Origin of the sequence: Paenibacillus sp. TCA20 (assembly GCF_000732325.1) — a bacterium.
Classification (GTDB): domain Bacteria; phylum Bacillota; class Bacilli; order Paenibacillales; family Paenibacillaceae; genus Paenibacillus; species Paenibacillus urinalis.
Window position 1 is genome coordinate 115,344 of record NZ_BBIW01000013.1, and the last position, 42,302, is coordinate 157,645.

The following is a 42,302-nucleotide window of genomic DNA, read 5'->3' on the forward strand; positions in this document are numbered from 1 at the left end:
AAAGCAGCAGATAACGGAGGATCGAATAATATGGAATTTATGCTCTCTTGGGATCGATATATCAAGGAATACCGTTATAAATACCATGCGCTGTACCACGCGATTCGGGATGCAATTCTGTCAGGAACGCTGCAGAGTGGAACTCAGCTGCCGGCAACTCGGCAGTTAGCTGTTCAATACAGGCTGTCCCGCGGTTCTGTCGCAACCGCTTATGACATGCTGCAGGCCGATGGATATATTCACACGGAGACGGGACGAGGGACTTATGTAGCCTTTGCCGGCATACCGGGTGAACCGCCGGAGGCAGTCTATCCGGACATTCGATTATCTGCATGGGGGAAACGGGCAGCCGAACAGTATCAATCCTTGACAGCGGTCAATTCGCATCTTCTCCTGTCGGATGAGCAGTCCGCACATAAGCAGACAGAGGAAATACGCTTTGACAGATCACACAAGCCTGATGCCGATTTTCCGTATGCGGAATGGAAGAGTATTCTGTCGAGAAGCAATCAGCAGGAGAAATATGAGAGTGTGTATGACCCGGCAGGCGATATACGTTTAAGAGAAGCCATAGCGGCGCATCTGGGAGCAACTCGGGGGATTATGGTCAGCGGCAAGGAAATAGTCTTGTTTAACGGTTCGATGCAGGCAATAGCGCTTCTTACCCAAGTGATATTGGATGAGGGAGAGAAGGCGGTAGTCGAAAGTCCGGGATTCAAGGGGTTTGCCCAGGCAGTCCAGGTGTGCGGAGGCGAAGTGATTCCTTCTACCGTAGATCATCATGGAATTATTCCTGAGGATTGGGATGCGAGGCTTCTATTTGTTACGCCCAGCCGGCAGTTTCCAACAGGTGTTGTACTCAATCTGGAGCGAAGGCTTGCTCTACTGGCTTGGGCAAGAAACAGGCAGGCGATTATTATCGAAGACAGCTATGACAGCGAATTCCGCTTTCAAGGACGTCCAATTGAGCCGCTGAAAGTGCTCGATCAGGAGCAGAGAGTCATTCATATTGGCTCTTTCTCCAAAACGATGCCCGAAGGATTTCGCCTGGGCTATGCTGTTCTGCCTCCAGCGCTTGTCGCACCGGTCGTTGCTGCCAAGGCCTATTACGATCCGATATCTGCGGGTCTATATGAACAGCGGGCACTGGCTGTCTGGATGTCTCGCGGCGGCTATGCGAAGCATATTCGAAAGCTCACCCGCCGGTATGGGGTGAAGCATCAGAAATTTGCCGAATGGATCCAGCAGCATACAGGTCACCTATTCACCGTGTTTGTAGGGGATGCGGGGCTCGGCTTTTACGGATTATGGAAAGGGAGCGATGTAGATTATGCTTCGTTCAAGAAGGCCTGCACGCGACGGGGAGTATACTTCACTGACGGAGTCCGATTTCAGCTCGATCCATCCAGACCTTCCGCCTATTTTAAATATGCGCATCTATCCGAGGAGGAAATAAAGGAGGGCATCTTACGGATGGCGCAGGCATATGAAGACATCAAACATGAAGATGGAATTGGAAAATAAATCAAGGGATTGAAACCAGTTAAGATCATTTCACGTAATCATAGTCATTAATAAGGACTCATTTGACAAATAATTAAACTTACGGGGGAATTCAAATGCCAGCACATGAAATTGATTATTCGATTCTCGGCTCAGAGATGCAGTGCGTAGAAATTCAGCTCGATCCGGGTGAAAGCGTAGTTGCTGAAGCAGGAAGCTTCATGATGATGGACCAGGATATTCGTATGGAAACGATCTTCGGAGATGGCAGTTCAGCGGGAAGAGGCATGATGGGTAAGCTGATGGGGGCAGGCAAACGACTCATCACAGGTGAGGGCTTATTCATGACGGTATTCACGAACGAAGGCAGGTACCGTCAAAGTGTAACCTTTGCTTCACCGTATCCAGGCAAGATCATCCCTCTCGACCTGGTCAATCTGGGAGGTAAAGTGATCTGCCAGAAGGATGCCTTTCTGTGTGCAGCCAAGGGAGTATCGGTAGGCATTGAGTTCCGTCGTAAGCTGGGTGCAGGTTTCTTTGGCGGTGAAGGCTTCATTATGCAAAAAATTGAAGGGGATGGCCTGGCCTTCGTTCATTCCGGCGGTTTAGTGATCGAAAGAACGCTTCAGCCAGGTGAAACGCTCCGTTTAGATACAGGCTGCCTAGTCGCGATGACATCCACTATTGATTATGATATTGAGTTCGTCAAGGGAGTGAAGACCGCCTTATTCGGCGGTGAAGGTCTGTTCTTTGCCACTTTGCGTGGACCGGGTAAGGTCTGGGTGCAGTCTTTGCCATTCTCCAGATTGGCTGATAAAGTGCTGTCTGCAAGCATGGGGAAAAAAGAGGAAGGCAGCGTTCTTGGAGGACTCGGCAATTTACTGGATGGGCGTTAAATGTTTAATCATATCTACATGATGTAGCGTTTTTCTTCCGCCTCGTTTCACGCTATAATAAGGGGTAATGATCCACTTAATAAGGAGGAAGGACGACATGTTACATGCGTCACCGTCGTCTTTTGTGATTTTGCCCGCCGTCGCCAAGATTGTCTGTGAGCCAGGCTGGAAATGGCAGAAACGCGAAAAACCGATGCAAAACTACGATTTATTTTATGTGTGGAGCGGAGAAGGTACGGTCATTGTAAATGATGAGCCTTATCATGCCCAGAAGGGAAGCTGCTTCTTGTTCCGTCCTGGTGACCATACAAGTGCAACTCATAATCCGCAGAAGCCGTTTGTACTAACGTATATACATTTTGATGTCAAGGAGCCGGTTACAGAAGTCCCGGGTACGTATAACCGGCTTCGAGAGACGATTGACTTTGAGCATATGCTTGCGAGATACGTGAGGTTATTTTTGTCCCAAGCCTATGGACGTGAAGAAGAGAATAAGCTTATTCTGAAGCAGATGATGATTCATTTGCTGCGGCTGGAATATGAGGAGCACCCTGCGGAGAAGAAGGTCAGTAACCAGCTTGCTGAAGCGATTCAGGAGATCGCTAACTACGTGCGTCAGCATCCCGGCATTAATCATCGGGTAGAGGATCTTGCGGCGAGAGCAGGACTTTCCCCCCGTTATTTCTCCATAAAATTTAAAGAGCTGATCGGTTCATCCGTCCAGTCCTATATTATCAAGATGCGCATTGAGCGTGCAGAGCATCTGCTGGTGCATGCAGGAATGAATGTAACAGAGGTGGCGGATGCCCTCGGGTATCGCGATATCTTCTTTTTCAGCAGGCAGTTCAAGCAATATACAGGGAGAAGTCCATCAGAGATTCGTTGATTCGAGATTGTAAAATGACGCAAAGCGTTAATCAAAGTTTCAAACCTAATGCTGCGGGGTATATGCTTTAATGTATATCATGCAGGAGTAAGGAGGGTCTACTTTGAACGGAATTCGCAGAATTCGAAATCGCGGCTGTTTTGGCAAAGGCTGTTCTCTGTTCCGTAACCGTTTGCGCCGTAAACCGGTGGACAATGTCTGGTTCTAGAATGGATTGAAATTAGTGGAGTGAATCAAAATATGGATTCATCATATACAGAGGATTTGCATACATCCTAAGACCAATCATACCGAATTGTGCAAAAGCCTCAAATGATAAAAGCAGCAGTCTCTCTGGAAAATGCTTTTCAAAGAGACTGCTGCTTTTTACTATTCAATCCGCACGCTATTATTCGGTGTTCTTCTATGATGGCCTTCTTATTGCTGCTGACTTCGAAACAATGACCCCAAGCGGATCACCCATCCGGACACTGTCTCCTTCCGCCAGGTCTTCCCTTGGTACAAAGGTGCCGTTCTCACACAGCAATACGACAGTAGAGCCGAATTCGAAGTAAGCGAGCTCATCCCCGCGCTGCCAAGCCTTCACGGTGTCATCAGCATATTGAATGCTGCTTACATTCATAGCCCCGACTTTCACAAGCGCAATCTCGCCATGCTCATGCTTGATATATGTAATAAGCCGTTCATTCCGGCTTAATACGGTTCTCATATGACGCAGACCAAAATCATTCACCGGATACACTTTACCGCGGATATGCTCGCTCTCTACCTGTTTACCCGTGACCGGAGCATGAATTCGATGATAATCTTTTGGACTCAGATACAGAATGACAGCCCACCCATTTTTATACTTCTCCATGTGAGGAGATTGGTTCAGCAGATCAGCGAGGGTATAATCGTGACCTTTGATATTAAGAATGGTGCCTTTGGTTATCGGACTCATCGCTGTAATTTTGCCGTCCACCGGACTAAGCAGAGAATCTGGATGTTCATGCAGAGGCCTCGCATGGGGCTTCAGCCTTCGTGTAAAAAAAGCATTCAGGGAAGGGTATTCGCCTGGTTCTAGTTCGGCCTCATTAGGATCTATTTCGTAGGTTCGGATAAACCACGGAATGAGCAGCCTACTCGCACTGCTCTTGGAAAAAGTGCCGGTAAGCCGGGAGATCCATTTGCGTGAAGAAAGCTCTGTCATGAGGCGCAGCAACGGTTTCGACATGTATATCCCCCTTAGGAAACGAGCGTCTAGACCGGACGTTCGTAAAGTCCGGCCACTCTGCATAATATTGACACAGAACGGGTTCGAAATCAATATGACGTTATTGCAATAAGGTTGAGGTCTTTGACAGAAGCGCAGACCGTTTCTGATCAAGGAGATAACGCCCATACGCCATCGGTTCACGATAACTGCGGGCCCATTCTTCCGGCATGCCGGCTTTGCGGAAGCCATAGCGCTGATCTCTTCCATTACATTCAATCAAGTAGAGTTCACCTGCCGTAGTAATACCCAGATCAATGCCAAGATCCGCAATATGGGGCAGCTCGGCAGACAGCTGGTGCGCTGCAGTCAGAGCCAGATGATGAATGCTGCTCTGGAGTTTATCTGCCGCAACATAAGGGAACACGCTTGGGAATATGCGATCCACCGTCATGGCAGATCCGCCGCGAGCCACATTGGTGATAAAGGCATCCTTAGAGGCTGCCAGCTTGGCGAACATCCCCGTAACTCCCCATTCCCCGGTCATTCCTCGCTGTACAGTTACACGCAGATCAAAAGGCCGGTCTTCATAAGTGGCCAAAGGTATTCTTTGCTGAATGAGGTGCTCCTTGCGGGCAATGCGTGCGGGCAGAAAAGAAGGCAGTCGTCCTGGCTTGAATCTGACTTGTCTCCATTTGCCTGCTTTCGGATGGAAGGTGAGCTGCCACAAGGCACTTTGCTGTGTTAGCCGCATCACTCCGCTCCCAATACTCCCATTGCTGGGCTTGATAATTAAATCCGAATGCTTACCCATCATCCGTGCTATGGATTGCTTGGTGGCCGGCTCTGTCTCGGGCAAATGAGGTACAAGCTCCGGATTTCGGGATAACAGTTTATGAATCTGAACTTTTTTATATCGATTTCTAAGGTTATAGATGAGAATTCCCCGCTGGATCAGTCCGGCCATTTTATGGTGACTGGCTGTAGTAAAGTACATAGCCCGATTATGGATAATATAGGGAAGCTTGATGGTATCCAGCTTGTATCTGTTCTCTGAGTGGATATAGGCTCTGCATGTCCCTGCAGACACATTGATATCTTCTAGTCTCATGTAACAGGGGATGAGGTTGTAGGAAGCTGCTGCCAGTTCATATTGTGCAAGAGATTCCTGCCCTGTTCTGCCATGAGGAATTCTCCGATAGATGGAAGAGTCCAGAAGGATGCCGACATGTTCCATAAGCTTGATTCCTCCTTTCGGATACGTTAAAGAAAGGCTCGATTCTATTCTATGATTGCAGGGTTTGTCCCGATAGGGAGAGCAGCCCGCATCGAGCCGTTGAAATACAAGCCTAAAATTAGGGCATGGACCTTCATGAAAGTATGCCCGGGGAGTGTCACATGCCTATAGCCGTGCATAGGATGCAGGAAAAACAACTGTTTTGTTATAAAGGAGCGAGCGGTTTTGAAAAAAAGAGGGAAGATCAAAACGAGTCAGAATGCAGCCAAACATCGTTTTGGGATAGACCCCGATACGAGTGAGCTTGCACTGCTGGACCGGTTAAATGCAGAGAGGGAGAGAGCCAAGGCCAGGCAGCAGAGTAAATTAAAAGCTGAGGCTGAGTCCACCGTCGTAGAAGAACCTGCCTCCAAAGAGATGGCTTCTATTGCCAGTGCGGTAATTGTACCCGAGCCTGTTCAAGAAGAGGAAACAGCCCAGGCAGCCCCTATCGCCCAGGCATCACCCATTACTACGTCAGATCAAACGCTGCAGCAGGAGACAGAGCTTAGCCCGGTAATGAATATAATACAAAATACGCCACACAGTCACAGCCAGCTGATCACTGCGAAGAAAGAGCTGCTGGCAGAGAAACAGATGCCGGGAGGAGAAGCTTTTATCTACACGGAGGATATTAGCGAGCATGCCGTAACAGGTACACAGCTGGCTCCGTATGCCATCAACAGCGGACATATTAAACGGGGGGCTATAGGCAGCGAAGCTCTTCAGGAGTATGCGGTTACTGCCATTCATATTGCGGACCGGGCTATTGTGTCCTCCAAGCTGGCCGAAGCTTCTGTACTTGATGAGCACTTGGTCAATGGAGCGATTTCGGGAGAGAAGGTAAAGGACGCGTCGATAACAGGCGGCAAGATCAAGGACGGCAGCATCACTTCCAGAAAATTAAGTGACCAGAGTATCGATGCAGACAAGATCGCGGATGGATCCATCGGTACACGGCACCTCGCCAATCTGATCATTTCCAGTGAAATGCTTCAGGAGGAATCCATTACACAGGAGAAGATTGCAGGTAGCGCAATAGGAACAAGACAGCTGGGGAATGGAGCCGTTCATAATTCCAAGCTGGCCGATGATGCCGTAACCTCACGCAAGATAAGAGATGGAGCTGTAACCTCTGGAAAAATCGAGGATCGTGCCGTTCTTGCACAGCACGTGGTTCAGGGAGGCATAACCTCTGAGCATCTTGCGGAGGGAGCTGTTGGCAAGCAGCACTTGTCTGCGAAGATTATTGATGCCGATCTGCTAGCTGAAGGGGCAGTCGGAGAAGCACATATTAAAAAGCAAGCGATAACCGGGATGCATATAGCGGAAGAGAGCATTGGTGCGAAGCAGATTCTGAAAGGGGCCATCGGCAAAGAGCAAATTGGACAGTCCGAAATCTTGGGTCATCACCTGGCGGATGGGATTATAAGCACCACGAAGCTAAGTGATCAATCCGTGGGCACGGCCCAGCTAGTTGAGCAGGCCGTGACTTCTTCCAAGATTGCGGACCAGAGCATTCTCGCAGCCAAAATTGCAGACCAGGCCGTGCATACGAGACATATTGCAGGGGGAGCAGTAGGCTCTGCTCATCTGTCCGCAGGTTCTATCTATGCTTGGCATTTGACCAAGGAGGCCATTGAGTCAGCACACATCGGTAACAGTACGATTCAAGCACAGCATTTGGGACCTGAATCTGTCATCAGCACAGCGATCTCACCACGCAGTATTCAGCACCTGCACTTGAGTGATAACGCCGTGAATACGAAGAATCTGCAAATCTCATCCGTTACTACGGATAAGCTTGCCGACAAGAGTGTAACTGAATCTAAGCTGGCAACAGGGTCGGTAGATAGTGGAATTATTGCAGACAATGCGGTTCGCAGTGAGCATCTGGCAGAGAAGTCTATTCAGAATATTCATTTGACGCCCGGCAGTGTCGGCAGAGAGGTCATTCAAGAGCAGGCCATTCATACGGGGCATATTGCTGCCGATTCCATCGACAGCATTCATCTGAAGAAAGGCTCGATCCTCTCCGCTGCAATAGCAGACAACAGCATTAACACCAGGCATCTTGCTCAGGCAAGTATAACCGATCAGCTGATTAAAAATGGGGCCGTGCTTCCGCAGCATCTGTCAGACTATGCGGTTACGTCGCTCAAGCTGTCGCCCGAAAGTGTCTCGACCGATAAGCTGGCCAATCTGGCCGTGACCGGAGCGAAGCTCGCGGACAGCAGTGTAACCGCAACGAAGCTAGCAGCGCACAGTGTGCTGAACGGACACATATATCCAGGATCCATCACTCATGAGTCGATCCAGGCGAATGCGATTACGTCTGACAAAATTGCCCCCCAATCCATTCTTGATACTCATCTTGCGAATGAATCCGTGTTCGGCAAGCATGTGGCAGAGCGGAGCATCCAGGGGTATCATCTCAAGAAAAGCGCCATTACAGCCGAGCATCTGGCCAGTGATCTGCGACAAGGTAATGGATTCTTGATGAGACGATCACAGGACGCAAGCTTGCCCGTGCGAGTATAGGCGAGGTTCATCTGATGAACGCTTCCATTAATGAGGATGCACTTCAGGAGCAGATTATCGACCGCCATCATATAAAGGCAGCTGCCATATCCACGGAGCATTTAGAGCATAGCAGTATTCAAGGCTTGCATATTGTAGAAGCTGCGATCGGTTCAGGGCATGTTCAGGACAGTGCTATTCGCGAGCATCACCTGGCTCCAGGTTCGATCTCTTCCTACCATATTCAGCCTGGAACGATTGAAAGAGAACATATTCAGGCGCTGTCCATCACATCTGGACTTATTGAAGAAGGTGCAATCGGCAGTGCCCATCTTGCCAGTGAAGCGGTTCAGTCCATGCATCTTACGCCGGGTCTGATTCAGCATGAGCACTATGGTATATCCTCCATCTCATGGGAGCATCTGATGCCATTATCCATTAATGGTTCACATCTGCAGGCTGAGATCATTGGCTCCAATCATTTGCAGCAGTCGTCCATTCAATCCAGACATATATTTGAAGGTGCCATTCTTCCTTACCATATTCGGCTTCGCAGCATCAGCGGTGCTCATATCGAGGAGGGGGCAATAGGTGCCGAGCTGATTCGAGATAAGAGCATCACAGGCGATAAGCTGGCTGAAGAGAGCCTTCCGGCTACAGTTCTTGCATCACGATCGATTACAGGCGAGCAGCTGGCGGAACGAGTGATTGAAGGTCAGCATGTTGCAAAAGGAGCACTGTGTCCGGAGCACTTGAGCTTTACTCCGGTACGTTCGGCATCGAAGCAGCCGGTTACACAGCAGTTTGGGCAGTATATTATTGCTTTTGAAGAGGAAGAAGCAGCTGAGCAAGAAGTGGTAGTCTCCTTAGAGGAAGAGTTTGAATCCGCAGGCTATGTATTCGTCGCCATGTGCAATACGACAGACTTCCAAGTCAGTGTGATTGAGCAGCGTAAAGATTCCGTATTGCTCAAAATTAGACGTTTGAGCGGGGACAGCAGTGATTACGGCACTGTATCTTGGATAGCTCTTGGCACCCAGCCGTAATCCCATTTCAGTTAATAAGCAGTGCAATCCCTGAACGCGTGTCAGCGGGAGAGCACTGCTTGTTTTTATATACTCGTGAGGATCCAGTGAAGACAGCAAGGACAGAAGCCGTTGCTCTCCTCATCTGAGTGCATATGCTATACGTGAATACTCCTTGATAGAAGCAATGCCTGACAAGAAGGTAGAAGGAGGACATACGGTGGGAGATAACAATCGAAAAATGAAGCGAAGCTCAAAAGCTCCCAGCCGGTCCGGTAGCCAGAAACGGGTGCTTGACAAGGGAGGCCATATACAGCAAACCGGAAAAATAAAGCCGCTGAAGAAGCGTCGATTAACCAAACGAACGATTAAAAATCGCCGGACAACATCCCGAAATTCGGTCGAATCAGCTCAGCTGATCGCTGAGCAATCAGATCGTAATCACCTGAAACCTGAGGGACAGGAATCTGTCATTCATGAGCCAGTAGTCTCTGTCATAATTCCTGCAATGAATGAAGAAGCATTGATTGCCCGCGTCATTCGGGAAGCAAAGAGAATCCATTCTTCCACGGAAGTGATCGTTGTTGTCAATGGTTCTACGGATCAGACAGAAGCGAGAGCCATAGCAGCAGGAGCTCGTATTATCACTTACTCAGAAGCTCTCGGTCATGATGTCGGAAGGCAAATCGGTGCCGATGCAGCTGCAGGGCAGGTGCTGCTCTTCATTGATGGGGATATGCTGATCCCTGCTCAGGAATTGAAGCCCTTTGTTAATGCTGTATTGTCCGGAATCGATATTGCATTGAACGATTATAATGGCCCCGTTCGTACAGTGCCGGTTCATCCGGTCGTGGAAGCAAAGCACGCACTGAATACCATGCTCGGTCGATCGGATTTGAAGGGAGCCTCCATGACGGCCGTGCCGCATGCGATCAGCAGAACTGCATTTGAAATGCTCAAGGAAGGGGCATTACAGATACCTCCGTTAGCTCAGTCCATGGCGATCAAGCAGGGACTTCTCGTCAAAGCCGTCCATCGCGTGCCTGTTGGGAGATTAAATCCGCTAAGAAGAAAGGATCAACATAACCAAGACCTATTGACCGGCATTGTTCTAAGAGATCATGAAGAAGCTGTTCGCTGGCTAACGCTGCATCAAGGAAGCCGCGGCGGATTTACGGATCTCCACAGGGCAAGGCACTTGGTAAGAGCGAGGTGAGCAGAACCGGATGGGGACGAGAAGGATGGCTGTACGAATGAAGAGTTCGCGCGGGCTGAAGAAGCCGGAGAGCAGGAAGTCAAAATCACCAGGCAAAAAGAGGAAGTTGTCTGCTTCAGCACCATTACATTTAACCTTGCAGAATTCAGCTTCTGCCGTCGTTTCTGCATCGGATGAGGCCGGAACTCTCGGAGGAGTGCTGAAGGAGCTGAGTCGTCTTCCCCTGCAGGAAATCGTGGTTGTGTTAAATGGATGCAGAGACAACAGTTATGAGATCGCTCGAAAGTTTCCGGCTGTTACTATTGTGCATGAACCGGACCGAGTAGGGCACGATGTCGGACGCGCAATCGGAGCAGAGCTTACGACTTCTGATATGGTCCTGTTTACGGACGGAGACATCGTGATTAAGGCGGAGCGATTGGCCCCGTTTCTGTCGGCCGTCGATCGAGGCGTGGATATGGCGTTGAATAACTTAACCTCCTATATTCCTGCATTTCCAGATCAGGATGACGTCACACGAATGAAGACCTACTTAAATTCGGTGCTCGATCGGAGGGATCTTGCGGCAAATTCGCTTGTCGCAGTACCTCATGCCTTATCCAGCCGCTGTATCAGTGAGGTTGGGTATCAGAGTCTGATGGTGCCTCCCGTGGCACAGATGCTGGCTTGTACAAAAGGAATGAAGGTAGAGGCAGTCAGCAAAGTGAATGTGATAAAGGGCAATCGTCTTAGAAAAGACAATACGGGCAAGGGCAACGATGTGGAGCGCATGATTATTGGTGACCATATTGAAGCGTTGTCGCAATGTCTTCAAGCCCGCACAGGGATGGGAGAGCCTTCTCCTCAATATAGAGCGGCCGTCGCCAGTTGGAGAAATGCGCCATGAATATCCAGGAGATAACCAGCATTATTATACCTTCCTACAATGGTCTTGAATTGCTGCGAAGCTGCATTGATTCGATACGAAAATGGACAGAGGAACCCTACGAAATCATTGTCGTAGATAATCGTTCTACGGATGGAACCTACGAGTACTGCGTATCTGAGCGTCTTAGAGTGATCTCTCTTCCGGAGAATCGGGGATTTCCAAAGGCATGCAACAGCGGCTTGCGTATCGCCAGGGGAAGCAGCCTGCTGCTGCTAAATAATGATGTGACCGTGACGCGAAATTGGCTGGTTCAGCTTAAGCAGGGGCTGTTCAGTGATCCTGCTGTCGGTATCACAGGTCCAGTCACAAACTATGCAAGCGGCATACAACAGGTGGAGATCCCATTTGACTCCAAAGCCCAGTTCTTAGATATTGCAGCAGAGCATAATGAACATGATCCTTCACGCTGGGTAGAGGTTCCTCGAATCGTTGGACTGTGCTTCTTGTTCAAGCGGGAATTGCTGGAGAAGATCGGTTATTTGGATGAACGGTTCAGCCCGGGTCATTATGAGGACGATGACTACTGCTACAGGGCTAGGCTTGCCGGATACAGGCTGCTTGTCTGTGGAGATACACTTGTGCACCATGAGGGCAGTGCGAGTTTTCGAAAATCAGGTGAGGACAGCCTGAGCCAGCTAGTGAAGCGGAATCATCAGCTGTTTATGGATAAATGGCAAGTGGATCCACTTCAATTTATATAGAAGGGGGAATGAAATTGAAAGGGATAATTCTTGCAGGAGGCAAGGGTACGCGTCTTCATCCTTTGACTCAGCTGCTGAGCAAGCATCTGCTCCCTGTGGGCAAGTACCCGATGATTGTATATGGAATTGAAACACTGCGCAAAGCAGGGATTACAGACATTATGCTTATTATTAGCAAGCAGTCTGCTGGGCTCTATACCGATTTTCTCGGGAGCGGAGCCGGGTATGGGGTGAGTCTGACCTATCGGATTCAAGAAGAAGCAGGTGGAATTGCAGAGGCGCTGGATTTAGCCAAGGGGTTTATTTTACCGCAGGAGAAGTTTGCTGTTCTGCTTGGAGATAATCTGTTTGCAGATGATCTTGCTCCCTTTGTCACCGCATTTAAGCAACAGAAGCTGGGAACAGCCAGAGTGCTGCTGAAGGAAGTCGATGATCCAAGAAGATATGGGGTACCTGTATTTGATCCCGAGCATAGCGAGCTTATTTCATATATTGAAGAGAAGCCGGAGCATCCAGAGACAAATTACAGCGTAACTGGGTTTTATCTATATGATGCGGATGTATTCCATATTATTTCAGGCATATCTCCCTCTGCCCGGGGAGAGCTCGAAATTACGGATGTGAACAATGCCTATGCCAGAGCGAAAGGCTTGGAGTACGATATTCTCTCCGGTTATTGGAGTGATGCCGGGACATTCGAATCTCTTCAGGATGCAGCCATTCAGATGAAGAAGATCTTACCCTAAGGGAGCAATCCATATGGAGCGAAGCAGGAAGCTGGATCATGTCGGGCTGGCAGTCATTCACGCCGCGAAGAAGAGACGGCAGAGGTCTTCCGTCAAGAATAAGGCTTCTGCCAGAAAAAAGGGATCCAAATTAAAGCCGGCCATGAGGAAAAAAACCAATGCTAAGAGGCACAAACATCCGCGTCAACCGCAGGCTCCGCTCCCGCTTGATCATGAGGGTCCGCTTCAGAAGGCTTATGCCGCAGGGTATAAAGAGGGAATGTACCACGGTGGGGAGGCAATTGTAGAGCGGCTCATTCCAAGCGGAAGAATACTGCCGGGAATTACAGCCGAAGCTCTCATTCAGTCAGGTCTCATGCAGCATCAAGCCGAGATGCTTGAGATTACAGACAGTAAACAGGTAGCGGATGAGATTCGGTCGGCGCTGGATGAACGCCGGTCTTTTTCGCTTGTACGGCTGGGAGACGGCGAGCTGCTGACCCTAGCTTATGGGACGGTAATCTCCAGCACAGAAGCCCATGAGTTAGGGGCATTTCTACCTTATGCAGGGGTGCCTTTACCTGATGCTTCTGTTCAGAGTCTCCTGCTGGACTCCATCATGAAGGCGGATTATGTGGGGGTTCCCATGTCCAGGCGGCCCGAATTCCAGATGCTGCTGTTTGCCGTAAGCCGGCATTACGGCTGGAGCTTAACGCAGAATCGGCTGACCTCCTCACTCATTAATTACCAGCTGCATCATCATGGCCTGCTACTGCCAATCCTTGCTGAGCAGCGTGTCCTTCTTATCGGAAACAGAGCAGCAGAAACAGCGGATTTGATGAGGAAGCAGGGTGTAAATGTTACTGGCAGTGTCAGCCCGGTGCGTGGATTTGAAGATATCGAGCGGGTGTTAGAGGAGTGCCGCAGGTATGAATTTGATATTTGTTTAATCGCTGCTGGAGTTCCTGCGGTTGTTCTTTGTCAGCGCATAGCGAGTGAAGATAAAAAAGTCGCCATTGATATCGGTCATCTAGCGGATCAAATGATACAGGAGAGTCAGCAGTGATGCAGCTGTTCTTGAAGGAGGTAAGACAAGGATGAACCGAAAGACCAAGAAGCAGATGCGGAAGACGCCGCGAGTGATTTCGTTTCAGGAAGGCTTTCAACAAGGGTACGATCAAGGTAAGACTCATGGTATTCATTCATACGGCAAGTGGATGGAAGGAACAAGTATCGTCATTCCTACCTATAATCAGATGGATCTATTGAAAGGATGTATAGCCAGCATTCAGACTCACACCGCTCATCCTTATGAAATTGTAGTTGTGGATAATGCATCGACGGATGGTACGGCAGATTACCTCCGGTCTCTAGACTTGAATGTCCGATACACGGTGCTGGAGCGTAATTTGGGATTTGCAGGCGGTGTTAACCATGGTCTGATGATGGCCAGAGGTCAATATATTGTCATCTTGAACAATGACGTTGTGGTGACGCCGGGATGGCTTACGAACATGCTCAGCTGTTTGGACAGTGATGCAGGTATAGCTGCCGTAGGACCCGTCACCAATTATATTGGTGGAGAGCAGCAAATAGAGGTTCCCTACTCCGATGTGAAGGATATGCTTCCCTTTGCAGAGGGGTTTAATAAGCCTGATCCTGGTAAATGGAAATATACAGATCGTCTTGTAGGCTTCTGTTTATTGTTTCGAAGAGAGCTGCTGTATGACATTGGATATCTGGACGAAGGTTATCGCATTGGCAATTACGAGGATGATGACTGGATGATTCGTATCAGGTTGTCCGGGAGGAAACTTTGCATCGCGGGAGACAGCTTTATTCATCATTTCGGCAGTGTAAGCATGAAGAGCATAGAGAATTCACAGTTTGAAGAAACCAATCATGGGAATGCGAAGTTTTATGAGGCAAAATGGGGGAATCCGCATCAGTTGATTCAGGAAACGCGGCATACGAATGGTGCAGCGTATGAACAATTTGGAGTGCGCGGCATCCCGAGCTATCAATTTTATCCTGATCGCAGATTGGTCAAAACGAGCGGCAGCAAGCTGTACTGGTTACAGGATGGCCATAAGCATCCTCTAGAGCTGCAGGATGTGCATCAAGCAGCGGTATTCAATCGAGCTGTTCGGCTGTCTCGTCATGAGCTGCAGTCCATTCCAACCGGGGATATCATCCAGCTCCATACACCCGAAGAGTTACAGCAGCAGCAAGCCGGGAAGATGACGATCGGGATCCCTGATGGAAGCATCGTGACTGACAGCAGTCCTGAGGCAGCACAGCATCTATTTCAGTTGAAGGATGGAAAGCGAAGGCTGTTCATTACACCCCATGCAGCTGAGTGCTGGGGAATTGATCAGCAAGACATTTATGAGCTTACGACCGAACAATTGCAATCCATTCCACAAGGACTTCCTATTATTGCACCGCCTATGCTGATCAGCCCTATATTATAGATGGAATGAGGGTGTAATAGTTTAGAGTCAGGGGGATATTCGTCAAAATATAAATAAACCGGATCCCTGGGTAGATCTCATGGGTCCGGCTTTTTGGTGCCTGGAAGGGTTAAACTTGATTATAGTTTCCAATTTTAATAATATTTTCAGTAGTGAGTTTGTAGCTGCCCTTGATTGTCTACTCAAAAATAACATTAGGGCCCGAATATAGGAGATTATATGAATTTAATTGACGTCGTTGAACGATTATTTGATCAATACGGCTATTATGTATTGTTAATTGGCCTGCCTCTGGACTTTATCGCTTTGCCGATTCCCCCTGGCAACAGCACGCTTACATATACGGGATATCTTGTTTATTTGGGACTGCTGGAATGGCTTCCGGCTTATCTGCTGGCACTGACTGGAGCCTGTCTCGGAGTGACGATTACCTACGCGATCGGATACAGATTTGGGTCTCCCCTCGTGGATCGGTTTGGGAAGTGGCTGTCCATTCATCCGGATTTTCTTGAGAAAACAAGAAAACGGTATGACAAATATGGGGACAAGCTTCTGCTTTTTGTTTTTTTTGTTCCGGGAGTCAGACAATTCATCGGCTATTTTATAGGCATTATTCGACTTCCGTATCGAACCGTAGCTACCTATGCATATGGTGGAACGGCACTGTGGGTGACCGTGTTCTTCCTCATCGGCTATCTCTTCGGTGAGCAGTGGAAGCAGGTATTCAACATGGTGGAGAAGTCGCTGACACGCACTCTTATTCTGATTGGAATTGTCTTTGTCTTGTACCAGCTGGTAAGATGGATCCTTCGAAGAATCCGAAGAGCTCAGCAGAATCGAGAATAAGATGGTGATTCCACCATGATTCCAAATATAACCAGCAACCAAGCATTGGATGAGAGCATCCAGTGCTTTTTTTTATTTATACTGACTCCTTACCTTCCCTGTATGGCCAATCATTGTTCCTTAAAATATCCACAGCGGCAAGCGTGTCTAACAAGCACTGAGTTCCGGGGCCATGCATATGCTATGGAAGGCAAATGCTGATGAGGCCGGAATTTAATCTTGAGTTGTATTTTGAAGAGGGAGGTTGGGTCCAGTGCAGCAAAAACTCGATGAAGTGCTCGCTCATCTAGCGCATGCCCATCATCAAGTCGCAAGAGTCCTGGAAGCGGAACGGCATGTGAATGTGCGCATGGCAGAGATGATCAGTGTAATGCCGGACATGTTGCCGCATTTTACCGATATGCAGGGACTAATCGATGGAGCAGGACAATTAAATGCCGGAATTGTATCGTATTTGGGTAATCTGGCTGATTTGGAAGAGATGATTGCTGACTCCATTACGCATATCGTTAGGGAAATGGCTGCATCGGATGAAGAATAGAAGCAACAAGGCGGGTGAGAGTGATGAGCAGAGAGGAATCTATGCTTCAAATTATGGACGCTGCCGTTAAGCTGCAGCATAATATATCTCTGATTCTGGAGGCTAAGGCGCTGGAAGCGGAGAAGATAAGAAATTGGTCTGTTAATCATTTAAGCGGGGCAGTATTCGAGAGCCATGAGGAGCAGTTGAATATGTCGCTTAAGCTGCAGGAGCATTTAATTGAGCTTCTTGAGGGAGTTAATCGGATGGAAGCCGGTCTGAACAGCAATCTGAAGGCCTTGTTAAGCCAAGGAGAGCAGGATGGCGGTTCGTTTGATTCTATGATGGATCTTGATGTGGGTAAGTGATGAGCCTGTTAGCGAGAGAGAGGGAGGCGAAGCTTGCCCTGCTGGAGTCGATTGCGAGAAGCCAGACTGCACTTTCTCGTATGCTGGAGACGATAGCAGATGGCTATGAGCTGGCAGCCATTCCTGCAGCACAGTTAATGAAGCATATTGACCTCATCGCCAAATGTCAGCAGGAGATGGCAGAGAGCATCCATGGGATCTCACTTGAGCCGATCAAGAAAGGCAGCCCTGCTCCCCCCTGGTATCCTGATGAGGATACAGCGTTTGTGTTGCTCCGAAATACGTGAGCAGTACGGCTCAATTCGTCATACCGTGAACTGTTTCATCGTTGATTAAGTCCACAGGAGGAGTAAATATGAAGAGAAAAAAAAAGAGGGTAACGGGTTCCGGTACAAAGGCTGGTGCCCGCGCTACATCCGTCAGAAAGAAGAAAAAGGTCACCGGGGTGACCAAGAAAAAGCTGACCAAGATGACTTCAAGCAAGAAGAGAGTAAAGAAACGGTTATCTCCAGCGGGCAAGAAGCGTCAGCTCCGCAAAAAACGTGTCCAGTCTCCACGAGAAACCATCGCCGCACCGGAGTACAAAGACGCATACAGCGAAGGCTTCAACGCCGGGTTCGCTCAAGGATTCGAAGATGGACATAAACTGGCCTATGAGGCGCAATAATTTCTTCATTTTTTGAATGGCATAAACTGTTTTCAAGCCGACATTACTTCGGTCACTTGTAGACAGTTTTTCTTTTTTTACGCAGGGTACAAGCCCTTTTTATTTTTGAAACTTGGGCTTAAGGTAAGAAATCAGGATAGATGTACTCGGGGCAAAAGCCAAATTTGTACAGGTGAGGACAACGGTCCATGATGCATTTGACACCCTGGCATATAGTTAGAAGTGATTACACTATACCACTTGGGCGAGGGTGAGAACGAGAGGTGAACAGGACTAAGCGGAGGCTGCAGGGTTATCAGGATGGATATGAGCAGGGGATACGATATGGCGGATGTGAAGCGGTGCTTGGCAGAACACAGCCATTTACTCCCGTGCTTCGAGATCTGAAGGTCATGTATGTTCCTCAGGGCTTTGATGCGATTGATGAAGGGATCATCGATGCACTGAACTCTTCTGTTCGTGAATGCGTGGTGGCAGATCGATCTGCAATGGCCCGGAGCGCTATAGAGCACACCCCTGATCTGGTGCTCGTGTTAAATGGACTTCATATCTTCCCCGAAGATCATCTTGCACAGATACAAGAGATTCGATCACACGGAATCCGAACGGCCATATGGTTTGTCGATGATCCCTATTTTACAGAGGAAACAGCATCGATCTCCCAGCATTATGATCTGGTGTTTACACATGAGCTGAATACAGTACCGTTCTACAGCAATCTGGGTGCTGAGCACGTGCATTATGTTCCGCTCGGAGTGAATACCTCGTTGTTCAGACCGCGGCAAATCGCACCGGAATATCGATACGATATCGTATTTATTGGCAGTGGATTCTGGAACCGAATCGCTTTGTTCGATGCGCTTGCTCCTTACTTGAAGAACAAACGTGTGATGATTGCAGGAGGGGAATGGGATCGGCTCAGCAATTTGGAGCTGCTTCGTCCATTTATTCACTCAGGCTGGATTCCGCCTGCTGAATCTGTGAATTATTACAATGGAGCCAAAATCGTTATTAATATGCACAGACCTTGCGAAGCGGGATTAGATAATCGAAATACCCATCAAATTCAGGGCGGCTCTATCAATCCCCGCACGTATGAGATCAGTGCCTGCGGCACGCTCCAATTGACGGATGTACGAGATGATCTCACGCTGTATTATCGACCGGGATATGACATTGAGACCTTTCATACGGCACAAGACCTCCAGGAGAAAATGGAATATTATCTTACGCACGAACAAGAGCGTCTGTCTGTTGCCTGGCGAGGTCTCATGACGACGAATCTGCGCCATACCATGAAGCACCGGCTTGAGATGCTGCTAAATCATGTTTAAAAACAAAAGGAGGACGATAGGCGTGGCTGTGAGACAGAAACCAAAGAAAAAGGCTTCTTCAACAAGAAGATTTGGCTACAATTCCGAATCTCTTGTGCACAGACAGCAATTTCAAAGAGGGTTCGATGACGGCTATTTGAGAGGGCGCGCCAATTTTTTGATGAGCCGGGCTCAGGAGCCTCTGCCGGTTCGCCCCATTCAAGTTGTATATATCTCCTCAGGGAAGGGCTTTCCCTACTCACCGATTGATCAAGCGATTATTGAGACCTTGCAGACGCTCTGCTCCGCTGTACACATTGTGAATCCTGATGAATCTGCGCTTGAAACAGTACGTATGTTTATGCCGGATCTTGTGCTTGCACTGGATGGAATGTTCCTGCCTGTGGAAGTGGTAGATCAAATTCGAGGCTTAGGGGTTCGAACCGCCGTATGGTTGACGGATGACTCTTATTATACCGATATGACCCTAAACATTGCTCCACATTATGATTATATTTTTACACTTGAGCTCAACTGTGTTGAAATGTATCGTAATCATGGGTGTGCTGAGGTGCATTATCTGCCGTTCGGCGCCTTTATTCATCACTATTATCCTAACATGACGCCGACTGCTGTCCGCAGAGATGTCAGCTTCATCGGCTCTGGCTACTGGAACCGCGTGCAGTATTTTAATCCCGTACTTCCACAGATCATGTCTCACAATACAGTGTTTAACGGGATATGGTGGGACCGACTTCCCGATTACGAAATGTATCGCAGCCAAATTGAACTCAATCGCTGGATGAGTCCTGAAGAGACAAGGGACGTGTACAATGGAACGAAAATCGTCCTGAACCTGCACCGTTCACATGAGGATGATTCGATGAACAACAACAGCATTAAGATCCCTCCTCTATCCCCCAATCCCCGCACCTTTGAAATATCCGCGTGTGCTACCTTGCAGCTTACAGATGCCCGCTCCGACCTGATTCGGTTCTACACCCCGGGTGTCGAGATCGAAACGTATGAATCTCCGACCGAAATGATAGAGAAGATTGAATTTTATTTGGCAAATGAAGACAAGAGAAGAGAGATTGCGCTTCGGGGATTCGAACGTACCTGGAATGAACACACCTACAGTCATCGCTTAAACAGCCTGCTGCAGATTATATTCGGATGAGCTTGCACAGTGATGTGGAAATTGTACGAATGGTATGGTTCATTTGTCGTGCCGGTCATATTTAAATACAGAATATATTGTGGTTATAGTGTACCTGGAAAAAGGAGGTGAAGGCACCCTTTGATATCCGTAATCCAGTGGAAACTAAAGGGTTGTACACTCTATGACACTTAAACCTAAATTGATGTTGTTCAGTCATATCAGCAGTACACAGAGTATCACGGGGGCTGAGAAGCTGCTCCTCAGCTTCTGCAGGCAAATGGAATCCTATTTTGATTGTGTACTGGTTGTACCCTGTGAAGGAATTATCGCTCGAATGGCAAGAGAGGCTGAGATCCGAGTCATCATTCAGCCTTATGAGCTTCTCCACTATATGTATATTCCTTATGAGCAGCTGAGAGAGGACGCTGCCGAGTTAATGCAGCATCCTTCTTCCCAGGAAGTTGTGCAATTGCTTCATGAAGAAAATCCACACCTCATCGTCTCCAATACCTGTGTAAATGTTATCCCGGTAATGGCTGCCCGCATACTTGGCATTCCTGCCATCTGGAAGCTCACTGAAATCATTCAAACCAATCCTTACACGGCTGAGGCTATACAGTTCATTGATGAGCATAGTGATTGGGTGATTGCCATCTCTCATGCTGTTACTGAGCCGCTTGTGCACAGCTCGATCCCTTCGAAACTAACTGTATTGCCTCCTACCTGGAATGAAGCTCTTGCCGCACCAGATGAATGGGAAGGTCTGCGTCAGACTCAGCGGAAGACGCTGGGGCTGACCCCCGGACATTTTTGTATCGGATATATTTCCTCATTTATATATGAAGCAAAGGGTCTTAAGCCTTTTATTCAATCCGCGCTCTTGTTATGCGAACGATTCCCCCACACCCGGTTCTGGGTGATCGGTACAGCAGTGGATACGGCCTATTATGAGGAGTGCATATCTCTAATTCAGCAGTCAGGATTTGCTCATCAATTTTTATTCACGGATTTCATTGAAGATGTGAGCTGCGCATACAGCGCGATGGATCTAGCAGTCATTCCGAGCCTGGTAAAAGAGGGGTTTGGCATGACGGCCCTTGAGAGCATGTACTTCGCTAAGCCAGTTGTTGCCTTTCAGCAGGGCGGTCTCGCGGAAATGATGGAATCTGTAGACAATGGACACTTACTTGTCAGCCCGGGAGATACAGAGGAGCTTGCCGCCAAGATGATCCCATTCATCACCAACCGGAAGGAATCTGCACGGACGGGTCAACACAATCATTCCAAGGCTGAGCAGATGTATGGACCTGCAGCATATGAGAAGCGAACCGCGAGCATGGTGCAGCAGTGGGTCACGTTGTTCCCCGATTGGTTCTCTGACCTGCATTCAGCAAGGAACATAATCTCTCTGCAGGCTTACCAAGCCGCTAATCAGCCTTCTCCAACCAAAAGAAAACGAAGAAAAAAACAAAGCGGTCGCAAGCTCCCCTCTTGAAATCTAAACCGCGTGCGAAAACCAAAAAACGCAGTACAGCCATCACTAGAAAAAAACGCCTGCGAACCAAGCTCGGGGTACGAAAGCAGAGAAAGCGAGCTCGCAAGGCTCGATAAGGAGGGAAGTAACATGAAGATACTGACAGTGCTCGGAACAAGGCCGGAAATCATTCGCCTAAGTCTAATCATTCCCAAGCTGGATGAGTATGCCAGTCGACATATCCTTGTGCACACCGGACAGAATTTCACGGAAAGTCTAAGCGGTCAATTCTTCAAAGAACTGGGCTTACGAACACCTGATTATGTATTACAGGATAAGGCAGCCTCACTGGGACGCCAGCTCTCAGCAATGTTCGAGCAGCTGGAGTCCATCCTCGTCACAGAGAAGCCGGACAAAATTCTGCTTCTGGGTGATACGAATAGTGCATTATCCGCCATTCTTGCCGAGCGTATGGGAATTCCGGTCGTGCATATGGAAGCAGGTAATCGCTGCTTCGATCTGGATGTACCCGAAGAGAAGAATCGGCGGGTCATTGATGCGATATCGACCATTAATATGCCATATACCGAACAGAGCAAGCATCATCTTATACGCGAGGGTGTTTCGAGTCAGCGAATCGTATTGACAGGTAACCCCATTTACGAAGTGATGAAGCACTATGAAGCACAAACGACGGCCAGCGATATTATGACGAAGCTGGGACTCAAGTCAGGGCAATATTTTCTTGTCACCGCTCATCGGGCAGAAAATGTAGACGTACCCCACAATCTGGAACAAATTATGGAGGGCTTAAACAAGGTTGCAGCAGTGCATGGCCAGCGTATTATATGCAGTATTCATCCCCGAACGAGAGCCAGAATTAAAGAGCATCTCAAGCTGGAGATGCATCCACTTGTTGAATTTTATGAGCCTTTCGGATTCTTTGACTTTCTGATGCTTGAAATGAACGCCAGATGTGCATTGACGGACAGCGGCACTGTACAGGAGGAATGCTGCATTATGGGCATACCGACCGTGACAATGCGGAAGACAACGGAAAGACCGGAAACCGTTGACTGTGGGAGCAATATTGTATCAGGAATCGATGCGGATCGGATCTCAGAATCGGTGACACTGATGGTAGAGCTGAAGTCCAATTGGGAATGCCCGAAGGGATACCTGGTTCAGGATGTATCGGATAAAGTCGTCAAATTTCTACTTGGAGGGAAACTGCATGTTTGAAAATCAACGAATCCTTGTGACAGGCGGCACAGGATCATGGGTACACGAACTGATACGCCAGCTATTAACCATGAATCCGAGAGAGGTCATTGTGTACTCACGGGGAGAATCAAGCCAGGTGGCAATGAGCCGTGAATTCGAAGATGAACGTCTCAAATTTTGTATTGGCGATATTCGGGATAAGGATGCGCTGGTTGCTGCTTGCCGCGGAATCGACTATGTATACCATTTGGCAGCACTGAAGCATGTGCCTGTGTGTGAGGATCAGCCTTATGAAGCATTAAAAACAAATGTTATAGGTACACAAAATGTTATTGAAGCAGCGGTTGAGAATCAAGTTAAAAAGGTGATCTACATCTCCACAGATAAAGCGGCGAATCCTTCCAATTTCTACGGTATGACGAAGGCAATCGGTGAGAAATTAATCGTTTATGCCAACTTGCTTCATAGCAGCACAGCGTTTGTTACCGTGCGGGGCGGCAATGTGCTCGGTACGAACGGAAGTGTGGTGCATCTGTTCAAGGATCAAATACGCAACAAAGGGATGGTATCCATCACGGACATGCGTATGACGCGCTTCTTCCTCACCCTGCGGGATGCCATTTCGCTCCTGTTCAAGGCTTCTATCGAAAGTGTTGGCGGCGAAATCTTCGTCATGACCATGCCGACCTGCAAAATTGTAGATCTGGCCGAGGTGCTCATTGAAGATGCAGGAGTTCCTGGTGTCCAGATCGTCGAACGTGGGACTCGTCCTGGGGAGAAGATTCATGAAATACTGATGAGCGAGTTCGAGAGCAGAACTACGGTTGTCTATGATGATCAATATCTCGTTATTCTACCGACACTAAATCTGCCGGTTCTCAAGGAGAGATACAAGGACTCCGAGCCCGTTACCTTCTCCAGCTTCAGCTCCGAGTTTAATCTGATGACGAAAGAGGAAATCCGTGAAATCCTGCAGCGCGGGGGGTTTCTTGCATGAAATTACTCATCGTAGGCGGACATGGAATGGCAGGCCATATGCTGGTTCAATATTTCAAGAAGCAAGGCCGGCATGCTGTCTTCTATACGTCACGTGATAAGAAGGATCCTCATAGTCTGGTCCTTGATGTGAATGACATTCACAGCGTAGATGTACTGGTTAAGGCAGTGCGCCCGGATATGATCATTAATGCCGTAGGTATCCTGAATCATCATGCGGATAGGGACATTATTCAGGCTTATCATGTGAATGGATTTCTGCCGCACCGGCTTGCCGCTCTTGCGGATCAGATCCATGCACGGATGATCCATATCAGTACAGATTGTGTATTCAAAGGAGATGGCACAGGCCAGTATACAGAGGATGCGGTTACTGACGGCGATTCAGTCTATGCGATTACCAAAGCACTCGGAGAAGTTCGTTCTCCGAGTCATCTTACCATCCGAACCTCTATTATTGGTCCTGAAATACGAAAACACGGTATTGGGCTTATGCATTGGTTCTTGAATCAGAAGGGGGTCGTGCAAGGCTATACGAATGTGAGATGGAACGGAGTAACGACACTCGAGCTGGCCAAGGCAGTGGATCATTATATGCAATCTGACACTTCCGGTCTGATCCACCTCGCACACGAAGAGCCGGTATCGAAGTATGAGCTGCTTCTGCTATTCAAAGAAATATGGCAGGCATCGGATACGGTCATTGTGCCGAGCGGCAAAATGGTTCAAGATCGGACTTTGGCGGTGACACGGCAGGACGCAAAGTGGTCTATGCCATCGTATTCCGACATGCTGAAGGAGCTGGCGGAATGGACGATAATTCGCTAAAGGATAAAGTTGTACTGGTCACCGGCGCGTCAGGATTTACGGGCAGGCATGCGGTAGACCTGTTAACACGCCTCGGTGCGAAAGTAGCGGCAGTGCTTCGTGGATCTTCCGGCGTCGTCCTTCCTGATCAGGCGGATGTCTACAGATGCGATCTTGAAGATCGGCATTCTGTTCATCAGCTGATACAGAGCACGAAACCAGATTATGTGCTTCACTTGGCAGGACAGAATTCCGTTCCCTCCTCATGGTCTGATCCGCTGACAACGATCCAGACGAATGTGATGTCCCCGCTGTATTTGCTTGATGCGCTGCGGGAAGTACCTCACTGCAGGATCGTTGTTATCGGTTCCCGTCTGAAATATACACCGAAGGCTGGCAGTCCACCTGCACCTCCCCATCCTTACAGCCTCAGCAAATATGTCGAAGAGATCGTTACATTGGCATGGACACATTTATATCGGCAGCACATTATATATGCGGAGCCTGGAAATTTAATAGGCCCGGGTCCTTCCACAGGCATCTGTGCATTGCTTGCCCGGCATGTTGCCTCTGCGGAAGGAGGGAGCAATCCTGATCCATTTCGGCTATCTTCGCCGGAAGATCGGCGCGATTTTCTCGATGTAAGAGATGCAGTTTCAGCGTATGTTCTATTGCTGCAAAAAGGAGTACCGGGCGTCGTTTATCCCGTTGTCTCCGGCAAAGAACGAACACTTGGTGAAGTCGCTGAGCTCATGCTGTCCCAAGCTGCCGGAGAGGTGCCTGTCGTATGGGGCTCTCCAACCTCCGGGCCTGGAGGAGCGTCAAGCGAGTCGTATCCCTATCACTCTTCACTATCCGAGTTGGGATGGGCGCCTCAAATTCCTTTTGCGAAGTCTATCCAGGATATCCTTAATGATGCCCGCCATAAGGAGAGAGGAGGAGCTGCATGAAGGATCAGCCTTTAGTTACCATCGTAATCCCCTTTTTTAACTGTCCTTATATTCCTCATGCCATTCAGAGCGCGCTGGAACAAACCTACTCTTCTACGGAAGTCATTGTCGTTGATGATGGATCAACGGTGCATACCGATCTAATTCATCCTTATATGCCCTATATTTATTATCTTGGCAAGCAAAACGGTGGAACAGCGACAGCGCTGAATCATGGGATTCGGTATTCAACAGGAGAATATGTCGTATGGCTGAGCTCTGATGATATCATCTATCCAGAGAAGGTTGCTGCGCAAGTCCGCATGATGCAGGAGACAGGCGCTTCTATATCGCATACCAATTTTAATTTTATCGACGAGCACGGAAACGTACTCCAATACCGGGCCGGTACTTCACCCATGACGAGAGAGGAAATGCTTCGTATGTTTCTGATGGGCAATCCGGTGAATGGCTGTACTGTAATGTTTCACAAATCTATTTTTCAATCTGTCGGCTTGTTTGATGAGTCGTTACGGTATACCCACGATTATGACTTGTGGAACCGTGTATTGCTTGCAGGATACTCGATGCCCTATATTATAGAGCCGCTTACCGCATATCGCAGACATCAGGGGATGGGCACCCTGCGTCACGGCGATGCGATATCACAAGAGATTAGTATGATTAAATCCAAGTATCAGGATCGTATAAGAGCGCAGATCTAACCATGATAAGTGCTCTCTTACGGTCCTGCCAGAAAGGAGTGATCTCCTACATTATGTATCAGGAGCTTGAGCAAGCTGATTTACTCCCTCTATTATGTGAACTGCTGAGGTTCTCAGATAGTGTGCTGGATATTGGAAGCGGTCCGGGACATTTGCTTGAATATTATGAATCCAGACTTATCGTTGCACTAGAAATTCACCGCCCTTATCTTGAGCATCGAGTGAACCTGTCACCCCATATTATCCCGATTAATTCGGATGCAAGGAAAATAGGCCAGTTGTTCGTCAACAAGTCGTTCTCCACAATTACGATGATTGATTCTCTTGAACACTTTACGAAGAAAGACGGAATGAAGCTGCTGCAGCAAGCGGAACAGATTGCTAAGCACCGCATTATCATCTTTACGCCAAGAGGATATTTTCCACAGTCAGGTGTGGATCATTATAAATTGAACGGTGAAGCATATCAGAAGCATCATAGCGGCTGGGATGAGCAGGAGCTGCTCGCGCTGGGGTATCATGTCATTGTCCTTAAGGGATTTCATGATCTCGGTAATCCTTCCTTTGAGACTTCTTTCCACAATGAGCATGTAGCAATGGATGCCATTCTTGCCTGGAAAACACTTGACACCTAGAGCTTAGGATAGGATTGGACGCTTCCTTGTAATCCGTTTTAACTTGATACAAAAAGCGAGGTGATTCGTTATGAGGGCAGAGCTTCCTAGAGTTTCTATCGTCATTCCGGTATATAACTGCAGATATGTCCATGAAGCGATTGAGAGTGCCTTGAATCAGACCTATCCTAATGTTGAGGTCATTGTAGTCGATGATGGCTCGACGGTGCACAAGGAGCTTGTTACTCCCTACTTGGACCAGATTCGTTATATACCCAAGATCAATGGAGGAACAGCAACGGCTCTGAACACGGGAATCGTGCATGCGACAGGAGATTATTTTGCCTGGCTGAGCAGTGATGATGTATTCGTACCTCAGAAGGTCGAGCTGCAGCTCGATTTCATGCTGAGGCGTAACCTGTCCTTCAGCCATTCTGCTTATAGCTATATTAACCACCTTAGTGAAGAGATTGGTGAGGTATATCCAGAGCTTGGCACGCGCGCAGAAATGGTTGAGACGCTCCTGATCGGCTGCCCAATCAATGGATGCACGGTCATGCTGGATATGAAAGTATTTGAGAAGGTCGGCCTGTTCAGTCCTGTGTTCCGATACGCCAATGACTATGAGATGTGGCTAAGAATCCTTCCCCATTACGACCTCGACATCATTAACAAGCCTCTAGTCCACTACCGCGTACACGACGATATGGGAACGTTCAAGCACCATGAAGCCATTGAAAATGAGAAGCAAATCATCCAAGCTTTGCACAGGACGTCACTACGGTCCTTAATATGATCTATAGGGAGGTGAAGGTGTGCGTTTTATTTTTCCTGTATATACGCTATGCCGAGGCGGAGCTCAGCGCATGCTCACGGAGCTGGCCAACCGGCTGGCGACCATCGGGCATGAGGTTATAGTGGTCATGCCGAAGTACGGTGTTGTTGAATATGAGCTGAAGGCCAATCTGATTCAAACCGGAGATGATACGCTGCTGGCACATCATATTCCAGCCGGCGATGTGATCGTGTCCAATTTCTATACAACAGCTTATCCTGCTCAGCAAGCCAGTGAAGAGGGGAAAGGACTGCATATCCGCTTATCATTATGCTATGAGCCGACTTTTCTCCAAGATAATCAGTATTCCTTTCCTTCTTACAATCTGACACCGAATCTGCTTGTCTTGTCCCGATGGCAGCAGGATGTGATCTACTTAAATCATGGGATCAAGGGACGCATCATTCCTGTAGGTGTGAACAGTTTCTTTCACAACATGAACATTCGCGAGCATCTGAATATGCCGCTTAATATCACTTCCATCTATCGGAAGGAGGAAGGGGACTTCTCCTGGCATCGGGAGCAGAAATATTTGCTCAGCCAGCTGGATATTGTAAAGGCCCTTTATCCTGACGTGGTCATTAACCTTGTTACACCGCCCGGCGAGTATGCAGATTCAAAGGATATACAGCAGCTGCAGGCATCCGGTAAATATCGGCTATACACCCCGGTGAATGACGAAGAGCTTCGATTCCATTACAACCAGACAGACATCTATGTAAGCTCTGGTTCGTATGACAGCGGATCTTTGCCTGGACTTGAAGCTATGCGGTGCGGAGCAGCGCTTGTCACTTCGTATTCAGGCGGGAATACCGAATATGCGGTACATGAACGAAATTGTCTAATGTCCTACCGATACGAGAACCGGCTAGCACAGGATATCATTCGGCTTATTGAGGACCCGGCACTACGTCACAAGCTGGCGGTTCGAGGCGAACAGGATTCTTATGCGTTCACCTGGGAACGGAGCTACAGCGAGTTTGAGCGTGTTGTGAACGATATTGTCAGCCGTTCACTGCTGAAATGATGAACTTATATTGAAGGCCAGAAATTCAAGCTAGATTAGATTATAGATCTGAATGGCATCCTGAAGATGATAGGGCTCGGAATGGGCATTGCCGTCCGCTCCCGCTGTAATTAGGATATACTCCTCTCCGTTGATGACAGCATAAGTCGCCAGACATAAGCCCGCCCGTTCGGTATACCCCGTTTTCCCACCTTTAATTTCTCCATTTGCCAGCTTCATTCGGTCTGACTGTTCTGCAAGGGTGCTGTATATCGTTATACCATCAGGATGCAGTGAGCTGACACTCGTGCTGTAACGGGTGGTCGTAAATATTTCCTTGAATTGTTTGTTGTGAAGAGCATATTGCAACAGAATGGTCAGGTCATCAATGGTAGAGTAATGTTCCTCATCATGCAGCCCTGTCGGATTAGTAAAATGCGTATTTCGCATTCCGAGCTCGGCTGCTTTTTTGTTCATGTTGGCGACGAACTGTTCCTCCGAGGAGGAAACAAACTGTTCGAGAGCTCCAGAAGTTTCCTCCGAGGAGGACACAAGCTGTGCAAGAGCTACAGAAGCCTCCGCTCCCGATGGAAGCAAGGTACCGTAGAGCAGATCAATCGCCTTTACCTCTTCATTCGGCAGAAATCCGGCCATCGCTGCTCCTTCAGCCACCAGGGGAGGAAATAACGCAGGATTAAGCTGAACGCTCTCTTCTAGACTGGACAAGCTTTCGATAGCCAGGATGGCCGTCATGATCTTTGTGAGGGAAGCGGGGTATATTTTCTCTTCGGAATTAACATGAAGCAATACTTCGTCGTCAGCAAGACGTACCAGCTTGGCGTTCGAGCTGTACAGCTCATAAGGCACGATCGCATCCGAAGTGTTTCTGGTATTCTGGAACCAGCGATTTGCAGCACGATCGATCTGTTGAAGTACACCTTCCAGATCCGCAAGCAGCAGGATGGTGAGGATAATTAAGATTAATCCTTTGAGCGAGAATCGTTTATTCTTTTTCTTCGTGTTCGACATGCTAAAAAAACAACTCCTTTACATAGCAGTGCTTCTAGGATGTTGCGAGCCGCAGGTAAGTGTGGACTCAGGAGCACTACTTCCATTCAATCATGTAAGAGGGAGTTGTTTTTTAATTTTTCCTGGTCAAGTTCTTAAGAGTTTCTTAAGATTGTCCCGGAAGCGTGACAATAAACTTCGTATGTGAGCTGTCACTGCTCGCAGTGATGGTTCCGCCATGCGCATTCACGATCTCCTTGGCGATTGCAAGTCCAAGGCCGGCTCCGCCGGTGGCAGAGGATCTGGCGGTATCCAGCCTGTAGAATTTCTCGAATATCGTGTTCAGCTTATGGGGAGGAATCGTCTCCCCCACATTGGCGAAGGTGATGACCACCGTACCGTGCTGCTTCACGGCTGTTACAGCGACATTTGTACCTGAATAGCTGTAATGTATCGCATTTTTCATAATGTTGTTGAACACTCGCGCAAGCTTGTCCGGGTCACCATGCAGTGTCAGCTGCTCATCTACCTGTACGGATACGGTAAGCTCATGCTCTGCCAGCATCGGATGGAACTCATCCGCAATTTGCATGAGCATCATAGAGAGGCTGATATCCGTCTGCTCAAGTATAATCTTCTGCAGGTTAAAGCGGGTAATATCAAAGAATTCATTGATGAGCTGTTCCAGGCGGTATGCCTTCTCAAGAGTAATGTTCACATACTTGGCCTTCTGCTCCATCGGCATATCCTGGGCTTCATCCAGCAGACTGAGATATCCGATAATGGACGTAAGCGGTGTTTTGATATCATGGGCGAGATAGACCACCAGATCATTTTTTCGCTGCTCCGCCTCCTGGGCATCCTTCATCCTTTTTTGGAGCGTGTCCTTCACCAGATTCATCTTACGCTCGACGACTTCAAGCTCTGGAGATAGAGTTACAGGCTCGTCTGATTCCTCGACCAGCTTATCCATGCTCCGGTTGATTTCGTTAAAATAATGGGTTGCTCTGCTCAGTGTCCAATAGAAGATCAAGAACAGCAGCAGTATAAAAAAGATCCCGAGTATCAGATCCTTGTTCTGCTGAAATATAAGGTAGTACAGCTGGACCGCCGTTTTGTACTCAATACTTAGAACGACCTCTGCAAATCGGATGAATGCATCGGCAAAAGGAGCCTCAAGCACACCGTCAATCAAAATGTTCTTGGCTGCCAGTCCAATAATGGCCGTTAGGATCGCGGTAAGCAGAATTTGAGTAATTATTTTGTTTTTGAGCTTTCGAAAATCATCCTTCAATCTTATAACCTACTCCCCAGACCGTTTTAATATATTTGGGCTTGTCCATATGATCATTCATTTTCTCCCGAAGATGCCTGATATGAACCATTACAGTATTGTTGTTTGTATAATATTTCTCTCCCCATACTTCCTGGAAGATTTGCTCGGAGCTCAGCACCTGACCCCGGTTAGAGCATAACATCCAGAGGATGGAGAATTCCGTTGGCGTAAGGGAGATCAGCTTCTCGTTCAAGTAACATTCATGAGTATTCTTATTGAGAACCAGACCGGAGAAGGCAATGATTCTGTCCTCATCCGTATACGGATTCTCCAAATTGTACTTCGTAAACCGCCGGAGCTGAGCTTTGACACGGGCAACGAGCTCAAGCGGTCGAAACGGCTTGGTTACATAATCATCAGCACCTAGTGTCAGCCCGGTAATTTTGTCGATCTCTTCTTCCTTCGCTGTAAGCATAATGATCGGGAAGTGGTGCTTCTCTCGAATCTGCTGGCATATATCAAAGCCGCTTATATCCGGAATCATAACATCTAGGATGGCCAGGTTCAGCTGATTTTGCTGAATGCAGTCCAGCGCTTCCTTCCCGCTGTAAAATTTATATACCTCGTAGTTCTCGGCTTTTAAGTACAGCTCTACCAAATCAGCAATTTCTTTTTCATCGTCTACAACTAGAATCTTTGTGCTCATGGGGACCACCTTTACTTCATATCAGCTATCTTTACTTTATTCATTGTCTTATTTTAACCATAGCTTGGTCAGAAAGCGAATCGTGCTCATAGAACGAACCTAGGCCCTGTCTTCATGAAGAACAGGGCGTTAATGTTCGCTATGGATTAGTAAATAGAGAGTGCATTCATCATTTGTCTGAAGGAGACCGCATATGTGCTGCCGGAAAAATGGTTAACGAGATGCTCCCTGCCTGCACGTCGAATATGTTCGCGAAGAGCCAGGTTATCCATGAGCTCGATCGCCTCGGCAGCAGCCTGCTCAATATTGCCGAGCGAATAGAATTTACCCGTCTGATTGTGGGTGATGAAGGCCCTGACACCATCAGAATCGGAACTAAGTACAGGTACACCGCAGCTGATGGCTTCTGCAACCGCATAGCCGAATCCTTCCATAATGGAAGTCGACAGCATGATTCCGCCCGATCTGGCGGCCATAGAATAGTATTGCGGCATCATACTATTCGGAATGTTACTGAAGATGCCAATCTTATCCTCCAGATCTAGTGCCTTCAGCGTTTCGTAAAATTGCTGCTCGTCGGTCGGGACCGCGAGTGTAGGGTCATGAAATACCCATATCTTCGCATTGGGCTTGTGCTGAATAATACGGTGGCTGATATGAAGGAACTCCCGCCAGTTCTTATTATGCTCCAGTCTTCCAATCCACATAATGGCGGGATAGGGGGGGATATCGGTATCAATCGGCGTGAATGTTGTTGTATCCAGCATGTTTGGAATAATGAAACGATGCATGAATGGACAAATCTCTGCGAATAACTGCTGAAGATGAGCTGTAGGGGGGATGAGTACGGCATTCGCATGTGCTTGCAGATAAGGCATCGCTGTACATATCGTTTCGATCGCAGCTTCTCTCGTGCCGAGACCCTGTGCTTCATAGATGATGCGCCCCCTGTAATCCAGTACAAGCCGGAGCCGTTCCACCATGTTGATATCCGATGTGACGATGATCGCATCATATTGCTGCTGGTCTAACAGTGACTTGATCTCGTTATCATGATTGGTAATGAATACGGTACCGGTATTATTCTGCATACCTGTCCCTGGCTTAAGGTACAGCGTATGGGCTTCAATGCCATGTTGATTCAGCACAGAGCATCGCAAACGGTTAAGTGTTTCCACACCTCCGCTTGGAATAAAGAAAGTAAAGAGGACTTTCAAGGCAGATCCCTCCCGCAGTTTCTTATACGCCGGTTAGATAGAACGAAGGGGAAAATGGGCGGTTGTAGGTTATCGTATTTGTCCGTATCCATTTAGTTCGTCTATCTAAAGTACGTGATTGACCGGTATAGAGTGTGGGCTGAGAGCTATCCGTTCATAATTTGGACATATTTTTTTAAGGATTCTTTTAAATTCATTTAAGCCATGTTTATAGTTGGATGGCTATGCTTAGTATGGACCATGTTTCGGTCTGAATTGATATAGAAAGGAAGTAGCGAATGTGCTGAGGTTAGATCAGGTAAGCAAGACGTTCGACAGCCATAGGGGAGTACATCATATGGACTTTTCAATGGAACGGGGAGAGATCGTCGGTTTTCTAGGTCCTAACGGTGCTGGCAAAACGACAACTATGCGTATGATCACCGGGTATTTACGGCCGACAGAAGGCAAAGTGCTTCTCGACGGTGAATCCGTGCATGAGCAGGGTAAGAAAGCCCGATCCCGTATCGGATATTTACCCGAAACGCCTCCCTTGTATCCAGATATGTCGATTCTTTCGTACTTGAGATTTGTAGCTAAATTGAGAGACGTGCCCGCCAGAGAGCAAAAGCAGAGAGTCGACGAAATGTTATCAAGACTGGGCCTCGCTGGTCGGGAGCGTCAGATCATCAGGACCTTGTCCAAAGGATACAAGCAGAGAGTAGGGCTGGCTGGTGCCATTATACATAAGCCGGACTTGCTTGTGCTCGATGAACCAACATCAGGGCTTGACCCTAATCAAATCATGGAAATCCGTAATCTCATCAGAGAGCTCGGCGATAATCATACCGTACTGCTTAGTACCCATATATTGCCCGAGGTGAGCACCCTTTGCAGCAGAGTGCTGATCATTAATCAAGGACAGCTGGTAATGGATGGGTCTCCTGCATCCATCGGCAGTACAATGAATCAGTCGTTTCACGTTTCTCTCACTGTGAAGGGGGAATCGGAGGCGGTCGTCCCGTTGATCCAAACCTGGGGAGAAAGTTTGGAGGAGAAGGTAGAGCTTAGCTCCCACAAGGAAGAGGACGGCCTCGTCCGCTTAGAGCTGAATGCTTCTGCTCATCATGATTATCGAGAAGAATTATTTTATTTACTGGCGAGATCGGAGCTCCCTATCCTCGAATTGAAGAAACAGGATCAGTCCCTTGAAGAGATTTTCCAAAAGCTGACGACAGATGAAGCCGGAGTGAAATCCGGGAAGGAAGGTTCACTTGCTGTCTCTGCCTCGGTGCAAGGACTGGAAGCGCCGAAGGGAAGTGAGGGTTCATGAAACGGATGCTCGCTATATTTTACAAAGAGCTGCAGTCCTATTTCCTCGCTCCAACCACCTATTTTGCCTTTGCAGTGTATGTCTTGCTGTCGAGTTTTTTGTTTTTTATGAGCTTTGTTTACTATCAGCCAAGTATCGTCGATTATCGGCTTGTTCTGGGGGATACGATATCACTGCTGCTATATGTTATCCCGCTTCTGACTATGCGTCTGATCGCGGAGGAGTTCCGGCAGGGTACAGATGAGCTATTGATGACTTCTCCTTCGAGTGTATTGGAGATTGTGTTCGGCAAATATTTGGCAAGCTTGGTCATTCTCCTGGCTCTTATTATGTGCAGTCTTACTTATCCGCTGCTGATGTCCTTCTATGGAGATATCAATGAGACGACAGTGTGTGTATCTGCGCTGGGGCTCTTCCTGCTCGGTGCGGCGATGATGGCGATCGGAATGTTTGCCTCCTCGTTATCCCAGCATCAGATGGTCTCGGCAGTAGCCGGCTTTATTATTCTGTTTGTATTATGGATGCTGGATTCTTTCGGTGGAAATGCGGCGATTACAGCGTGGCTTGAACCCTTCTCCTTATCGAGCCGGTTCATGAATTTCACAAAGGGTGTCATTAGCGGATCGGATGTTATCTTCTATCTTACTTTGACAGCCTTATTCCTCACGTTCAGCATTCAAGGCGTCGAGCGGAAAAGGTGGAGGTAAGAGAGATGAAAAAATGGTTGAATCATACGAACAGTGCTGTTATTTCCATTGCAGTGATCGGCATTTTTATATTGCTTACGTTGTTCCTGAATTCATTAGGCGGCTTCCAGCTTGATATGACTGCGAACAAGCAGAATACGTTGTCTGAGCAAACCTTGGAGACTATAAAAGGTGTGGAAGAAGACGTCAGAATGCTGGTCTTCACCGTGAATTCCTCCAGTGATGAGCTGCTGAACAGGGAAGTGCAGGATATTGTTGATGAATACAGCAAACGAAATAATAAACTGAAAGTGGAGCATTACAATCTGGAGAACGAGCCCATCCTGGCCCAGCAGTACGGTCTTACGGCAAGCTCTATTGTGCTGGTGCAAGGGGACAAGCAGCAGGTTGTTCCCATGATTGATCTATTCACCTCCGGTGAAACAGAAGGCTCTTATCTCTTCTCTGGAGAAGAGAAGCTGACACAGGCACTGAATTCGCTCTCATCGGATGAAGTCCACCGAGTAGCACTTCTAACGGGACATGGTGAGCTGGATTTGTCTCTCGCAGCAAGCTTTCAGTCATCCCTGAATCAAAGCAATGTCGAGACAGAAGAAATATCTCTTGCCGATGGAGAGGCTGTTCCGGAAGGAACGGATATACTGGCGATTCTGGGTCCGCAAAACGATTTGACGGATTCAGAGATGAAGCAGATACAGTCCTATATGGACAATGGCGGGAAATTGCTGCTTACGATGGCTTTTCATGAAAGTATGGATACCGCTTGGCCTAATATTGATGCACTCGCTGAGCAATATGGAGTCCATAACGAGCATGCGGTAATGGTCGACCCAGAACAGTCGATGTCGATGGGACCGCTGTGGTCCATGCCGGTGTTTCAGTCTCATGCCATTACGGATAAGCTGATTGAGCATAATTTAACTCCTGTATTTTCACTGACTCTTGGGCTCAGCGCTACCGAGCAGGATAAATGGACGGTCGCTCCGATTGTGCAGTCTTCGGAGAGCAGTTATGGAGAGACGAATGTAGAAGGACTTCTTGTTAACGATACGGATAATGATGCGGAGTCCGATCTGCAGGGACCTGTAGATGTGGGATATGCCGTAAGTACACCGGATGGCAAGCCAAAGGCGGTTATACTGGGTGCAACTACATTTATTCAGGATTCCGAATTCTCGACAGGCGGGAATCGTGATTTTATTCTGAACACGATAAATTACCTGGCCGAGAAGGAGAACGGGGTTACGATCAGACCCAAAGAGCAGGCGGGCTATGAGTTGGCGTATCTGACACCTTCTCAAGGCACCGGAATTTTTGTTATTGCGGTCATCTTATTCCCGCTGTTATTTGTTGCAGCAGGTATTCTATTATGGTGGAGGCGGAGAAGATAATGAAGAAATTCATTCCTACTCTGTTGCTGCTCGTTATTCTGGCAGGCGGCTGGATCTTCGCTCATTCCCAGAACTACTTCAAGGAAGAGCCGGAGGCGGCTCGCAAGCTCATAGATACCAGCAGCTTTGATCCTAGTGCAATCGAGAAATTCAGTGTTATTAACGGAGGGGAAGAAGTTCAGTTGACCAAAGAACAGGGTGGCTGGGTTATGACAGAGCCTGAAGCTTACCCCGTGAACAGCTATGCGGTAGACAACTGGCTGGAAGCACTCCGTGCAGCTGAAATTACGAAAGTAATCGAGAATGAGCCAACCGATATTGAGAAATACGGTCTTGACCTTGCAGGAGACGGTATCGTTATGACCGCTCAGGATGGCACTGAATTCACCTTGGCCGTTGGTCATATGTTGCCTACAGGAGAAGATAATTATGTACAGGTCGATGGAAGTCTGGTTGCGGCTGTCAGTGAGGCCGAGGTTTCAAGTCTGATGCTCACTCCGCTTCAATTTATGGATACCACACCATTCGAATGGGATAATGATCAGCTGGTATCACTGGAGTGGGAAGGCGAAGATTCGACATGGATGCTGAATCGTACGACGGATGAAGAGAACAGTTGGACCATGAATGGGAAGAGTGTTGAACTGGCTGGAGCCGATTCCTTAATGAATCTGACGAAAAATACAGCGACGAATCAAGTGCTCAAACCGCTTGATGCCGATCAGGCTCAGATTGCTTTTACATTGACGGCTGCATTCAAGGACGGTTCGAACAGCGTATATCAAGGTTGGACGGAATCATCAGAGCCCGGTGTCATTTTTGTTAAGACCGCAGAGGACTCACTTAGTTATGTTCTTGCATCAGATGCTGTTAAAGAAATCAAGGATAGAGCAGAAGAGCTGCTGAGCAGCGGCACCGAAGTAAATAATGCAGATACGGACTAATGCCGATTATGTATAAACAAGGAGAATTGCCATTTTGATTGGACGATAGAAATGAACTCAGATGTTTAGTTCAGCTCGCAGTCCACTTGATCTAAGATGGCGGTTCTCCTTTTTTACAGGGGGCGCTGATATTGTATGATTCTTATCTTCGGATGAATGAAGCTTCTCACATCCTCGCATCGTTGGTTCCAAATCCTTTCAGCATATAGGTTAAGTGGTTTGTGCACCTTAATGGAGTACCTTAACCTATACTTGAAATGGAGGATGAACGAATGCCAGGAATGAACAAAACAAAAGCGATCACTTTATCTTTATCCACCGCTTTACTTGTCATGTCTGGTCTAACAGGCTGTGGCACAAACACGGATAATCATGATTTGAACACCAATAATGTGCGTAACAACAAGACCGATAACAATCGGTACGGACTAAATGCAAACAGTGTTCATCGTACCAATAATCTCAGAAACAGCGATGATTTATCAAAGACTGTATCTGATATGGATGGAGTGGGTAATGCTTATGTTCTCCTTACTGATCATAACGCTTATGTTGCGGTATCGCTCAAAGACGGGGTCCAGCCGCAAAGCACAAGACACCACAATAACCGTAATATGAAGAGCAAGGACCTTGGCAGCATGGGAGTAAAGACCGGGACGAGAGCTCCTTATACAACCAGCGGTATTGCTCCAGGACTTACTAATGATTATTCTCAGAGCAACATGCTGGGAGATTCAGCGAACGGTCCTCGAGGAGCAGGCGGATTGTTTAATCCGAACAATGTACGAATGAATGATACCAAAGGCCCGACAACGTATACTAAAATGAATGATCATGACCAGGCCGAAGAAGAAGTATCTGATCAAATGAAGAAAAAGATTACAGCGAAGATCAAAGAAATGGCTCCAGAAGTGAAAAATGTATACATCTCAGCAAATGCAGACTTTGTAGGTCGTGCTCAAGGTTATGTTAACGATGTGACCGAAGGCAGACCCATCAGCGGATTTATTGATGAATTTCAAACCATGATGGATCGTTTGTTCCCGACAAACGGAACCATGATTGACAACAACAATAATCGTTAATCCAGCATAGAAGAGCTTATGGGGAATGAATATAAAAAAGGCGTTGTTCCAGAGAGATGCTCTAAGGGACAACGCCTTATTTTGCTTCATTTTAACTTCTTATCTACTGTCCATGCTTAATGCACGGCCTTTGATCCATACTTGCTTAAGCTGAAGCGAGTCATCCAGCAGCAGCAGATCCGCCTGCTTTCCTTGCTCAATGGTTCCTGTCGCATCCAATATGCCTAGAAGCTCGGCCGGATTATGACTAGCTGCCTGCGAAGCTTCTATAATATCGAGCCCGGCCTCCTGCACGAGGAAGCGGAAGCCGCGAATCATCGTAAGTGTACTGCCTGCAAGGGTAACTCCATCCTCTAACCGAGCCACACCTTCCTTAACGATGACCGGCAGGTCACCGAGGGTGTAATTTCCATCCTCAAGCCCGGTCGCCGAAATGGCATCCGTAATGAGTACCAGCTTCTGCAGCTTGCTTTTTAACTGAGCAAGAAGAGAGACTGCGGCAGGATGAACATGAATTCCGTCTGCAATGACTTCGGCGCTGATCCGTTCATCACTGAGCACGGCACCGGCTACACCGGGTTTGCGGTGATGAAGAGGGGTCATCGCGTTAAAGGTATGCACAGCGTGGTGGAGTCCCACTTCTACAGCGGCTTCTACTTCTTCATAAGTTGCATCCGTATGACCCAATGCGGCGATAATTTCTTTATCTTTGAGCCATGCGATCACCTCATGCGCACCTTGCTGTTCAGGAGCAAGCGTCACTTGCCGAACGAGTTCAGGATATTGCTGTTCCCAGGAGATCAGCCAGTCTACATTCGGCAGTGAAATATGCTCCGGATTTTGCGCTCCGGGCCATTTTGGACTAATAAAGGGACCTTCCAGATGAACCCCTGCAAGCTGTGCGTAAGGCATCTCCTTGGAACGGTATTTGTTCACTTCGCTGAGCACCTTCTCAATCCAATCTTTAGGCGCAGTCATGGTTGTAGCAAGCATCGTCGTCGTTCCTTGAGAAGCGTGATAAGACGTAATTGTATCGAGCACGTTCTCGTCTGAGTTCATAAAGTCTTCACCACCGCCGCCATGAACATGGATATCAATGAAGCCGGGAAGGATATATCCATTCTCGCTTGTGAACGTTTCTATGACGCCTTCATTCCAGCGAAGAGGTAGAGCTGCCTGGGTGCCTGCGTACACGATGGTTTCATTTTCAATGACAACGACACCATCCTCAATTACACTGTCCTTGGTAACGACATTTCCGTATATTTTAGTAAGCAATTACATCAGCCTCCCTGCACCGCGGTCTAACAGTACAATAACGTTCGGATGGCACTGAAGCAAGGATGCAGGGCACTCTGTAGTGATGGGACCGGTCAGCGCTGTACGAATGATGTCTGCCTTGTCTTCACCGCGGGCAACGAGAAGGATTTGTTTTGCTTTGAGAATAGAACCGACGCCCATCGTCATAGCCTGCTTAGGTACATCGGTCGGAGAATCAAAGAATCGGGCATTCGCCTTGCGGGTTTCCTCTTTGAGATCAACGACATGAGTGCCGCTCGTCAGGCTTGCTCCAGGTTCATTAAATCCGATATGCCCGTTATGTCCTATGCCCAGCAGCTGGATGTCGACAGGGCCGTGATCATTGACCAGCTGTTCATAATGAACGCATTCCGCTGCCAAGTCAGATGCATTCCCATTCGGTACATGCGTGTGATCCATATTCATATCAATGTGGTTAAACAGCTGCTCATTCATGAAGCTGCGATAGCTCTGTGGATGATCTTCAGGAAGTCCTACATACTCATCAAGATTGAAGGAGGAAGCTTGGGCAAAGCTCACGAGTCCTTTGTTGTACATTTGAATCAGCTCTTTATATATACCGACAGGGGAACTGCCAGTTGCCAGACCCAGTACAGCCTTACGTTTGGATTGCAGAAGAGCGGCAATAATTCCAGCGCCGGTTGCATTCAGGTCATGCTCATGTTCAAAAGTCCAAATATTCATATGAAATCACCCTTCATTTCTTAGTTTAATTCGCTGCACTTGCTCATAGGACACATTCAGCCTAGGGACAAATCGATCAAAATCATGACTAACCATGCCGGTAAATATAATATCGATCACATGAAGGAGTGCAATACGCGAGGCCATGTCCCCTCTGCGCATACCCTGTTCCAGGGAAGAGGTGAACAAGGGAATATCTGCAATGGAGGCCAGTGTACTGTGTCCGTAAGAGGTTAGTGAGATGGTGCGGGCTCCATTTTCTTTGGCACAAAGGAGTGCATCAATTGTATCCTGTGTTTCTCCCGAATAGGACACGGCAAACGCAACATCCTGCTCACCCAATGAAGAGGCTGAAGTGACCTGCATATGTCCATCAGAAAAAGCAGTGCAGGAAACGCCAATACGGATCAGCTTCTGATAAAAGTCCTGCGTTACAATGGATGAGGTGGCTACCCCATACAGATCAATGCGCCTAGCGCCGCATAAGAGCTTAATTGCATCCTCCAGGCGTTCATGATCAAGCAAACGAGTAGTATCGGTAATGGAAGCGAGATGGTTCGCCTCAATGGCTTCTATAATCGTAGAAAGTGAATTTCCCGCGACAATATCCTGATAAGCCGTAACGCCCGTTGGCTGGGAAATTTCCGCTGCCAGCTTCATCTTGAAGTCGGGAAACCCCCTGAAATGACGAGATTTGCAAAAACGGGTTACCGTTGCAGGACTCGTACCGCTGTTCTCAGCTAGTTCCTTAATCGATAACCCGGTCACCTCAGCGGGAGATGTCAAAATAACTTCTGCAATCCGGCGTTCCTGGGAAGGAAGCTGATCGAGCTCTTTGGAGAGAGCATTAAGTATCGTCGTCATAACTCATCCGCCTTGTTAGAAAATTAATTTCACAAATATATTAATTTTAATGAAAATTATTTTTGTATACCTTCATCTTAATCAAAATGTAGGGCAAAATCAACCGTTAGCCACACATTTCCTCAGCCTTACCTAGCATGTACTTGAAGTTTGATCTTTAGCCCATTTTTTTCCGAAGATTGAACCAATATAGGTGATTTTACATAAGATGAGTTGACTGTATCCCTTAACCTTGTTACACCATACAAACCCGGGCAAGGAGGGGTAAACATTGAAGGGTGACCACAAGAGCAAATTTTTGTTGACCCATCGTGAACGCGAAGTATTCGAGCTTCTGGTGCAGGACAAAACGACACGCGACATTGCAGGACTTCTCTTTATCAGCGAGAAAACGGTCCGAAACCACATTTCTAATGTCATGCAGAAGCTCAATGTTAAGGGTCGTTCACAAGCGGTAGTGGAATTGATCAAGTTAGGAGAATTAAAAATCTGACGAAGGCACGGAGTTCTTTCGTTTTCGTCATGGCCCTCTTCGCTCATCCGATTTGGATGAGAGAGGAGGGCTTCCGTTTGTGCTAGAGGAGATGAGATCGTGGGCTGACTGAAGTTATACATAGGTGGAAAGGTGTGCGCGTGGAGGGTATTTTGGTGGAAGGGGAAACGCAGTTAGATGGCGCGCGTGGAGGGTGCTTTGGAGCGAGGGGAAACGCTGTTAGATGTTGCGCGTGGTGGGTACTTTGGAGCAAGGGGAAACGCTGTTTTTGTGCTGCTCACTTCGGTTGTTTTTGCTTGGACGCGGGTAGGTCGAAGGAGCAGTGGTCCAAGCAAAAGCCAAAAGTCGTTCCCATCTCAAAAACAGCTTATTCCCGAGAAGGGCAGCGTCAGAAATCCTCATCTCCTCTGGTGGTGTGGAGGAGGGGGACGTGGTTGCTCTCCTAGGTGAGCAACCAGTCTGAG

Annotated in this window: 43 protein-coding genes; 33 read left to right on the plus strand and 10 right to left on the minus strand. The window is 47.9% G+C overall.

Annotated features, from left to right (window positions below; genetic code table 11):
* Positions 1-30: 30 nt before the first annotated feature.
* From TCA2_RS21195 to TCA2_RS21205, 3 genes are all read left to right on the plus strand, one after another.
* Entirely contained in the window at positions 31-1,524 is a 1,494-nt protein-coding gene (locus tag TCA2_RS21195; protein WP_047913599.1) for a PLP-dependent aminotransferase family protein, read from the plus strand.
* A 95-nt stretch (positions 1,525-1,619) separates the two neighbouring features.
* Positions 1,620-2,399 (plus strand): TIGR00266 family protein, encoded by a 780-nt coding sequence (locus tag TCA2_RS21200; protein WP_047913600.1) that lies wholly within the window; start codon positions 1,620-1,622, stop codon positions 2,397-2,399.
* 97 nt (positions 2,400-2,496) lie between these two features.
* Positions 2,497-3,285, plus strand: a complete 789-nt coding sequence (locus TCA2_RS21205) for an AraC family transcriptional regulator (RefSeq protein ID WP_047913601.1) — start codon at positions 2,497-2,499, stop codon at positions 3,283-3,285.
* A 403-nt stretch (positions 3,286-3,688) separates the two neighbouring features.
* Here the strand turns inward: TCA2_RS21205 and asd are convergent, their stop codons facing one another.
* The gene (asd, locus tag TCA2_RS21210) at positions 3,689-4,501 is read right to left on the minus strand and encodes an archaetidylserine decarboxylase (RefSeq protein WP_047913602.1); all 813 of its coding nucleotides are present in this window, start codon (positions 4,499-4,501) and stop codon (positions 3,689-3,691) included.
* A 100-nt stretch (positions 4,502-4,601) separates the two neighbouring features.
* Complete coding sequence (locus tag TCA2_RS21215; protein WP_047913603.1) at positions 4,602-5,717, minus strand: YheC/YheD family protein; 1,116 nt, start codon at positions 5,715-5,717, stop codon at positions 4,602-4,604.
* 225 nt (positions 5,718-5,942) lie between these two features.
* On the opposite strand from TCA2_RS21215, the gene TCA2_RS26375 reads away from it, so the two are divergent.
* The 24 genes from TCA2_RS26375 to TCA2_RS21340 all read left to right on the plus strand — a co-directional run bounded on the left by TCA2_RS26375 (position 5,943) and on the right by TCA2_RS21340 (position 28,852).
* Positions 5,943-8,297: a hypothetical protein gene (locus TCA2_RS26375; protein ID WP_052512250.1), complete on the plus strand. Its 2,355-nt coding sequence runs from the start codon at positions 5,943-5,945 to the stop codon at positions 8,295-8,297.
* Positions 8,298-8,311: 14 nt separating this feature from the next.
* A complete protein-coding gene (locus TCA2_RS21230) occupies positions 8,312-9,322 on the plus strand; it encodes a WIAG-tail domain (RefSeq protein WP_047913604.1) in 1,011 nt (336 codons plus the stop codon).
* A gap of 199 nt (positions 9,323-9,521) precedes the next feature.
* Positions 9,522-10,517, plus strand: a complete 996-nt coding sequence (locus TCA2_RS21235) for a glycosyltransferase (protein ID WP_238546471.1) — start codon at positions 9,522-9,524, stop codon at positions 10,515-10,517.
* A 37-nt stretch (positions 10,518-10,554) separates the two neighbouring features.
* Complete coding sequence (locus TCA2_RS21240) at positions 10,555-11,403, plus strand: glycosyltransferase (protein WP_081872721.1); 849 nt, start codon at positions 10,555-10,557, stop codon at positions 11,401-11,403.
* Positions 11,400-12,146, plus strand: a complete 747-nt coding sequence (locus tag TCA2_RS21245) for a glycosyltransferase family 2 protein (RefSeq protein ID WP_047913605.1) — start codon at positions 11,400-11,402, stop codon at positions 12,144-12,146. The genes TCA2_RS21240 and TCA2_RS21245 overlap by 4 nt, the downstream gene beginning before the upstream one ends.
* Positions 12,147-12,160: 14 nt before the next feature.
* On the plus strand, positions 12,161-12,892 hold the full coding sequence (locus tag TCA2_RS21250; protein WP_047913606.1) for a sugar phosphate nucleotidyltransferase: 732 nt from the start codon (positions 12,161-12,163) through the stop codon (positions 12,890-12,892).
* Positions 12,893-12,905: 13 nt separating this feature from the next.
* Positions 12,906-13,937 (plus strand): GT-D fold domain-containing glycosyltransferase, encoded by a 1,032-nt coding sequence (locus tag TCA2_RS21255; protein WP_052512251.1) that lies wholly within the window; start codon positions 12,906-12,908, stop codon positions 13,935-13,937.
* 31 nt (positions 13,938-13,968) lie between these two features.
* The gene (locus tag TCA2_RS21260; RefSeq protein WP_047913607.1) at positions 13,969-15,345 is read left to right on the plus strand and encodes a glycosyltransferase family 2 protein; all 1,377 of its coding nucleotides are present in this window, start codon (positions 13,969-13,971) and stop codon (positions 15,343-15,345) included.
* Positions 15,346-15,564: 219 nt separating this feature from the next.
* Positions 15,565-16,191 (plus strand): DedA family protein, encoded by a 627-nt coding sequence (locus TCA2_RS21265; protein WP_047913608.1) that lies wholly within the window; start codon positions 15,565-15,567, stop codon positions 16,189-16,191.
* 253 nt (positions 16,192-16,444) lie between these two features.
* Positions 16,445-16,732 carry a hypothetical protein gene (locus TCA2_RS21270; protein ID WP_047913609.1) on the plus strand — a complete coding sequence of 96 codons (288 nt, stop codon included), beginning with the start codon at positions 16,445-16,447 and terminating at the stop codon, positions 16,730-16,732.
* A gap of 23 nt (positions 16,733-16,755) precedes the next feature.
* Positions 16,756-17,079 (plus strand): hypothetical protein, encoded by a 324-nt coding sequence (locus TCA2_RS21275; RefSeq protein ID WP_047913610.1) that lies wholly within the window; start codon positions 16,756-16,758, stop codon positions 17,077-17,079.
* The gene (locus TCA2_RS21280) at positions 17,079-17,366 is read left to right on the plus strand and encodes a hypothetical protein (RefSeq protein WP_047913611.1); all 288 of its coding nucleotides are present in this window, start codon (positions 17,079-17,081) and stop codon (positions 17,364-17,366) included. The genes TCA2_RS21275 and TCA2_RS21280 overlap by 1 nt, the downstream gene beginning before the upstream one ends.
* 68 nt (positions 17,367-17,434) lie before the next feature.
* On the plus strand, positions 17,435-17,746 hold the full coding sequence (locus tag TCA2_RS21285; RefSeq protein WP_047913612.1) for a hypothetical protein: 312 nt from the start codon (positions 17,435-17,437) through the stop codon (positions 17,744-17,746).
* Positions 17,747-18,009: 263 nt separating this feature from the next.
* Positions 18,010-19,080 carry a DUF3880 domain-containing protein gene (locus TCA2_RS21290; protein ID WP_081872723.1) on the plus strand — a complete coding sequence of 357 codons (1,071 nt, stop codon included), beginning with the start codon at positions 18,010-18,012 and terminating at the stop codon, positions 19,078-19,080.
* A gap of 22 nt (positions 19,081-19,102) precedes the next feature.
* Positions 19,103-20,239 carry a glycosyltransferase gene (locus tag TCA2_RS21295; protein ID WP_052512252.1) on the plus strand — a complete coding sequence of 379 codons (1,137 nt, stop codon included), beginning with the start codon at positions 19,103-19,105 and terminating at the stop codon, positions 20,237-20,239.
* A gap of 163 nt (positions 20,240-20,402) precedes the next feature.
* The gene (locus TCA2_RS21300) at positions 20,403-21,716 is read left to right on the plus strand and encodes a glycosyltransferase family 4 protein (RefSeq protein WP_052512253.1); all 1,314 of its coding nucleotides are present in this window, start codon (positions 20,403-20,405) and stop codon (positions 21,714-21,716) included.
* Between the two features lie 129 nt (positions 21,717-21,845).
* Positions 21,846-22,937 (plus strand): non-hydrolyzing UDP-N-acetylglucosamine 2-epimerase, encoded by a 1,092-nt coding sequence (gene wecB / locus TCA2_RS21305; RefSeq protein WP_047913613.1) that lies wholly within the window; start codon positions 21,846-21,848, stop codon positions 22,935-22,937.
* A complete protein-coding gene (locus TCA2_RS21310; protein WP_047913614.1) occupies positions 22,930-23,916 on the plus strand; it encodes a polysaccharide biosynthesis protein in 987 nt (328 codons plus the stop codon). Before wecB ends, TCA2_RS21310 begins: the two co-directional genes overlap by 8 nt.
* Positions 23,913-24,743: an SDR family oxidoreductase gene (locus TCA2_RS21315; protein ID WP_047913615.1), complete on the plus strand. Its 831-nt coding sequence runs from the start codon at positions 23,913-23,915 to the stop codon at positions 24,741-24,743. Before TCA2_RS21310 ends, TCA2_RS21315 begins: the two co-directional genes overlap by 4 nt.
* Entirely contained in the window at positions 24,725-25,672 is a 948-nt protein-coding gene (locus TCA2_RS27705; protein ID WP_047913616.1) for an NAD-dependent epimerase/dehydratase family protein, read from the plus strand. The genes TCA2_RS21315 and TCA2_RS27705 overlap by 19 nt, the downstream gene beginning before the upstream one ends.
* Positions 25,669-26,376 carry a glycosyltransferase gene (locus tag TCA2_RS21325; protein ID WP_047913617.1) on the plus strand — a complete coding sequence of 236 codons (708 nt, stop codon included), beginning with the start codon at positions 25,669-25,671 and terminating at the stop codon, positions 26,374-26,376. The genes TCA2_RS27705 and TCA2_RS21325 overlap by 4 nt, the downstream gene beginning before the upstream one ends.
* Before the next feature lie 53 nt (positions 26,377-26,429).
* Complete coding sequence (locus TCA2_RS21330) at positions 26,430-27,011, plus strand: class I SAM-dependent methyltransferase (RefSeq protein ID WP_047913618.1); 582 nt, start codon at positions 26,430-26,432, stop codon at positions 27,009-27,011.
* Positions 27,012-27,081: 70 nt separating this feature from the next.
* Complete coding sequence (locus TCA2_RS21335; RefSeq protein WP_047913619.1) at positions 27,082-27,786, plus strand: glycosyltransferase; 705 nt, start codon at positions 27,082-27,084, stop codon at positions 27,784-27,786.
* A gap of 19 nt (positions 27,787-27,805) precedes the next feature.
* A complete protein-coding gene (locus tag TCA2_RS21340) occupies positions 27,806-28,852 on the plus strand; it encodes a glycosyltransferase family 4 protein (protein ID WP_047913620.1) in 1,047 nt (348 codons plus the stop codon).
* A gap of 30 nt (positions 28,853-28,882) precedes the next feature.
* Here the strand turns inward: TCA2_RS21340 and TCA2_RS21345 are convergent, their stop codons facing one another.
* The 4 genes from TCA2_RS21345 to TCA2_RS21360 form a co-directional block, all read right to left on the minus strand.
* Positions 28,883-29,860: a D-alanyl-D-alanine carboxypeptidase family protein gene (locus TCA2_RS21345; RefSeq protein WP_047913621.1), complete on the minus strand. Its 978-nt coding sequence runs from the start codon at positions 29,858-29,860 to the stop codon at positions 28,883-28,885.
* A 145-nt stretch (positions 29,861-30,005) separates the two neighbouring features.
* Positions 30,006-31,133, minus strand: a complete 1,128-nt coding sequence (gene vanS, locus TCA2_RS21350) for a vancomycin resistance histidine kinase VanS (protein ID WP_047913622.1) — start codon at positions 31,131-31,133, stop codon at positions 30,006-30,008.
* A complete protein-coding gene (gene vanR / locus TCA2_RS21355; RefSeq protein WP_047913623.1) occupies positions 31,123-31,821 on the minus strand; it encodes a VanR-ABDEGLN family response regulator transcription factor in 699 nt (232 codons plus the stop codon). The genes vanS and vanR overlap by 11 nt, the downstream gene beginning before the upstream one ends.
* A gap of 146 nt (positions 31,822-31,967) precedes the next feature.
* Positions 31,968-33,038, minus strand: coding sequence for a glycosyltransferase family 4 protein (locus tag TCA2_RS21360; RefSeq protein WP_081872727.1), 1,071 nt, complete (start codon positions 33,036-33,038; stop codon positions 31,968-31,970).
* Positions 33,039-33,318: 280 nt separating this feature from the next.
* Between TCA2_RS21360 and TCA2_RS21365 the strand changes: the two genes are divergently transcribed.
* From TCA2_RS21365 to TCA2_RS26380, 5 genes are all read left to right on the plus strand, one after another.
* The gene (locus TCA2_RS21365) at positions 33,319-34,350 is read left to right on the plus strand and encodes an ATP-binding cassette domain-containing protein (protein ID WP_193746101.1); all 1,032 of its coding nucleotides are present in this window, start codon (positions 33,319-33,321) and stop codon (positions 34,348-34,350) included.
* Positions 34,347-35,057 (plus strand): ABC transporter permease subunit, encoded by a 711-nt coding sequence (locus TCA2_RS21370; protein ID WP_047913625.1) that lies wholly within the window; start codon positions 34,347-34,349, stop codon positions 35,055-35,057. Before TCA2_RS21365 ends, TCA2_RS21370 begins: the two co-directional genes overlap by 4 nt.
* Positions 35,058-35,062: 5 nt before the next feature.
* On the plus strand, positions 35,063-36,448 hold the full coding sequence (locus tag TCA2_RS21375; protein ID WP_047913626.1) for a GldG family protein: 1,386 nt from the start codon (positions 35,063-35,065) through the stop codon (positions 36,446-36,448).
* On the plus strand, positions 36,448-37,392 hold the full coding sequence (locus TCA2_RS21380) for a DUF4340 domain-containing protein (RefSeq protein ID WP_047913627.1): 945 nt from the start codon (positions 36,448-36,450) through the stop codon (positions 37,390-37,392). The genes TCA2_RS21375 and TCA2_RS21380 overlap by 1 nt, the downstream gene beginning before the upstream one ends.
* A 272-nt stretch (positions 37,393-37,664) precedes the next feature.
* A complete protein-coding gene (locus TCA2_RS26380) occupies positions 37,665-38,477 on the plus strand; it encodes a YhcN/YlaJ family sporulation lipoprotein (protein ID WP_052512255.1) in 813 nt (270 codons plus the stop codon).
* A gap of 99 nt (positions 38,478-38,576) precedes the next feature.
* Here TCA2_RS26380 and nagA read toward each other — a convergent pair whose 3' ends face one another.
* The 3 genes from nagA to TCA2_RS21400 are packed head-to-tail and all read right to left on the minus strand — an operon-like array spanning position 38,577 to position 41,345.
* Positions 38,577-39,755 (minus strand): N-acetylglucosamine-6-phosphate deacetylase, encoded by a 1,179-nt coding sequence (gene nagA, locus TCA2_RS21390; RefSeq protein WP_047913628.1) that lies wholly within the window; start codon positions 39,753-39,755, stop codon positions 38,577-38,579.
* Positions 39,756-40,481 carry a glucosamine-6-phosphate deaminase gene (gene nagB / locus TCA2_RS21395; protein WP_047913629.1) on the minus strand — a complete coding sequence of 242 codons (726 nt, stop codon included), beginning with the start codon at positions 40,479-40,481 and terminating at the stop codon, positions 39,756-39,758. It lies immediately after the preceding gene.
* A 6-nt stretch (positions 40,482-40,487) separates the two neighbouring features.
* Positions 40,488-41,345 carry a MurR/RpiR family transcriptional regulator gene (locus TCA2_RS21400; RefSeq protein WP_047913630.1) on the minus strand — a complete coding sequence of 286 codons (858 nt, stop codon included), beginning with the start codon at positions 41,343-41,345 and terminating at the stop codon, positions 40,488-40,490.
* Positions 41,346-41,616: 271 nt separating this feature from the next.
* On the opposite strand from TCA2_RS21400, the gene TCA2_RS21405 reads away from it, so the two are divergent.
* Complete coding sequence (locus TCA2_RS21405) at positions 41,617-41,838, plus strand: helix-turn-helix transcriptional regulator (protein ID WP_047913631.1); 222 nt, start codon at positions 41,617-41,619, stop codon at positions 41,836-41,838.
* Between the two features lie 219 nt (positions 41,839-42,057).
* On the opposite strand, the gene TCA2_RS27710 is transcribed toward TCA2_RS21405, so the two are convergent.
* A partial coding sequence (locus tag TCA2_RS27710; protein WP_238546472.1) for a hypothetical protein occupies positions 42,058-42,302 on the minus strand: 245 nt, incomplete at its 5' end.

What these genes read in the sequence shown, in the direction of transcription:
- TCA2_RS21345 (WP_047913621.1), bottom strand. Translation starts at nt 29,860, where the DNA reads ATGTCGAACACGAAGAAAAAGAATAAACGATTCTCGCTCAAAGGATTA.
- TCA2_RS21315 (WP_047913615.1), top strand. Translation starts at nt 23,913, where the DNA reads ATGAAATTACTCATCGTAGGCGGACATGGAATGGCAGGCCATATGCTG.
- TCA2_RS21280 (WP_047913611.1), top strand. Translation starts at nt 17,079, where the DNA reads ATGAGCCTGTTAGCGAGAGAGAGGGAGGCGAAGCTTGCCCTGCTGGAG.
- TCA2_RS27705 (WP_047913616.1), top strand. Translation starts at nt 24,725, where the DNA reads ATGGACGATAATTCGCTAAAGGATAAAGTTGTACTGGTCACCGGCGCG.
- TCA2_RS21335 (WP_047913619.1), top strand. Translation starts at nt 27,082, where the DNA reads ATGAGGGCAGAGCTTCCTAGAGTTTCTATCGTCATTCCGGTATATAAC.
- TCA2_RS21275 (WP_047913610.1), top strand. Translation starts at nt 16,756, where the DNA reads ATGAGCAGAGAGGAATCTATGCTTCAAATTATGGACGCTGCCGTTAAG.
- TCA2_RS21240 (WP_081872721.1), top strand. Translation starts at nt 10,555, where the DNA reads ATGAAGAGTTCGCGCGGGCTGAAGAAGCCGGAGAGCAGGAAGTCAAAA.
- TCA2_RS21200 (WP_047913600.1), top strand. Translation starts at nt 1,620, where the DNA reads ATGCCAGCACATGAAATTGATTATTCGATTCTCGGCTCAGAGATGCAG.
- TCA2_RS21265 (WP_047913608.1), top strand. Translation starts at nt 15,565, where the DNA reads ATGAATTTAATTGACGTCGTTGAACGATTATTTGATCAATACGGCTAT.
- TCA2_RS21195 (WP_047913599.1), top strand. Translation starts at nt 31, where the DNA reads ATGGAATTTATGCTCTCTTGGGATCGATATATCAAGGAATACCGTTAT.
- TCA2_RS26380 (WP_052512255.1), top strand. Translation starts at nt 37,665, where the DNA reads ATGCCAGGAATGAACAAAACAAAAGCGATCACTTTATCTTTATCCACC.
- TCA2_RS21245 (WP_047913605.1), top strand. Translation starts at nt 11,400, where the DNA reads ATGAATATCCAGGAGATAACCAGCATTATTATACCTTCCTACAATGGT.
- TCA2_RS21310 (WP_047913614.1), top strand. Translation starts at nt 22,930, where the DNA reads ATGTTTGAAAATCAACGAATCCTTGTGACAGGCGGCACAGGATCATGG.
- TCA2_RS21205 (WP_047913601.1), top strand. Translation starts at nt 2,497, where the DNA reads ATGTTACATGCGTCACCGTCGTCTTTTGTGATTTTGCCCGCCGTCGCC.
- TCA2_RS21330 (WP_047913618.1), top strand. Translation starts at nt 26,430, where the DNA reads ATGTATCAGGAGCTTGAGCAAGCTGATTTACTCCCTCTATTATGTGAA.
- TCA2_RS21255 (WP_052512251.1), top strand. Translation starts at nt 12,906, where the DNA reads ATGGAGCGAAGCAGGAAGCTGGATCATGTCGGGCTGGCAGTCATTCAC.
- TCA2_RS21325 (WP_047913617.1), top strand. Translation starts at nt 25,669, where the DNA reads ATGAAGGATCAGCCTTTAGTTACCATCGTAATCCCCTTTTTTAACTGT.
- TCA2_RS21400 (WP_047913630.1), bottom strand. Translation starts at nt 41,345, where the DNA reads ATGACGACGATACTTAATGCTCTCTCCAAAGAGCTCGATCAGCTTCCT.
- TCA2_RS21285 (WP_047913612.1), top strand. Translation starts at nt 17,435, where the DNA reads ATGAAGAGAAAAAAAAAGAGGGTAACGGGTTCCGGTACAAAGGCTGGT.
- nagB (WP_047913629.1), bottom strand. Translation starts at nt 40,481, where the DNA reads ATGAATATTTGGACTTTTGAACATGAGCATGACCTGAATGCAACCGGC.
- wecB (WP_047913613.1), top strand. Translation starts at nt 21,846, where the DNA reads ATGAAGATACTGACAGTGCTCGGAACAAGGCCGGAAATCATTCGCCTA.
- TCA2_RS21300 (WP_052512253.1), top strand. Translation starts at nt 20,403, where the DNA reads ATGACACTTAAACCTAAATTGATGTTGTTCAGTCATATCAGCAGTACA.
- TCA2_RS21380 (WP_047913627.1), top strand. Translation starts at nt 36,448, where the DNA reads ATGAAGAAATTCATTCCTACTCTGTTGCTGCTCGTTATTCTGGCAGGC.
- asd (WP_047913602.1), bottom strand. Translation starts at nt 4,501, where the DNA reads ATGTCGAAACCGTTGCTGCGCCTCATGACAGAGCTTTCTTCACGCAAA.
- TCA2_RS21370 (WP_047913625.1), top strand. Translation starts at nt 34,347, where the DNA reads ATGAAACGGATGCTCGCTATATTTTACAAAGAGCTGCAGTCCTATTTC.
- TCA2_RS21230 (WP_047913604.1), top strand. Translation starts at nt 8,312, where the DNA reads ATGAACGCTTCCATTAATGAGGATGCACTTCAGGAGCAGATTATCGAC.
- TCA2_RS21215 (WP_047913603.1), bottom strand. Translation starts at nt 5,717, where the DNA reads ATGGAACATGTCGGCATCCTTCTGGACTCTTCCATCTATCGGAGAATT.
- vanR (WP_047913623.1), bottom strand. Translation starts at nt 31,821, where the DNA reads ATGAGCACAAAGATTCTAGTTGTAGACGATGAAAAAGAAATTGCTGAT.
- TCA2_RS21375 (WP_047913626.1), top strand. Translation starts at nt 35,063, where the DNA reads ATGAAAAAATGGTTGAATCATACGAACAGTGCTGTTATTTCCATTGCA.
- TCA2_RS21260 (WP_047913607.1), top strand. Translation starts at nt 13,969, where the DNA reads ATGAACCGAAAGACCAAGAAGCAGATGCGGAAGACGCCGCGAGTGATT.